50 protein-coding genes, 2 tRNA genes, 1 pseudogene and 1 riboswitch (2 of these 54 cut by a window edge) are annotated in these 55849 nt (G+C 71.8%); of the genes and pseudogenes, 31 read left to right on the forward strand and 22 right to left on the reverse strand.

Annotation, left to right across the window (positions count from 1 at the left end):
• A protein-coding gene (locus BW996_RS13760; protein ID WP_037481302.1) for a histone deacetylase family protein crosses the window boundary here: on the reverse strand, positions 1-247 show its beginning. 692 nt of this gene lie to the left of the window's left edge; only the first 247 of its 939 coding nucleotides appear in the window; it begins with the start codon at positions 245-247; its stop codon lies beyond the left edge, outside the window.
• A gap of 90 nt (positions 248-337) precedes the next feature.
• Between BW996_RS13760 and BW996_RS13765 the strand changes: the two genes are divergently transcribed.
• The 5 genes from BW996_RS13765 to BW996_RS13785 are packed head-to-tail and all read left to right on the forward strand — an operon-like array spanning position 338 to position 9155.
• The gene (locus BW996_RS13765) at positions 338-1276 is read left to right on the forward strand and encodes an AAA family ATPase (RefSeq protein ID WP_051631873.1); all 939 of its coding nucleotides are present in this window, start codon (positions 338-340) and stop codon (positions 1274-1276) included.
• 1 nt (position 1277) lies between these two features.
• Positions 1278-2312: a DUF58 domain-containing protein gene (locus BW996_RS13770; RefSeq protein WP_037481301.1), complete on the forward strand. Its 1035-nt coding sequence runs from the start codon at positions 1278-1280 to the stop codon at positions 2310-2312.
• A 2-nt stretch (positions 2313-2314) separates the two neighbouring features.
• Positions 2315-4387 carry a transglutaminase TgpA family protein gene (locus tag BW996_RS13775; protein ID WP_051631872.1) on the forward strand — a complete coding sequence of 691 codons (2073 nt, stop codon included), beginning with the start codon at positions 2315-2317 and terminating at the stop codon, positions 4385-4387.
• A gap of 16 nt (positions 4388-4403) precedes the next feature.
• A complete protein-coding gene (gene gloA / locus BW996_RS13780; protein ID WP_037481300.1) occupies positions 4404-4802 on the forward strand; it encodes a lactoylglutathione lyase in 399 nt (132 codons plus the stop codon).
• Between the two features lie 45 nt (positions 4803-4847).
• On the forward strand, positions 4848-9155 hold the full coding sequence (locus tag BW996_RS13785; RefSeq protein ID WP_139330886.1) for a DEAD/DEAH box helicase: 4308 nt from the start codon (positions 4848-4850) through the stop codon (positions 9153-9155).
• A gap of 6 nt (positions 9156-9161) precedes the next feature.
• Here the strand turns inward: BW996_RS13785 and BW996_RS13790 are convergent, their stop codons facing one another.
• The 3 genes from BW996_RS13790 to BW996_RS13800 form a co-directional block, all read right to left on the reverse strand.
• Positions 9162-10685 (reverse strand): chemotaxis protein CheW, encoded by a 1524-nt coding sequence (locus BW996_RS13790; RefSeq protein ID WP_051631871.1) that lies wholly within the window; start codon positions 10683-10685, stop codon positions 9162-9164.
• Complete coding sequence (locus BW996_RS13795) at positions 10682-13099, reverse strand: PAS domain-containing methyl-accepting chemotaxis protein (protein ID WP_051631870.1); 2418 nt, start codon at positions 13097-13099, stop codon at positions 10682-10684. The genes BW996_RS13790 and BW996_RS13795 overlap by 4 nt, the downstream gene beginning before the upstream one ends.
• A 103-nt stretch (positions 13100-13202) precedes the next feature.
• A complete protein-coding gene (locus BW996_RS13800; protein ID WP_037481298.1) occupies positions 13203-14522 on the reverse strand; it encodes an acetyl-CoA hydrolase/transferase family protein in 1320 nt (439 codons plus the stop codon).
• Between the two features lie 139 nt (positions 14523-14661).
• On the opposite strand from BW996_RS13800, the gene BW996_RS13805 reads away from it, so the two are divergent.
• Positions 14662-15519 carry a 23S rRNA (adenine(2030)-N(6))-methyltransferase RlmJ gene (locus tag BW996_RS13805; protein WP_037481296.1) on the forward strand — a complete coding sequence of 286 codons (858 nt, stop codon included), beginning with the start codon at positions 14662-14664 and terminating at the stop codon, positions 15517-15519.
• A 36-nt stretch (positions 15520-15555) separates the two neighbouring features.
• Here the strand turns inward: BW996_RS13805 and BW996_RS13810 are convergent, their stop codons facing one another.
• Together BW996_RS13810 and BW996_RS13815 are read right to left on the reverse strand one after the other, a co-directional pair.
• Complete coding sequence (locus BW996_RS13810; RefSeq protein ID WP_241461952.1) at positions 15556-16107, reverse strand: cytochrome b/b6 domain-containing protein; 552 nt, start codon at positions 16105-16107, stop codon at positions 15556-15558.
• A complete protein-coding gene (locus tag BW996_RS13815; protein WP_375131485.1) occupies positions 16104-16373 on the reverse strand; it encodes a PepSY domain-containing protein in 270 nt (89 codons plus the stop codon). The genes BW996_RS13810 and BW996_RS13815 overlap by 4 nt, the downstream gene beginning before the upstream one ends.
• 254 nt (positions 16374-16627) lie before the next feature.
• Between BW996_RS13815 and BW996_RS13820 the strand changes: the two genes are divergently transcribed.
• Entirely contained in the window at positions 16628-16927 is a 300-nt protein-coding gene (locus tag BW996_RS13820; RefSeq protein ID WP_037481294.1) for a hypothetical protein, read from the forward strand.
• 9 nt (positions 16928-16936) lie between these two features.
• On the opposite strand, the gene BW996_RS13825 is transcribed toward BW996_RS13820, so the two are convergent.
• The 4 genes from BW996_RS13825 to BW996_RS13840 form a co-directional block, all read right to left on the reverse strand.
• The gene (locus BW996_RS13825) at positions 16937-17893 is read right to left on the reverse strand and encodes a cation diffusion facilitator family transporter (RefSeq protein WP_037481292.1); all 957 of its coding nucleotides are present in this window, start codon (positions 17891-17893) and stop codon (positions 16937-16939) included.
• 113 nt (positions 17894-18006) lie between these two features.
• On the reverse strand, positions 18007-18630 hold the full coding sequence (locus BW996_RS13830; RefSeq protein ID WP_037481290.1) for a bifunctional 4-hydroxy-2-oxoglutarate aldolase/2-dehydro-3-deoxy-phosphogluconate aldolase: 624 nt from the start codon (positions 18628-18630) through the stop codon (positions 18007-18009).
• Between the two features lie 26 nt (positions 18631-18656).
• Positions 18657-20477, reverse strand: coding sequence for a phosphogluconate dehydratase (edd, locus tag BW996_RS13835; RefSeq protein ID WP_037481286.1), 1821 nt, complete (start codon positions 20475-20477; stop codon positions 18657-18659).
• 174 nt (positions 20478-20651) lie between these two features.
• The gene (locus BW996_RS13840; RefSeq protein ID WP_037481283.1) at positions 20652-21182 is read right to left on the reverse strand and encodes an OmpA family protein; all 531 of its coding nucleotides are present in this window, start codon (positions 21180-21182) and stop codon (positions 20652-20654) included.
• Positions 21183-21303: 121 nt separating this feature from the next.
• Between BW996_RS13840 and BW996_RS13845 the strand changes: the two are divergent.
• Positions 21304-21795, forward strand: a pseudogene (locus tag BW996_RS13845) (gamma-glutamylcyclotransferase); the annotation flags it as partial.
• 45 nt (positions 21796-21840) lie between these two features.
• Here the strand turns inward: BW996_RS13845 and BW996_RS22270 are convergent.
• Positions 21841-22503: a nucleotidyltransferase family protein gene (locus BW996_RS22270; RefSeq protein WP_037481281.1), complete on the reverse strand. Its 663-nt coding sequence runs from the start codon at positions 22501-22503 to the stop codon at positions 21841-21843.
• 161 nt (positions 22504-22664) lie between these two features.
• Between BW996_RS22270 and pdxH the strand changes: the two genes are divergently transcribed.
• The gene (gene pdxH, locus BW996_RS13855; protein WP_037481278.1) at positions 22665-23303 is read left to right on the forward strand and encodes a pyridoxamine 5'-phosphate oxidase; all 639 of its coding nucleotides are present in this window, start codon (positions 22665-22667) and stop codon (positions 23301-23303) included.
• A gap of 158 nt (positions 23304-23461) precedes the next feature.
• On the forward strand, positions 23462-24256 hold the full coding sequence (locus BW996_RS13860; protein ID WP_037481276.1) for a YdcF family protein: 795 nt from the start codon (positions 23462-23464) through the stop codon (positions 24254-24256).
• Here BW996_RS13860 and BW996_RS13865 read toward each other — a convergent pair.
• Positions 24253-25833: a UbiD family decarboxylase domain-containing protein gene (locus tag BW996_RS13865; RefSeq protein WP_037481274.1), complete on the reverse strand. Its 1581-nt coding sequence runs from the start codon at positions 25831-25833 to the stop codon at positions 24253-24255. The two genes, BW996_RS13860 and BW996_RS13865, sit on opposite strands and share 4 nt — an antisense overlap.
• Before the next feature lie 280 nt (positions 25834-26113).
• Here BW996_RS13865 and BW996_RS13870 point away from each other — a divergent pair, with 280 nt between their 5' ends.
• From BW996_RS13870 to BW996_RS13960, 19 genes are all read left to right on the forward strand, one after another.
• Positions 26114-27046, forward strand: coding sequence for a lytic transglycosylase domain-containing protein (locus tag BW996_RS13870; RefSeq protein WP_037481272.1), 933 nt, complete (start codon positions 26114-26116; stop codon positions 27044-27046).
• 49 nt (positions 27047-27095) lie between these two features.
• A riboswitch (ZMP/ZTP riboswitch) is annotated at positions 27096-27218 on the forward strand.
• A gap of 58 nt (positions 27219-27276) precedes the next feature.
• Positions 27277-28530 carry a serine hydroxymethyltransferase gene (gene glyA / locus BW996_RS13875; protein ID WP_037481270.1) on the forward strand — a complete coding sequence of 418 codons (1254 nt, stop codon included), beginning with the start codon at positions 27277-27279 and terminating at the stop codon, positions 28528-28530.
• Positions 28531-28553: 23 nt separating this feature from the next.
• Entirely contained in the window at positions 28554-28997 is a 444-nt protein-coding gene (nrdR, locus tag BW996_RS13880; RefSeq protein ID WP_037481268.1) for a transcriptional regulator NrdR, read from the forward strand.
• 96 nt (positions 28998-29093) lie between these two features.
• Complete coding sequence (locus tag BW996_RS13885; RefSeq protein WP_037481266.1) at positions 29094-29639, forward strand: prepilin-type N-terminal cleavage/methylation domain-containing protein; 546 nt, start codon at positions 29094-29096, stop codon at positions 29637-29639.
• Positions 29633-30112 carry a type IV pilin protein gene (locus BW996_RS13890; RefSeq protein ID WP_051631869.1) on the forward strand — a complete coding sequence of 160 codons (480 nt, stop codon included), beginning with the start codon at positions 29633-29635 and terminating at the stop codon, positions 30110-30112. The genes BW996_RS13885 and BW996_RS13890 overlap by 7 nt, the downstream gene beginning before the upstream one ends.
• Positions 30113-30115: 3 nt before the next feature.
• Positions 30116-30823 carry a hypothetical protein gene (locus BW996_RS13895; protein ID WP_037481265.1) on the forward strand — a complete coding sequence of 236 codons (708 nt, stop codon included), beginning with the start codon at positions 30116-30118 and terminating at the stop codon, positions 30821-30823.
• Positions 30807-32099, forward strand: coding sequence for a hypothetical protein (locus tag BW996_RS13900; RefSeq protein WP_139330887.1), 1293 nt, complete (start codon positions 30807-30809; stop codon positions 32097-32099). Before BW996_RS13895 ends, BW996_RS13900 begins: the two co-directional genes overlap by 17 nt.
• Positions 32096-33292, forward strand: coding sequence for a hypothetical protein (locus BW996_RS13905; protein WP_051631868.1), 1197 nt, complete (start codon positions 32096-32098; stop codon positions 33290-33292). Before BW996_RS13900 ends, BW996_RS13905 begins: the two co-directional genes overlap by 4 nt.
• 58 nt (positions 33293-33350) lie before the next feature.
• The gene (gene ribD, locus BW996_RS13910; RefSeq protein WP_375131478.1) at positions 33351-34532 is read left to right on the forward strand and encodes a bifunctional diaminohydroxyphosphoribosylaminopyrimidine deaminase/5-amino-6-(5-phosphoribosylamino)uracil reductase RibD; all 1182 of its coding nucleotides are present in this window, start codon (positions 33351-33353) and stop codon (positions 34530-34532) included.
• Between the two features lie 57 nt (positions 34533-34589).
• Positions 34590-35687, forward strand: a complete 1098-nt coding sequence (gene ribBA / locus BW996_RS13915) for a bifunctional 3,4-dihydroxy-2-butanone-4-phosphate synthase/GTP cyclohydrolase II (RefSeq protein WP_037481259.1) — start codon at positions 34590-34592, stop codon at positions 35685-35687.
• Between the two features lie 37 nt (positions 35688-35724).
• The gene (gene ribH, locus BW996_RS13920; RefSeq protein ID WP_037481253.1) at positions 35725-36189 is read left to right on the forward strand and encodes a 6,7-dimethyl-8-ribityllumazine synthase; all 465 of its coding nucleotides are present in this window, start codon (positions 35725-35727) and stop codon (positions 36187-36189) included.
• Complete coding sequence (gene nusB / locus BW996_RS13925; protein WP_037481251.1) at positions 36186-36704, forward strand: transcription antitermination factor NusB; 519 nt, start codon at positions 36186-36188, stop codon at positions 36702-36704. The genes ribH and nusB overlap by 4 nt, the downstream gene beginning before the upstream one ends.
• A 34-nt stretch (positions 36705-36738) precedes the next feature.
• A complete protein-coding gene (locus BW996_RS13930; RefSeq protein ID WP_051631867.1) occupies positions 36739-37953 on the forward strand; it encodes a pyridoxal phosphate-dependent aminotransferase in 1215 nt (404 codons plus the stop codon).
• A gap of 32 nt (positions 37954-37985) precedes the next feature.
• Positions 37986-39275 (forward strand): serine/threonine-protein kinase, encoded by a 1290-nt coding sequence (locus tag BW996_RS13935; RefSeq protein WP_051631866.1) that lies wholly within the window; start codon positions 37986-37988, stop codon positions 39273-39275.
• Positions 39276-39285: 10 nt separating this feature from the next.
• Positions 39286-39717, forward strand: coding sequence for a tol-pal system-associated acyl-CoA thioesterase (gene ybgC, locus BW996_RS13940; RefSeq protein ID WP_037481246.1), 432 nt, complete (start codon positions 39286-39288; stop codon positions 39715-39717).
• 33 nt (positions 39718-39750) lie between these two features.
• Entirely contained in the window at positions 39751-40464 is a 714-nt protein-coding gene (gene tolQ / locus BW996_RS13945; RefSeq protein ID WP_037481245.1) for a protein TolQ, read from the forward strand.
• 13 nt (positions 40465-40477) lie between these two features.
• The gene (locus BW996_RS13950) at positions 40478-40927 is read left to right on the forward strand and encodes an ExbD/TolR family protein (RefSeq protein WP_037481243.1); all 450 of its coding nucleotides are present in this window, start codon (positions 40478-40480) and stop codon (positions 40925-40927) included.
• Between the two features lie 13 nt (positions 40928-40940).
• On the forward strand, positions 40941-42212 hold the full coding sequence (gene tolA / locus BW996_RS13955) for a cell envelope integrity protein TolA (RefSeq protein WP_051631865.1): 1272 nt from the start codon (positions 40941-40943) through the stop codon (positions 42210-42212).
• A gap of 13 nt (positions 42213-42225) precedes the next feature.
• Positions 42226-42516: a GNAT family N-acetyltransferase gene (locus BW996_RS13960; protein ID WP_037481241.1), complete on the forward strand. Its 291-nt coding sequence runs from the start codon at positions 42226-42228 to the stop codon at positions 42514-42516.
• Positions 42517-42702: 186 nt separating this feature from the next.
• Here BW996_RS13960 and BW996_RS13965 read toward each other — a convergent pair whose 3' ends face one another.
• From BW996_RS13965 to surE, 5 genes are all read right to left on the reverse strand, one after another.
• On the reverse strand, positions 42703-43587 hold the full coding sequence (locus BW996_RS13965) for a transglutaminase-like domain-containing protein (RefSeq protein WP_037481239.1): 885 nt from the start codon (positions 43585-43587) through the stop codon (positions 42703-42705).
• A 44-nt stretch (positions 43588-43631) separates the two neighbouring features.
• Entirely contained in the window at positions 43632-45089 is a 1458-nt protein-coding gene (gene rlmD, locus BW996_RS13970) for a 23S rRNA (uracil(1939)-C(5))-methyltransferase RlmD (RefSeq protein ID WP_051631864.1), read from the reverse strand.
• Between the two features lie 96 nt (positions 45090-45185).
• Positions 45186-46103 (reverse strand): peptidoglycan DD-metalloendopeptidase family protein, encoded by a 918-nt coding sequence (locus BW996_RS13975; protein ID WP_037481237.1) that lies wholly within the window; start codon positions 46101-46103, stop codon positions 45186-45188.
• A 59-nt stretch (positions 46104-46162) separates the two neighbouring features.
• Entirely contained in the window at positions 46163-47020 is an 858-nt protein-coding gene (locus tag BW996_RS13980; protein WP_037481236.1) for a protein-L-isoaspartate(D-aspartate) O-methyltransferase, read from the reverse strand.
• Positions 47021-47025: 5 nt separating this feature from the next.
• Entirely contained in the window at positions 47026-47781 is a 756-nt protein-coding gene (surE, locus tag BW996_RS13985; RefSeq protein WP_037481234.1) for a 5'/3'-nucleotidase SurE, read from the reverse strand.
• Between the two features lie 156 nt (positions 47782-47937).
• Here surE and BW996_RS13990 point away from each other — a divergent pair, with 156 nt between their 5' ends.
• A complete protein-coding gene (locus BW996_RS13990; protein ID WP_037481232.1) occupies positions 47938-48585 on the forward strand; it encodes a response regulator in 648 nt (215 codons plus the stop codon).
• Between the two features lie 122 nt (positions 48586-48707).
• Positions 48708-51422, forward strand: a complete 2715-nt coding sequence (locus BW996_RS13995) for a cation-translocating P-type ATPase (RefSeq protein WP_241461951.1) — start codon at positions 48708-48710, stop codon at positions 51420-51422.
• Positions 51423-51491: 69 nt separating this feature from the next.
• Here the strand turns inward: BW996_RS13995 and BW996_RS14000 are convergent.
• The 5 genes from BW996_RS14000 to uvrC all read right to left on the reverse strand — a co-directional run.
• Positions 51492-51567: transfer RNA gene (locus tag BW996_RS14000), tRNA-His, on the reverse strand.
• Between the two features lie 77 nt (positions 51568-51644).
• Positions 51645-53582 carry a SurA N-terminal domain-containing protein gene (locus BW996_RS14005; protein ID WP_037481229.1) on the reverse strand — a complete coding sequence of 646 codons (1938 nt, stop codon included), beginning with the start codon at positions 53580-53582 and terminating at the stop codon, positions 51645-51647.
• A gap of 96 nt (positions 53583-53678) precedes the next feature.
• A tRNA-Val gene (locus tag BW996_RS14010) sits at positions 53679-53754 on the reverse strand.
• Positions 53755-53800: 46 nt separating this feature from the next.
• Complete coding sequence (gene pgsA, locus BW996_RS14015) at positions 53801-54367, reverse strand: CDP-diacylglycerol--glycerol-3-phosphate 3-phosphatidyltransferase (protein WP_037481224.1); 567 nt, start codon at positions 54365-54367, stop codon at positions 53801-53803.
• A 54-nt stretch (positions 54368-54421) separates the two neighbouring features.
• On the reverse strand, positions 54422-55849 hold the 3' portion of the coding sequence (uvrC, locus tag BW996_RS14020; RefSeq protein WP_081838075.1) for an excinuclease ABC subunit UvrC. The gene runs 618 nt beyond the window's last position; 1428 of the gene's 2046 nt are visible here — the last part of the coding sequence; the start codon falls outside the window, past its right edge; it ends in the stop codon at positions 54422-54424.

Raw genomic sequence — 55849 nt, forward strand, 5'->3', positions numbered from 1 at the left:
GGTGCTCGCCGGTCTCGGCCGCCTGGCGCAGGAACTCGTCGAGCTCGACCAGATAGCGTTCGCTGTGCGCCAGCATCAGGTCTTCGTGGCGCGCCAGCGGCACCTCGTCGGGGCGGTGCAGCGCGATGTCCAGGCCGGTGGCCAGCAGATGATCCTCGATCGCGTCGAGGCGCTGCGGGCATTCGGGGTGTCCCGGGCCCATGTCATGGCCGCGGCAGTCGGTATGCGTGTAGAAGGCGGTGCTCATGGTCTGTGTTCGCGTCAGTGCGACGGCTGTCCGCACTGCGTTGTCCCTCTCGCTTCAGGTATGGTGTTGATGATGACAAGCCCACATCACATGCAACTGACACAGCCGGCCGTCCTGTCCCGGCTGCTCGAGCGCCTGCTCGAACGGATCGGATCGGTGGTGGTCGGCAAGCCAGTCCAGATCCTCGACAGTGTCGCCTGTCTTCTCGCCGGGGGCCATCTGCTGATCGAGGACGTGCCCGGCGTCGGCAAGACCACGCTGGCGCACGCCCTGGCCGCCGCGCTCGGACTGCGCTTCGCCCGGGTGCAGTTCACCGCCGACCTCACGCCCAGCGACCTGATCGGGGTCAGTGTCTACGAGCGAAACCGCGAGAGCTTTGTCTTCCATCAAGGCCCGGTCTTCACCCAGGTGCTGCTGGCCGACGAGATCAACCGGGCCGGGCCGCGCACCCAGAGCGCGCTGCTCGAAGCCATGGAGGAGCATCAGGTCAGCGTCGACGGCGAGACGCTGCGCCTGCCCGCGCCCTTCTTCGTGATCGCCACCCAGAATCCGGCCGAGCAGATCGGCACCCATGCGCTGCCCGAGAGCCAGCTCGACCGCTTCCTGATGTGCCTGACGCTGGGCTATCCCGATCCGGCCTCGGAGCGTGCGCTGCTCGAGGGCCACGACCGCCGCGCCGCGGTGCGCGAGCTCGCGGCGGTGATGGGCGCGGCCGAGCTGCAGGCCGCGCAGGCGGCGGTGCAGCAGGTGCATGCGGCGCCGGCCTTGCTCGACTACCTGCAGACGCTGATCGCCGCGACCCGCGACGGCCGCTGGTTCGTGCAGGGCCTGTCGCCACGCGCGGCGCTCGGGCTGCTGCGCGCGGCGCGTGCGCGCGCGCTGCTGGCCGGGCGCGACCATGTGATCCCGGAAGACCTGCAGGCGCTGGCGGTGCCGGTGCTGGCCCACCGGCTGCAGCCCCGGCACGGCGCCGGGCGCAGCCGTGCCGCGCAGGTGCAGGCGATGATCGAGGCGGTCGGGCTGGTCTGACATGCGGCCCGGCAGCATCGGCGCGGCGCTCAGGCAGCGGGCGCGGGACTGGCGCGAGGCGCGCCAGCCGCGCACCGACCGGCTGGCGCTCACCCAGCGCAATCTCTACATCCTGCCAACGGCCTCGGGCTGGCTGTTCGCGCTGCTGCTGCTGGCGCTGCTGCTGGCCTCGATCAACTACCAGCTCAATCTCGGCCATCTGCTGACCTTCTCGCTGGCCAGCGCCGGGCTGGTCGCGCTGCACGCCACCCATGCGGCGCTGCGCGGGCTGGCGCTGGAGCTGGTGAGCGCCGAGCCGGTCTTCGCCGGCGAGCGCCTGGCGCTGCAGATCCGTCTGGATGACCGCCACCCGGCCCGCCGGCCGTGGCGCTTCGGCCGCCACGGCATCGTGCTGCGCTGGCGCGAACCGGCCAGCGCCGATGCCGTGGCCCCGCGCAGCACCGGTGTGCCCGAGGGCGGCTCGGTCACCGTGCGGCTCGAACGTCCGACCTCGCGGCGCGGCGCGCAGACCCTGCCGCCGCTGGAGATCGAAAGCCGCTTTCCGCTCGGGCTGTTCCGCGCCTGGGCGGTGTGGCGCATCGCGCGCGAGCCGCTGGTCTGGCCGGCGCCCGAGCCGGACGCGCCACCGCTGCCCGAGCCGCTCGATCCCGGCGATCCCGGACCGCGCCGCCTGGCCCGGTCCGGCGCGGAGGATGGCGAGAGCGGCATGCGCGCCTGGCGGCGCGGCGACCGGCCCTCGCAGGTGCTGTGGAAGCAGTCGGCACGCAGCCTGGCCGGCGGCGGCACGCTCCTGGTGCGCGACCCGCCACCGCTGCCCGAGCCGGGCCGCGAGCTGCGGCTGGAGGCGGCGCAGCTCGCCGGCCTCGACGACGAGGCCCGGCTGCGCCGGCTCTGCGCCTGGGTGCTGGAGGCCGAGCTGCAGCAGCGGCGCTGGGAGCTGGTGCTCGGCGCGCTGCACATCGGCCCGGGCGGCGGCACGGCGCAGCGGCGCGCCGCGCTCGACGCGCTGGCGCTCTGGCCGGGGCCGGGGCGATGAACATGCGGCCATCCGCCCTGGCCGTCGCGATCGACAGCCGCCCGCGCGAGACCCGCGACACCCTGTTCCTGCTGGCGGTGCTGGCCTGGACGCTGCTGCCGCAGATCGCCCAGGTGCCGGCCTGGTGCTCGGCCCTGGCCTATGCGGCGCTGGCCTGGCGGGCGCGGCTGGCCTGGCGCGGTGCGGCACTGCCCTCGCGCTGGCTGCTGCTGCTGGCGCTGGTGGGGGCCTCGCTGGGCACGGTGATCAGCCACCAGACGCTGCTGGGCAAGTCGGCCGGGCTGACGCTGCTGGTGGTGCTGGCGGCGCTGAAGACGCTGGAGCTGCGCGCCCGGCGCGATGCCACCGTCGTGTTCTTTCTCGGCTTCTTCCTGGTGCTGGCGAGCTTCCTGCATTCGCAGTCGCTGCTGACCGCGCTGGCGATGGGCATCTCGGTCTGGACGCTGCTGGCCGCGCTGGTGCTGGCGCACATGCCCGAGGACCGACCGCCGCTGACGCTCGCGCTCGGCCTGGCCGCGCGGCTGCTGCTGACCGGGCTGCCGCTGATCGTGCTGCTCTTCCTGCTCTTCCCGCGGGTCGCGCCGCTGTGGAGCCTGCCTGCGGACGGCACCGGTCGCACCGGTCTGTCCGACCGCATGCAGCTCGGCCAGGTGGCCGAGCTGGCGCAGGACGACAGCCCGGCGCTGCGGGTGCAGTTCGACGGCGAGCCGCCGCCGCCGGAGCTGCGCTATTTTCGCGGCCCGGTGCTGGCCGACCCCGATGGCAGCGGCTGGCGCATGCGCCCGGGCCTGACCAGCGAGCCGGCGCCTGCCCCGGCGCCGGGTGCCCCGCTGCTGCGCTACCGCATGACGGTCGAGCCGCTCAACATCAGCACGCTGCCGCTGCTGGAGCGGGCGCGCTTTGCGCCGCTGCCCGCCGAGGGCCATCCGCGCTGGCTGCGCCATCGCGACGGCGCGTGGCTGGCCGACCGGCCGCTGTCGGGCCGGCTGCAGGTCCAGGCACAGGCGCTGCTCGACACGCCGCTGCACCGCGCGCCGGCCGGTGCGGGCACAGGCGCAGGCGCCGCGCCCCCCTCGCCCGCCGAGCCGGCCCCCGCGCTGCGCCAGGATCTGGCGCTGCCGGACGGCCGCCACCCGCGCACCCGGGCCTGGGCGCAGGCGCAGCTCGATGCGGACGGCCGCGCCCGCGACGAACCGGCCCGCGCCGCGCAGCAGCTGCTCGACCACATTCGCCGCCAGCCATATGTCTACACCCTGACCCCGGGCGAGAGCGGCCCCGAGCCGGTCGACGAGTTCTGGCTCGACCGGCGCAGCGGCTTCTGCGAGCACTACGCCAGCGCCTTCGTCATCGCGATGCGGGCCGTCGGCGTGCCGGCGCGGCTGGTCACCGGCTACCAGGGCGGCCGGATCAATCCGGTCAACGGCATGCTGGAGGTTCGCCAGAGCGACGCCCACGCCTGGGCCGAATACCACGAACCGCGTCGCGGCTGGGTGCGCATCGACCCGACCGCGGCGGTGGCGCCCGAGCGCATCCTGCAGCCGGCACGCGCCGGTGGCGGGGGCGGCGCGATCGCCGACACCTTCGCCGCGCTCGATCCGCTGCTGCTCGAGCGCATGCGTGCGCTGTGGAGCGCGGCCGACCACCGCTGGAACCAGTGGGTGCTGGGCTACGGCAGCCAGGGCCAGCGCGAGCTGGCGCGCTCGCTGGGCTGGCAGATGCCCGATGCCACCACGCTGGCGCGGCTGCTGGCCGGACTGATCGGCGGCCTGGCGCTGGTGGGCGCGCTGATGCTGATCGGCCCGCTGCGCCGGCGCGATCCGGACCGGCTGTGGCGCCAGGGCCAGGCGCAGCTGCGCGAGGGCCTGCGCCGACGCGGCCTGCCGGTGGCCGAGCACCATGGCCCCGACACCCTGGCGCAGCAGGTGCGCCAGCGCTGGGGCGCCGCCGGCGAGCCCTTGGCCACACGGCTGCAGGACCTGGGGCGGTGGCGCTACGCTCGGCAGGAACAGCGCGGCGCCCTGCGTCCGCTGCTGCGCCAGGCCCGCCAGGCCCTGCGCCGGCTGCCTCCCTCATGAACCCAGGTCTTTCACGATGAGAATCCTCCACACCATGCTGCGCGTCGGCGACCTGCAGCGCTCGATCGACTTCTACACCCAGGTGATGGGCATGACGCTGCTGCGCACCACGCACCGGCCAGAGCAGAAATACGACCTCGCCTTTCTCGGCTATGGCAGCAACCCCGAGCACGCCGAGCTGGAGCTGACCTGGAACCACGGCGTCGACCGCTACGAGCTGGGCAGCGCCTACGGCCACATCGCCGTCGGCGTGGACGATGCCGCCGCCACCTGCGCGGCGGTGCGCGAGCGCGCGCAGGCGCTGGGCGGCGCCGTCACCCGCGAGGCCGGCCCGGTGCAGGGCGGCAGCACCGTGATCGCCTTCATCACCGATCCGGACGGCTACAAGATCGAGCTGATCCAGCACGGCACCTGAGCGCCGGCGTGACCGTCGTCACGGCAGCGGCACAATCGGTCCCCGATGAATGCCCTGCCCCCCACCCCCATCGCGCTTCCCGAGGATCTGACGCCGCTGCAGCATGATGTGCTGCAGGCGCTGGCCCTGCTCACCGGCCACCGGCAGCGCGCCGTCATCCACAAGTTCCTGCAGGCCGCCAGCTGGCTCACCGAGAAGGGCAAGCCCCCCACCGGCGACGCGGTGCGCCGGGCGGTCGACGAGCTGGCCGCGCAGGGCCGGCTCGCCGGTCATCCGAGCCGCAGCGGCTACTGGGCGGTGCCGCCCGAGCTGCATACCGCCGCGTACCTGGGCGGACTGACGCGCGACACGCCCGAGCGGCTGGCCCAGGTGCTGCTCGCGGTCGACGGCCTCGGCGAGATGGCGCTGCCCTTCGGCGGCCGGACACGCATCGTGCCCTTCGTCAACATGGACGCGGCCTGCGCCGCGGTGCGGCTGGCGCTGTTCAGCGCCGCCCCGCCCGACCAGCTCGAGCCGCTGAGGCTGCGCTGCGGCTGGGGGCTGGAGTGGCAGGCGGTGCTCGAGCGCGCGCTGTTCGATCGCCTCGACGCCACCCTGCTGATGCGGCTGCATCCGCTGATGCGCATGGAGACGCTGCAGTCCTGCCTGGAGCTGCGCGTCCGCCGCTGGAGCAGCCCGGACCGGCTGCCGATGCGCGAGCTGATCGATGCGCTGCTGAGCGAGGCCGGCCGCGATCCGGCCCTGATGGCGCTGCTGTCCGGGCACACGCTGCCGATGCACATCGAGGAATGGCGGCTGCTGGCCGAGCTGCCCGATGACCCGCCCCTGCCCCTGCTCGACCCCTTCGACCCGGCCTCGGACGTGATGCCGGCGCTGCGCGAAGCCCATGCCGGTCTGCGGCTGATGGCGGCTGGCCGCTGGGCCGAGGCGGTCTCGCACTACACCCGCGCGCTGGAGAGCCTGCGCCGCGTGACCGGCCAGCGCAAGGAGCTGCTGCCGACCTGGATCGCGCTCGGCCATGTGCTGGCGCTGATGGCGCAGGGCACGCCGACCGCGCTGGCGCAGGCGCAGAAGTTCTGCCTGACCGAGAGCGGCCGGCGCCAGGCCAGCACCGACAGCCTCTGGGGCCTGCTGGCGCTGGCGATCCGCATGCGCCAGGGCGAGGAGCGGCGCGATCCGCGGGCGCTGCCGATCCGCAGCCGCCCGCCCCATCTGCATCCGGACGATCTGGCCAGCTGGATCGGCCGGGCCTGGCTGCATGACCCGGCCAGCGACCCCGCCCTCACCCCGAGCGAGCGCACGATCGCGCTGGAGACGATCACCCGCCTGCACCAGTGCGGCCTGACGCTGCTGGCCGGGCTGATGGCGTCGGCGCTGGCGGTGCTCGAAGGCCGCGCACCGGCGCGGCCCTTCATCACCGGCGAGCACCTGCACCAGCCCGCCTGGCAGCGGGCACTCGACGAGCTGGCCCGGCTCGGCCAGGACAGCGCGGCGCGCCCGGAAGGCGCCAGCCAGGCCACCCGCCTGGTGTGGGTGCTGTCGGTCAACCCGCACGGCGCGCTGGAGGCGATCCAGCCGATGGAGCAGCGCCAAGGCACGCGCGGCTGGGGCAAGCCGCGCGAGCTGCCGCTGTCGCGGCTGCTGCGCGACGACAGCCTGCCGCCGCAGGACCTGCGGCTGGTGCGCTGCATCCGCGCCAGCGTGCACGAGCGCGGTGGCCAGCGCCTCGATCTGGCCCAGGCCATCGTCGCGCTGGTCGGCCATCCGCTCCTCGAGTTCGACGATGCGCCCGGCGTGAACGTGAGCCTGACCGAGGCGCCCGCCGAGATCGACGTGACCGACCTGGGCGGGCGGCTGCGGGTCACGCTGCTGCCGCCGCCGCGCTGGTGCGATCCGCAGGCCGACCGCAGCGAGCCGCAGCTGCCGATCGACAACGCCGCCGATCAGCGCGAGGCCGACCAGCTGCTGCTGACCACCGTGCTGCGCGACGGGCCGGACCAGGCCCGCGTGGTGCGCTTCAGCGCCGCGCAGAAGCGCGCCGCGCAGCTGATCGGCGCCGGCCTGGAGGTGCCGCACGAGGCGATGGCGCAGCTCGACGAGGTGCTGCGCGGGCTGGGCGCGCATTTCCGCATCCACAGCGACAGCGCAGGCACCGGCACGGCCGGTGCGGACGGCGCCGCGCCTGCGCAGGAAGTCGAGGCCGAAACCCGGCTGCGCGCCGAACTCACGCCCGAGGGCGACGGGCTGGCGCTGCGGCTTGCGGTGGCGCCGCTGGGCGCCGAGGGCCCGCGGCTGGAGCCCGGCCAGGGCCGGGTGCGGCTGATCGCCACCTCCAGCGGCGGCACGCCGCGCGCGACCCGGCGCGATCTGGCCCGCGAGCGCGATCACCTGGAGCGGGTGCAGGAGGCCTGCCCGATGCTCGAGCCGCTGCCCGACGGGGCGCCGGCGCGCTGGTCGGTGGCCGAGCCCGAGCTGGCGCTGGCGTTGCTCGAGCGGCTGCACACGCTGCAGGCGGTCGAGGCGCTGGACTGGCCGCGCGGCCGCCCGATCCAGGTCGACAGCGCCGGCCTGAAGCAGCTCAAGGTGCGGGTGCGCAGCGGCCAGGACTGGCTGGCGCTCGACGGCGGCGTCGAGATCGACGAGCAGCTGGTCTTCAGCCTCGGGCGGCTGCTCGACTGGAGCCGCACGCGGCGCAGCCGCTTCGTGCCGATGGGCGACGGCCGCTACCTGGCGCTGACCGAGGAGCTGCGCGGCCGGCTCGAGGACATGGCCGGCGTGGCCGAGATCCGCCAGGACGACGCACGGCTGACGCCGCTGGCCGCGCCGTGGCTGGAACAGACGCTCGAAGGCAGCCGGCTCGAGGCCGACGCGCGCTTTCGCGAGCGCGTCGAGCGGCTGGCGCAGCTCGAGCGCCAGGTGCCGCGCCTGCCCGGCACGCTGCAGGCCACGCTGCGGCCCTATCAGCAGGAAGGCTTCGAGTGGGCGATGCGCCGCGCCGGCGCCGGGCTGGGCGCGATCCTGGCCGACGACATGGGCCTGGGCAAGACGCTGCAGGCGCTGGCGGTGCTGCTGGCGCGCGGGCGCGGCGGCGCGGCGCTGGTGGTGGCGCCGACCTCGCTGATCGGCAACTGGCTGGCCGAGGCGCACCGCTTCGCGCCGGCGCTGCGCCTGACCGACTTCGGCGCGACGCCGCCGGCCGACCGCGAGGCGCTGCGTGCAGCCGCCGGCCCGAACGAGGTGCTGCTGGTGTCGTACACGCTGCTGCAGCTCGACGCCGAGGGCTTCGCGGGCCGCGACTGGCACACGCTGGTGCTCGACGAGGCGCAGGCGGTCAAGAACGCCGCGGCGCGGCGCAGCCAGGCGGTGCATGCGCTGCGCGCGGACTTCCGGCTGGCGCTGTCGGGCACGCCGATCGAGAACCGGCTGGCCGAGCTGTGGTCGATCATGCAGGTCTGCAATCCCGGTCTGCTGGGCACACAGGCGCAGTTCTCGGAGCGCTTCGCGGTGCCGATCGAGCGCGACCGCCACCGCGGCCGCCAGCGCACGCTGCGCCGGCTGGTCGGGCCCTTCATCCTGCGCCGCACCAAGTCGCAGGTGCTCGAGGACCTGCCGCCGCGCACCGAGCGGATCCTGACCGTCGAGGCCGAGCCGGCCGAGCAGGCGCACTACGAGGCGCTGCGCCGCCAGGCGCTGAAGGAGGCCGAAGAAGCCCTGCAGAGCGAGGCCGGCAGCGGCAGCGCCCAGCTCCACCTGCTGGCACAGCTGACCCGGCTGCGCCGCGCCGCCTGCGATCCGCGCCTGGTCACGCCGGAGCTGTCGCTGGCCGGCGCCAAGGTGCGCGCCTTCGGCGAGCTGGCGCGCGAGCTCGTCGCCAACGGCCACCGCACGCTGGTCTTCAGCCAGTTCGTCGACTTCCTGCAGCTGCTGCGCGCCACGCTGGACGAGGCGGGCTTCAGCCACCAGTACCTCGACGGCGCGACCCCGGCCGCAGAGCGCAGCCGCCGCGTCGCCGCCTTCCAGGACGGCGAGGGTGACTTCTTCCTGATCAGCCTGAAGGCCGGCGGCTTCGGCCTGAACCTGACCGCGGCCGACTATGTGGTGATTGCCGACCCCTGGTGGAACCCGGCCGCCGAGGACCAGGCCTCGGGCCGCGCGCACCGCATCGGCCAGCAGAGGCCGGTCACCGTCTACCGGCTGGTGCGCCAGGGCACGCTGGAGGAGCGCATCGTCGCGCTGCACCATGACAAGCGCGAGCTGGCCGCGCAGGTGCTCGACGGTGGCGACGGTCCGGCCCAGGCCCCGCTGGCGCCGCAGGAGCTGCTGGCGCTGATGCGCGGCGAGGATCCCCAGTGAGGCTGTTCAGACCGTGCGCTGCTGCAGCGCGCGGGCAATGCGCTGCAGGTCGACCACCTGCAGCATGCGGCGTGAATCACCTTGCCCGACCTGCACCAGCTGGCGCGAGTGGATCGCCTGCGCCAGCGCATCGCGGCTGTCTCCCAGCGCCGGCAGCGCGGGCTCCCAGTCGGCGGGCTCGATGCTGCGCAGCATCGGCACCGCGAAGCCCAGCGGCTCGCCCGCATCGGCCTCGACCACCAGCACGCTGACCGCCGGACTGACCTCGGGCGGCGGCAGGCCGTGCAGCCGGCTCAGGCACATCACCGGAATCGAGCGCCCACGGTGCGCGACCAGCCCGAGCATCGCGCCGCCCACCTCGAGCACCGCGATCTCGCAGCCGAAAGGCAGGATCTCGCGGATCTGGCCGATCGGGGTGGCCACCTCGCGCCCGAGCTGATAGGTCACCATCGCGCGCTGGCCGGTGGCCAGCAGACCGGCGGCCACCGCGGAATCCGAAGCCAGCAAGGCCTCGGCGCCGCGCAGCGCCGCCACCGGCCGAGCACTGGCGGCCAGCGCCTGCAGACCGGCATGGCCCTGCAGTCCCTGCGGACTCAGCACCAGGAACTGCTGCACCGAAGACGGCAGCAGCGTGCGCACCTCATCGGTCAGCGCCTGAATGGACAGTCCGCCCTCGAACAGCTCGCGCTGCGGCAGCGCGAACGCCGGCACCGGCATCACCGCATCGTCATCGACACGCACCACGTCAAGCACCCGGTCGATCAGGAAAGCCACCAGGCCCGCCTCGAGCCGCATCAGGAAAGCCTGCTGCACGGCACCCTCCGGGCGCTCCAGCCGGCCGAGCCCGCACAGCGCCGGCAGATCGACCACCGGCACTTCCTCGCCCGCATGCTCGAGCACGCCGACGCACGTGCCAGACAGGCCCAGCACCGAGGCCCGCACCTGCGGCGAGGGCAGCGTCGCATGCACCGCCATCGCCGGCAGCGCCAGCGGCACGCGGCCGCACAGCAGCAGCAGCATCGGCAGGCCCGAAGCCAACGGCTCGTCGCTGATGCTGCCGTCATGCACCCGCTGGCGCTGTGGCTCCGGATCCTCGACGCGCGGCAGACCGGGCAGCGCCAGCAGCGCCGCCGGCGACAGCACGCTGATCAGGCAGCCATCGTCGGCGCGGCGCAGGCTGCCGGCCATCAGCCCGTCCTGCGCCACGCGGCTCAAGCGATGCCCCTCGCTGCGGAACACGCCCGTCACGCCCTCGCACAGCAGGCCCAGGATCAGGCCGTCATGGATCACCAGCACGACACAGGGCCAGTCGATCGGATCGGCGCCCAGTCCGATCAGCGGCCGCAGATCCACCACCGGCACCAGCACGCCACGCAGGTCGATCGCCCCCAGCAGCCCCTCGGCCCGCGCCGGCAGGCGCTCGATCTGACCACAAGGCACGACCTCGCGCAGCGCGCCCATCGGCAGCGCCAGCTGCAGCCCGCCGATCCGCAACCCGCCGAAGTCGCCGGCCGGATCGATCCCGCTCACGACTTCACCGAACCGGTCAGCGAGACGATCAGCCCGGAGACCTCACCGGCCAGACGCCGCTGGCCGTCAGTGGCCTGGGCGATCTCGGACACACTGGTGCGGGTGCGGCCCACGCTGGTCATGATGCCCTCGAAGCTGCGCGCGGCCTCCTTGCTGACCTCCGCCCCCTGACCGACCTGCATGACCGACTCCTCGATCAGCTTGGCGATCTCGCGGGCGGCCACCGAGCTACGCTCGGCGAGCTTGCGCACCTCGCCGGCCACCACCGAGAAGCCCACGCCATGCTGGCCAGCGCGCGCCGCCTCGATCGCAGCGTTGAAGGCCAGCAGATTGGTCTGGCTGGCGATCTCGCCAATGACGCGCACGATCTCGGAGACCCTCACCGAGCTGGCCTGGATGCTGCCAATGGTCTCGATCGACTTCTGCAGTGCCGTGAAGCCCGCCTGAGCCGCACAGGCAGCGTCGCCCGCCATCGCGGCAGCCACGCCGGAGTTGCGCGCGATCTCGGTGATGCTGGCGGCCAGGCTGGCCACGCTCTCGCTCATCTCGGACGACTTGGCGGCGATGCGCTTCTCCAGCTGCACCTCCTTGGTCACGTCGAAGGCGTACTTGACGATCTTCACCACCCGGCCGTTGAGGTCGAGAATCGGGTTGTAGGTCGCCTGGATCCAGACGTCGCGGTTGTATTTGCCCACCCGGTGGAAGCGGCCGCTGAGGAACTTGCCCTCGCCCAGGCGCAACCAGAAGTCGCGGTATTCCTCGCCATGGGTGTATTCGGGCGTGCAGAACATGCTGTGGTGCATGCCCTGGATCTCGCGCAGCGTATAGCCCATCGCAGCGAGGAAATTGCGGTTGGCGCTCAGCACCCGGCCGTCGAGGTCGAACTCGATCACCGCCTGGCCCAGGTCGATAGCCTGCACCTTGGCGACGAACTCGGCATTGCGCAGCTTGGCCTCGGTCACGTCGGTGGCGAACTTGACCACCTTCACCGGATGGCCGCGCCGATCGAGGATCGGGTTGTAGGTGGCCTGGATCCAGATTTCCTGGCCCTCTCGGCCGATGCGCTTATATTCGCCGGTGAAGTATTCGCCACGCGACAGGCGCTCCCAGAACGTCTGGTACTCGCTCGAACTGATCTCGGCCGGAGCCACGAACATGCGGTGATGTCGGCCGATGATGTCCTCGATCTTGTAGCCCAACAGGCGCAGGAAGTTGTCGTTGGCCTTGAGGACTCGACCACTCAGGTCAAACTCGATCACGGCTTGAGCGCGGTCGATCGCGCCCATCTTACCTGCGGCGTCGAGCCGAAGCAGTTGCTCCTCGGTAATGTCCTGAGCCACGATCAGCACCTTGCTCAGGGTGCCATCCAGGCTCATGACCGGGCTGCGTGTCGACGAGAACCAAGCTTCGCGCCCCCCCGCAGCCTTGCGCCGGAAGGCGCCGGTGCAGGCGCGCCCCTCGCGCAGTCCGTGCCAGATCGCCTCGTACTCCTGGGAAGCCGCATCCTCGTCGAACAGCAGGGACGCCTCGGTGCGTCCGATGAGCTCATCGCGCGAATAGCCCAGCGCCTTCACGAAACGATCGTTGATCGACAGGATCACACCGTCGCGGTCAAGCACCATCATTCCGCTGGTGGCTGACACCGCCTCCATCATCGCCTGGTTCTCGATGCTGAGCTGCTTGGCCTCGGTGATGTCGCTGCAGTACTTGATGACCTTGACCGGATGGCCATGGCTGTCCAGGATCGGGTTGTAGCTGGCCTGGATCCAGAGACGGCGGCCATTGCGGCCAAACCTCAGGTACTCGCCCGAGGCGGTCTCGCCCCGTCCCAGGCGCTGCCAGAACTGTCGGTACTCAGGCGAACGCTGCTCATCGCCGTCGACGAAGAGGCGGTGGTGCTGGCCCCGGATCTCGTCGAGCCGGTAGCCGGTCAGCGTCAGGAAGATCTCGTTGGCATCGAGAATGTTGCCCGAGAGATCGAACTCGGTGATGCCGTGGGAGCGCGAGATGGCGTCCAGCTTGCACTGGTTCTCGACCGACTGGGCCTTGGCCTCGGTCACGTCGCGCGCCAGGATCAGCGCATGGCTGACCTGCCCGAACGCGTCCTTCACCGGCAGCATCGACAACGCCATCCAGGTGGTGCGGGCCTGAGGCCCGACATGCTCGAAGGTCCGCATCACCGGCTCGCCGGCGGCCAGCCGGGCCAGCACGCCGTCGCCCCCGGCCGCATCGGCGCGGATGCTCGCGCAGAAATGGTGATAGGGCTGGCCCAGCACCTCGTCGCGACGGCCCTCGAAATGCGCGAGAAAGCAGTCGTTGACGCTGCGGATCGTGCCGTCCAAGTCGATCTCGACCCGCATCAGGTGGGCATCGATCGCGGCGAAGCTGGCTTCGGTGAGGTTGGGGGTGTTCATCGGCGGTGCGGAGTCGTTCGAGGGCACGGGCATTCTTTGCAGCCCGCGACACCCCCGATCGGTGGATCAACCGCCGGTTCTTCCCCCAGTCAGGCAGGCAATGTCAAATCAGCGCCATGCGCCGTGCCGCGTCGCGCAATTCACCGCGGAAGTCTGGATGCGCGATGGCGATCAGCGCGGCGGCACGCTCGCGCAGCGAGCGCCCGCGCAGCTGCGCCACGCCGTGCTCGGTGACGACATAGTTCACGTCGTTCTTGCCGGTGGAGACGAAGCTGCCCGGCGACAGCACCGGCACGATGCGCGAGACGGTGCCCGAGCGCGCGGTCGACGGCAGCACGATGATGCCGCGCCCGCCCTCCGAACGGTTGGCCGCACGCATGAAGTCGCCCTGCCCGCCGGTGCCCGAGAACGGCGTCGGCCCGAAGCTTTCCGAGCAGCACTGCCCGGCCAGGTCGATCTGCAGCGAGGCGTTGATCGCCACCAGGTTGTCGTTGCGCCCGGCGATCGCCGGATCGTTGGTGAAGTCGACCGGATGCATTTCCAGCATCGGGTTGCGGTGCATCGCGCGGTAGAGCTTCGCCGTGCCCATGCCGAAGGTGGCGACGATGCGTCCGGGCATGAAGTTCTTGCGCCGGCAGGTGACCGCGCCGCTCTCGACCAGCGACCACAGGCCGTCGCCCATCATCTCGGTGTGGATGCCCAGGTCGCGCTTGTCGTGCAGCTGGGTCACCACCGCGTCGGGAATGCTGCCGTAGCCCAGCTGCAGCGTGTCGCCGTCGCGCACCAGGCCGGCCACATGCGCGCCGATGGTGCGCTGCACCTCGTCGATCTGCGGCAGGCCGACCTCGCGCAGCGGCGCGCCGCTCTCGACGATCGCGCTGACCTGCGAGACGTGCACATGGCAGGCACCGAAGGCGAAGGGCACGTTCGGATTGACCTCCAGCACCACCTCGCGGGCGCGCTCGATCGCCGCCATCGTGAAGTCCGGGCTCAGGCTGATCGAGAAGAAGCCGTGCTCGTCCATCGGCGAGGCCAGCGTCATCACCATCTCGCAGCGCTGCTCGCCGCGGCGGATCAGGCGCGGGATCTCGGAGAAATGGCAGGGCACCTGATCGACCCAGCCGGCGGGAAAGCCGGCGCGGATCGACGCGCTCAGGAACAGCGAGCGTGCGCGCAGCCGCGACGGATCGGGATCCTGCATGTAGCCCTGCGGCGCCAGCGGCAGCAGCTGGCTGATCGTCACGTCGGAGAGCTGGTCGCGCCGCGCCGACAGCGCGCGCAGCAGCTCGGGCGGCTCGCCGACGGCGGACGCCGCCAGCACGGTGTCACCGTCGCGCACCCGCGCGGCGATCACCTCGTCAGCCCGGCCGAGCCGGTCCTGGTAGAGCTGCTGGGGAGAAACCTGGGACGGGGCTCGGTTCATGTCGTTGTGTCCTGAGTGCAAAAACCGGGGAAACGACGCATTCTAGAAATCGCCCGCCCTTCCGGGGGAGCGGGGAAGTCACCCTGGCGTCACCGGTTACATCGGTGTTTCATGCCGGGATAACGGCGACAATCGCGCCATGCTCGCCTATCGCCACGCCTTTCATGCCGGCAACCACGCCGACGTCCTCAAGCACCTCGTCCTGACGCAGGTGCTGCGCTACATGACGCAGAAGGACAAGCCCCTGACCCTGATCGACACCCACGCCGGCGCCGGCGGCTACGGCCTCGACAGCAACCACGCGCGCAAGCACGCCGAGTACGACGACGGCATCGGCCGGCTCTGGAGCCGCGCCGACCTGCCCGCAGGTCTGGCCGACTATGTGAACCTGGTGAAGGCCTTCAACCCGGACGCCTCACGGCTGATGCGCTATCCCGGCTCGCCGACGCTGGCCAAGATGCTGCTGCGCGCCGACGACCGCATGCGCCTGTACGAGCTGCACTCGACCGACTTCCCGCTGCTGCAGGAAACGATGGCCGAGCGGCGCGAGACCGCGGTGATGAACCGCGACGGCTTCGGCGCGCTCAAGGCCGACCTGCCGCCGCCCTCGCGCCGCGCGGTGGTGCTGATCGACCCGTCCTACGAGATCAAGACCGACTACGCCAAGGTGGTCACCGCGGTGCGTGAGGGCCTGGAGCGCTTCGAGGATGCGGTGATCCTGGTCTGGTACCCGCAGCTGCAGCGCCTGGAGCCCCGGGAAATGGTCAACCGGCTCAAGGCCGCGGCCAACCAGGGCGCGCGCCGTGGCTGGCTGCACGCCAGCCTGACGGTGGCCGCGCCGACCAGCGACGGCTTCGGCATGCTGGGCTCGGGCATGTTCGTGATCAACCCGCCCTTCGTGCTGCAGCAGATGCTGGCCGAATCGCTGCCGGTGCTCAAGCGCGAGCTGGCCCAGCACGACGGCGCCAGCTTCGTGCTGGAGCACAACACCCGCTGACGCGGGCTGGCGGCCGGCCGGTCCGGCCGAGCCCGCTCAGCGCGGCCGGCGGCGCTTGACGCCGCTGACCATCGCTCCCACCAGGTTGGTGCGCTCGACCGCGCTCATCAGCAGCGCCGCGGCCACATGAACGCCGGCCAGGCCCAGCAGGGCCTCGGCCAGCTCCTCGTGCAGCTCCTGCAGCCACTCTTCGCCCCAGAAGGCGTCGGTGGTCTGCAGCCAGCCGGTGGCGCCCAGCGCCAGCACCACCGCCAGCAGCGCCAGCATCATCAGCGCGCCCAGCGGGTTGTGGCCCGCGTGGTGGCCATGACGGCCGGCGCACAGATCGGCCAGATGGATGCGCAGCCGCGTCGGCGTCGGCCAGAAGTCGGCGAAGCGCGCATGCCGCGTGCCGACGAAGCCCCAGACGACGCGCGCCAGCACCAGGGCGCTGGCCGCATAGCCGATCCACTGGTGCACCCGCTCGCCGTCATCGACGATGAACTCGTTGAACGCGATGCAGGCCACCAGGCCCCAGTGGAAGATCCGCACGAACGGATCCCAGACCCGGACCTCGCCGGGCGCCAGCTCGGACGGCAGCGTGCTCACTTGGACTCGAGCACCGCGGCCGTGGCCGGGTCGAAGTAGATCTCGACCTTCTTGCCGGCCTTGTCGAAGCCGTAGATCTCGTAGCACTCGCCCTTGGTGACCTTGAAGTTCTTGATCTTGTAGCCCTCGCCTTCAAGCTTGGCCTTGAAGTCGGACTCCTTCATCCATGTGTCCTTCGGGGCCTTGCAGGTCGGGCCGGCCACGGCAGCGGTGGAGGCAAAAGCGGCCAGCACGGCCATCAGGGACAGGGAACGCAGCATCGTCATGGAATCGTCCTCGGAAGGGATGAAAGGGTTTCTGGAGCCCTCATTGCATTCCCCCGGGGTGAAGCGGAACTGAAGCAGCTGGCAAAAACAAGCATGCCGGCAGCGCGACACCACCCCCTGAACAGAGGGGAATGGAATGCTCTTTTTGACGTCACTGACGCTGGATTCGGCAAATTTACACATTTATCATGAAGGTAACCGTGAATTGCGGTTCGGTACCCTACCCACCCGGACCTACCCCAGAGGAAGCCGTCATGAACATCGTGCTTGGACCGATCGCCCTGCCAGCCATGCGCCAGGCCACCTGGCTGCTGGTGGTGCTGCAAGCGAGCGTCATGACCCTGCTGACGCTGCTGATGGGCCATCTGCCCGGCCTGAGTCCGGGCGTCGAGAAGTCGCTGTTCGGGGCTTGGGTGATGCTGGTGGGCGTGCCGATCGCCTTCACGCCGCTGGTGCATCCGCGCGAGCAGGCCTCGCACCTGCTCGTCTTCGGGCTGGTCCTGCCGCTGCTGCAGGTGCTGCTGTCCTGGCTGGCGCAGATGATGCTGATCTGAGCCGCAGCCTCAGCGGCCGGACAGCGTGCCGGTGTCGTGATCGCGGTCGGGCCGGCGCCACGGATCGACATGGATCATCAGGCTCAGCACCGGATGGGCCTGCATGACACGACGGCGGGCCTCGACGGCGATGTCGTGCCCCGCCTCGACGCTGAGGGTGGCCTCGACCTCCAGATGCACGTCGGCCGCGATCAGGTCGCCCATGCGGCGGGTGCGCAGCTCATGCACCCCGATGACGCCGGGCGTGGCGGCCAGCGTGGCGTGAATGGCCTCGATCTGGTCGGCCTCGACCGCACGGTCCATCAGGTCGTTGATCGCGTTCCAGCCGAAGGTCCAGCCCATGCGGGCCACCAGGAAGCCGACAATCAGCGCCGCGATCGGATCGAGCAGGGAATAGCCCGCCAGGTTGCCGGCAATGCCCAGCCCGACTACCAGCGAGGACGCCGCATCCGAGCGTGAATGCCAGGCATTGGCCGCCAGCATGCTCGAGCGCACCCGGCGCGCCACCGCCATCAGGTAGCGGAACAGCGCCTCCTTGGCCACCAGCGTGGCCACCGCGATCCACAGCGCCAGCGGCGCCACCGGCGCGATCGCGGCAGGCTGCTGCAGCTTGGCCGCCGCCGAGCCGACCATGCCCAGCCCGACGCCCAGCAGCAGCAGACCCAGCGCCAGCGAGGCCGCGGTCTCGAAGCGCTGGTGGCCGTAGGGATGATCGGCATCGGCGGCCTTGCGGCTTTGCCGTCCGGCCAGCAGCACGATGAAGTCCGACAGCAGGTCCGACAGCGAGTGGATCGCATCGGCCACCAGCGCCTGGGACTTGGCCTGCACACCGACCACCAGCTGCAGCACGGTCAGCGCCAGATTGACCGCGACGCTGATCCAGGTGCTGCGCGAGGCCGCCAGGGCACGGGCCTCGCGCAGCGTGGCCTCGTCTTCAGGGTCGTCGGGTGGGGGGGAAATGAGCATCAGGCGCCTGGCCGGGACAGATCCGGCATCAGAGACAGGAGAGCCTGATTCTCGCGCCCGCGCTGAAGCGCGGGTGAAGCGCTGCGGACGCGGTGTCCACAGCGCGCGACGGATCAGCCCCGCAGCGCCTGAGCCTCGGCCGCCAGCCGGGTGATGCGCGCCCAGTCGCCGGTCTTGACCGCATCGGCCGGCGTCAGCCACGAGCCGCCGCAGACCTTGACGTTGGGCAGCGACAGGAACTGCGGCGCCGTCTCCAGCGTGATGCCGCCGGTCGGGCAGAACACCACGTCGTGGAAGGGGCTGGCAAAGGCCTTGAGCAGATTGACACCGCCGACCGCGGTGGCCGGGAACAGCTTCAGGAAACGGTAGCCGTCGGCGCTGGCCATCATGACCTCGCTGGCGGTGGACACGCCCGGCAGCAGCGGCAGGCCGATGTCCAGGCAGGCGCGGCCGATCTCGCTGGTGTAGCCAGGGCTGACGGCGAACTGGCAGCCGGCGTCCTTGGCGGCCTGGGCATCGGCGATCGAGCGCACCGTGCCGGCACCGACGATGGCCTCGGGCACCTCGGCGATCATGGCCTTGATGCAGTCCAGCGCGGCCGGCGTGCGCAGCGTCACCTCCAGCACCTTGACGCCGCCGGCAACCAGCGCGCGGGCCAGCGGCACCGCGTCCTCGACGCGGTCGATGACGATGACGGGAATGACGGGGCCGTGGCCGGCCAGATCGAGGGTGTTCATGGAAAGACTCGCGGTGCGTGAAGGGTTCAAAGCCAGGTGACGGCGCCTTCCTCGGCGCTCAGCACGTTGCGGCGCATGCCGCCGAAGAGTTCGCGGCCCAGGCCGTGCGCGGCGTCGTCGGCCAGGTCGGCCGGACGGGTCTCGATGGCGCGGGCAGCCCATTCGTCGGCGGCAACCAACGCGTCCAGCGTGCCGGCCACCGCATCGACGCGCACGAGGTCACCGCTGCGCACCTTGCCCAGCGGCCCGCCGCCGAGCACCTCGGGGCTGACGTGGATGGCCGCCGGCACCTTGCCCGAGGCGCCGCTCATGCGCCCGTCGGTCACCAGCGCGACGCGGAAGCCCCGGTCCTGCAGCACCGCCAGCGGCGGCGTGAGCTTGTGCAGCTCGGGCATGCCATTGGCACGCGGGCCCTGGAAGCGCACGACGGCGACGAAGTCGCGCTCGAGCTCGCCGCGCTTGAAGGCCTGCTGCAGCGCCTCCTGGCTGTCGAAGACGATCGCGGGCGCCTCGACCACATGGCGGTCCTCGGGCACCGCGCTGACCTTCATCACGCCGCGGCCCAGGTTGCCGGCCAGCAGCTTCAGGCCGCCGCTTTCGCTGAACGGGGCGCCTGCGGTGCGCACGATCTGGTCATCGATCGGGGTTGCCGGCAGATCGCGCCAGGACAGCACGCCGTCCGCGCTCTGCTGCGGCACGCGGCCATAGGCGGCCATGCCGCCCTCGGCCACCGTCAGCACGTCGCCGTGCAGGCAGCCCGAATCGAGCAGCTCGCGCAGCACGAAGCCGGGGCCGCCGGCGGCCTGGAACTGGTTCACGTCGGCCTTGCCGTTCGGATAGACCCGCGCCAGCAGCGGCGTGGCGGCCGACAGCTCGGAGAAATCGGTCCAGTCGATGAGGATGCCGGCCGAGCGCGCCACCGCGACCCAGTGGATCAGGTGGTTGGTCGAGCCGCCGGTGGCCAGCAGCGCCACCATCGCGTTGACGATGCAGCGCTCGTCGACCAGTTCGCCGATCGGGGTGTAGCGCGCGCCGCCGCGGCGGATGGCCAGCACGTTGCGCACCGCCTCGCGGGTGAGCTCCTCGCGCAGGCCCTCGTGCGGGTGGATGAAGGCCGCACCCGGCACATGCAGGCCCATCGCCTCCAGCAGCATCTGGTTGGAGTTGGCGGTGCCGTAGAAGGTGCAGGTGCCGGCGCCATGGTAGGCGGCGGATTCGGCCTCCAGCAGCTTGTCGCGCCCGACCAGGCCTTGCGCGAACTGCTCGCGCACCTTGGACTTCTCGCTGTTGGACAGGCCGGTCGACATCGGCCCGGCCGGCACGAACACGCAGGGCAGATGGCCGAAATGCAGCGCGCCGATCAAGAGGCCCGGCACGATCTTGTCGCACACGCCCAGCAAGAGCGCGGCGTCGAAGACGTCATGCGTCAGGCCCACCGCGGTGGCCATCGCGATGCTGTCGCGCGAGAACAGGCTCAGCTCCATGCCCGGCAGGCCCTGGGTGACGCCGTCGCACATCGCCGGCACGCCGCCGGCGACCTGCACGGTGGCGCCAAGCTTGCGCGCCTCGTCGCGGATCACCGCCGGGTAGCCCTCGTAGGGCTGGTGCGCCGACAGCATGTCGTTGTAGGCGGTGATGATGCCGAGGTTGGGCGCCTTCTCGGCCACGACGCGAAACTTGTCCGAACCCGGCAGCGCCGCGAAGGCATGCGCCACGTTGGCGCAGCCCATCCTGTCGGCACCACGCGGGCGCGCCGCCAGCGCGCGGGTGCGCTGCAGATAGGCCTGGCGCAGCGGCTGGCTGCGTTCGCGGATGCGGGCGGTGATGTCGGCGATCTGGGATTTCATGGCGTTTGGCTGGCCTGGAACGGCCCTGAAACTTTCGGACGATTACAGCGTAACCGGGTTACATCGTCAAATCATTCGCCACCAGACCACGCAAGAAAAAGGCCCGGTGCCGCGACGATCGCGGCCCGGGCCTGGGCAAGCGGGAAGCGCCAGCCCTCTCGGGCCGGCCGACGCTCAGGGCGCGTCGACGATGCGGATCTCGACGCGACGGGCCTCGCGGTCGGTGCCGCTGCCGGTGGTGCTTTCCGGCTTGCGCATCAGCACCTGCTGCAGCGGCACGCCCGCGACCACCAGCGCGGCGCGCACGGCCTTGGCGCGCTGCTTGGCCAGCTCGGCGTTCATCGCCGGATCGCCGGTCGAATCGTGATAGCCCGACAGCAGCACCCGACGGGCGCCATCGCCGGCCAGGGCCTTGACCACCTCGGCCAGCGCGGCTGCATCCTCGGCGCCCACCGACGCGGAGCCGGTCTCGAAATACAGCACCGCCAGCGCCGGACCGGTCGGGGTCAGGTCGACGAGCACATCGGCGGCCTCGGCGCTCGCGCCGGAAGCGGCGGCCACGGCCGTCGTGGCCGCCGGCGCCGACGGGCTCTTGAGGCTGCGGGTCACCGCAAAGCCCAGCACGCCCAGCAGCAGCACCGCCACGCTGGTGAACACCACCCACAGACCGACCTTGCGGCTGTCGTCACGATCGTCGTCACTCATTTCGAACCTCCTCATGTTGATGAACGAGCCAGTTTACGGTGACAAACATCACGCTTTCTTGACTTTGGGAGGGGTCATCTCGGCCTTGTGGCCACAGCACCACTGCCCCGACACTGTCCGGATGGACCTCGCTCGCCTTCACGACGATCTGGATGATCTGCTGACCCGCGGCCTCGGTTTCCGGGTCTTCGCCTATGGCTCGCTGCTGTGGCGGCCCGCCTTCACGCCGGCCGAATGCCTGACGGCCCGGGTGCAGGGCTGGCACCGGGCGCTGCGGATGCGCTCGCGGGTCAACCGCGGCACGCCGGCCTGCCCCGGCCTGGTCTTCGCGCTGCTGCCCGGGGGCTCCTGCCGGGGCGAGCTGCACCTGGAAGAGGCCGGGCGCGCCCATGCGACGCTCGATGCGCTGTGGGAGCGCGAGATGCCCGGCGGCGGTGTCTACCAGCCGCGCTGGCTGCAGGCCCTCACCCCGCAGGGTCGGCTGCCGGCGCTGGCCTTCACGCTGCCTGCGCGCCATCCCAGCCATGTCGGCCGGCTCGACGACGCCACGCTGCTGCAGGTCCTGGCGCAGGCGCGCGGCCGCTACGGCAGCACGCTCGACTACCTGCTGCGCACCGCCGAGCGGCTCGACCAGCTCGGCATTCGCGATGCCGAGGTCTCACGCCTGGTCGGTCTGGCGGAGCGGCACGGGCTGACGGACCGCGAACGCCGGCTCGGCCGCGATCAGCCGCTCGAGATCCTCGCGGGTGTCGATGTCGACCAGCACGCCGGGGTCGCCCGTCTCGACCGCGAGTGAGGGATAGCGGGCCAGCAGCCGGCGCAGCCCCTGGTCGCCGCTGAGGCGCGACAGCTCGTTGTACATCTCGGCGGCCAGACCGACCGGATGGCCGGCGCGGCCCAGATGCTGCGCGCAGGCGATCGGCGCGGCGCCCTGCCCGACCGCACGGGCCATCAGCTGCAGCGTCTGAGGGCGCACGCGCGGCATGTCGCCGGGCAGCACCAGCCAGCCGCAGGCCTGGGCCCGGGCGGTCACGCCAGCGGCGATCGAGTAGCCCGCGCCCAGCGGCTCGCGGCTGGCCGAGCCGACCGGCGGCAGCAGCACGATGTCGCGCGAGGCCACCACCTCGCGCACCAGCCCGACCAGCGGCGCCACCGTCACCACCACCAGCGGCAGCCCCGAGCCCAGCACCGATTCCAGCGTGTGCGCCAGCACGCTGGCCCGGCCCAGCGGACTGGCCAGCTTCGGCGTCGCGCCGGCAAAGCGCCGACCCGCCCCGGCCGCCAGCACCACCACCGTGGGCAGCGTGCGTGCCGGACTCATGGCCGGCCCCCCTGGCCGCGTCGAAAATGCTGCACTGCGATCATGACCGCTATCGGACCCGACAAGCGCCGCCACAGGAAGTGGTGCCTTCACTTAAGGAGGATCACTAGCCGCCCCGGCCTCGCCTGCGGCAGCGCTCCACCTTGGCGCATACTGGCGCCATGAAGGACATCGCCCATCTGCGCAAGAGTTACGAAAGCGGCGAGCTCGACGAGGCCCTGGCCGGATCGGAGCCGCTGCAGCAGTTCGAACAATGGTTTCAGGCGGCGCTCGGCGCCGGCGTGCCCGAACCCAATGCGATGACGCTGGCCACCGTCGGCCCGGACGGCCGCCCGTCGACCCGCATCGTGCTGATCAAGGACTACGACGCCCGCGGTCTGGTCTGGTACACCAACTACGACAGCCGCAAGGGCCGCGAGCTCGCCGGCCACCCCTGGGCGGCGCTGCAGTTCCACTGGGTCGAGATGGAGCGGGTCGTGCGCGTCGAGGGCCGGGTCGAGCGGGTCGCCGAGGCCGAGTCGGATGCCTACTACGCCTCGCGACCGCTCGATTCGCGCCTGGGCGCCTGGGCCTCGCCGCAGAGCCAGCCGATCGCCTCGCGGGCGGTGCTGGTGAGCAACGCGGCCAAGGCGGCGGCGCAGCATGGCCTCAACCCGCCCCGACCGCCGCACTGGGGCGGCTTCCGCCTCGATCCGGACCGCTGGGAGTTCTGGCAGGGCCGCAAGTCACGCCTGCACGACCGGCTGGTCTACCAGCGCGAACCCGACGGCCGCTGGCAGCGCCAGCGTCTGGCGCCCTGATCGTCGACCGACGACGCAGGCCAAGCCACGACACTGCGCGCCTTAAGTGAATATTTCGCGCAAGGCTTGTTATCAAATGATGGTTTCTCCAGTTTGAAGAAGAGGTGGCATCGAGAATCGCGGCGTTACCAGACCCGCGTCACTCTCGCGTACCACTCGTGCTCGATCCTTCCTGGAAACCGACCCTCTCCGCGCTGCTGCAACCCCCGGCCAGCCTGCTGCTGATGATCCCGGCCGGTCTGTGGCTGCAGCGCCGCCCGGACTGGCGGCGCTGGGCCGGGCGGCTGATGATCGGCACGGCCCTGCTCGGGCTGTGGCTGATGTGCTCCAGCGGCACCGCCCTCTGGCTGCAGGATCGGGTGCTGCGTCCACCACCCGCCCTCAACGCGCCCGAGCTGCGTGCGCTGATGCGCAGCCCGAAGACCCCACCGAGCGCCATCGTGGTGCTGGGCGCCGGCCGTCACCGGCTCTCGCCGGAATACGGCAGCTCGATGCTGACGCAGCAGGCGATGGTGCGGCTGCACTACGGCGTGTGGCTGGCACGGCGCACCGGCCAGCCGCTGGCCTACAGCGGCGGCGTCGGCTGGGGCCAGTCCGGCGAGGTCACCGAGGCCGAGACCGCCGCGCGCATCCTGATGGACGACTACGGCAGCCGGCTGCGCTGGACCGAGTCACGCTCGCGCGACACCCGCCAGAACGCGCAGCAGCTGGTGCCGCTGCTGGAAGCCGACGGCGTGCGCCGCATCATCCTGGTGACCCATGCCGTGCACATGCCCCGGGCGCTGCGCGCCTTCCGCGACGCGGCCGGCACCCGCATGGTGATCGTGCCGGCCCCGGTGGCCTTCATCACCCCGGACGAGTCCGGCCTGCTCGAGTGGATGCCCAGCGCGCACGGCTACCGGCTCACCCATGACGCGCTGCACGAGCTGCTCGGGCTGATCACCCGGAACTAGCTGCGCGGTACCGACGGCGCGACCAGCCGCCCCCAGAGCGCATCCATGCGCGCGGTCACCGCACGGTCCATCTCGATGGTGCGGCCCCACTCGCGGTCGGTCTCGCCGGGCCACTTGTTGGTCGCGTCCAGCCCCATCTTGCCGCCCAGGCCCGACACCGGCGAGGCGAAGTCGAGGTAGTCGATCGGCGTGTGCTCGACCAGCGTGGTGTCGCGCACCGGATCCATCCGGGTGGTGATGGCCCAGATCACTTCCTGCCAGCTGCGGATGTCCACGTCGTCGTCGACCACGACGATGAACTTGGTGTACATGAACTGGCGCAGGAAGCTCCAGAGGCCGAACATCAGCCGCTTGGCGTGGCCCGGATAGGCCTTCTTCATGCTGATGACCGCCATGCGGTAGCTGCAGCCCTCCGGCGGCAGATAGAAGTCGACGATCTCCGGAAACTGCTTCTTCAGGATCGGCACGAAGACCTCGTTGAGCGCCACGCCCAGCACCGCCGGCTCGTCGGGCGGCTTGCCGGTGTAGGTGGAGTGGTAGATCGCGTCCCGGCGCATCGTCAGACGCGAGATCTCGAACACCGGGAACCAGTCCTGCTCGTTGTAGTAGCCGGTGTGGTCGCCGTAGGGACCTTCCAGCGCGTGCAGGTAGCCGTCCTTCTCCTTGAGCGGCACGCCGTGCTCGCTGACACCCTCGAAGCCGGGCGCGGCCGGCGGGATGTGCCCCTCCAGCACGATCTCGGCGCTGGCGGGCACCTGCAGCATCAAGCCGCCCTCGCCCACCTGGCTGTCGGCCAGCTCGGTGCGACCGCCGCGCAGCAGGCCGGCGAACTGGTATTCGGACAGGCTGTCCGGCACCGGCGTCACCGCGCCCAGGATCGTGGCCGGATCGGCCCCCAAAGCCACCACGATCGGAAAGGGCTTTCCACGATTTGCATGAACAAATTCGCGGAAATCCAACGCTCCGCCGCGGTGAGCGAGCCAGCGCATGATGACCTGCCGCCGCCCGATCACCTGCTGGCGGTAGATGCCCAGGTTCTGCCGCCGGCGCGGCCGTGCCACCGACTGCGGACCGCGGGTCACCACGAGGCCCCAGGTGATCAGCGGCGCCACGTCGCCGGGCCAGCAGTGCTGCACCGGCAGCCGGCCCAGATCGACCTCCGGACCCTCGACCACCAGCTCCTGACAGGCCGGCCGACGCACCACCGACGGCTTCATGTCCCACAGGGTTCGTGCCATCTGCCACAGCTGGCCGGCATCCTGCAGCCCCTTCGGGGGCTCGGGCTCCTTCAGTCGGGCCAGCAGCTCGCCGATGTCGCGCAGCGCTGCGACGCTGTCGGCCCCCATGCCGAAGGCGACACGCTCCGGCGTGCCGAACAGATTGGTAACTGCAGGTGTCGTGAATTTTTGTGTACCACGCACCGGATGGGTGAACAGCAGCGCCGGACCGCCTGCGCGCAGGGTGCGATCCGACAGCCAGGTCATTTCCAGATCGGTCGAGACGGGTTCTTTCACTTCCAGCAGCTGACCCCGAGCTTTCAGGGCGGCGAGGAAGTCTCTCAGGTCACGGTATTTCATGATCTACGGTTATGAAGAATGAGTTTTTTATTGTTGGCCGGTTATTTTGGCGACTTCTAGAATCCAGCTGTTCATTGACGAAGGGGCTTGTGGCCTGCCGCGCAACGCGCAGCTGCCCCGGACAATCGCACCGTCAGGTCAGGGGAGAAGGTCGCCGCAAGAGCGACTGGCGACAGGAAGGCACCGCATGACTGCGGGCCCTGGAACGCGGGACCGTCGACGGATTATCAAGGCGCCCGCCCATGGCCACACGGCGCCTGCAGAAATGGGAAGGAGTTGCATGAGTGCATCCCGCTCTTGGGCACGCGTTCGCGTGGGCGCCCTGAATTCGGCACGGGTGTTCGTCAGCGATCTGGGCAACGGACTGATGGTCGTCAGCCACAGCAGCCTGGCCGTCATCGGTCTGGCGGTGCTGGCCGCGGCCTTCGTGATCGGCGGTCGCGCCGATGTGCGCGGTCTGCTCGAGGAACGTGCGCTGGACTGGCTGGTCTCGCGCCAGGAAGCCCGTTCGATCGATGAGACGCTCGACACCGCAAGCCTGCTCGGCCCGGGCGACATCTCGGCGGTCGACCGCGCCACCGCGATCGATCCGAGCGAGCTCAACCGCCAGCAGGCGGTGGTCGCGCAGTGGCTGTCGCGCCGCTACAAGGTCGCACCGGAGCCGGTCGGCCGGCTGGTGCAGGAAGCCTGGTCGCTGGGCCAGCGGGTCGGCCTGGAGCCGACGCTGATCCTGGCCATCGTGGCGATCGAGTCCTCGTTCAATCCATTCGCGCAGAGCGCGGTCGGTGCCCAGGGCCTGATGCAGGTGATGACCCGGGTGCATGACGACAAGTACGTCGCCTTCGGTGGCAACCATGCCGCCTTCGACCCGCTGACCAATCTGCGCGTGGGCGTGCAGGTGCTGAAGGACTGCATCGCCAAGGCCGGCTCGGTCGAGGGCGGTCTGCGCCATTACGTCGGTGCCGCCAACCTGGCCAGCGATGGTGGCTACGCCTTCAAGGTCATGGCCGAGCAGGAATTCATGCAGCAGCTGCTGCGCGGCCGCTCGGTGCCGACAACCGCTCGGCTGCCGGTGCCGCCGGTGGCGCCGCCCGAGGCCACAGGCGGCAGCGATGCGCCGATGACGCCGGTGCAGCCCAGCGTCCCGCCGGGCGGATCGCCCTCGGCCGCAGCCACCGATACGGCGCCGCGCCTCGCCGCGCTGGGCTACTGAACGGACGACCGGCCCAGGCGCCAGCCTGCGGCCGTCTTCCTGTAAACTCGCCCGACCACGCAACTGGCGTTCAAGGCCCGCATCGGGCCGAGGTGGGCAACCACCGGGGAGCGTGGTCGCCGCAGGCGCATCGGCTTGCGGCGGTTTCTTGCCGTGCGCCTGGGCAGCCCGATCCGACCTACGAAGCGGGCCGGAACGGGTCCAGAATCTCCCGACAGGACTGCCGCATCATGTTTGACCGCGCCATTCACTCGCTGGCCGCCATCGACCCCGAAATCAACGCGGCGATCGAAGCCGAAGTGCTCCGCCAGGAAGAGCACATCGAGCTGATCGCCAGCGAGAACTACACCTCGCCGGCCGTCATGGCCGCCCAGGGCTCGCAGCTCACCAACAAGTACGCCGAAGGCTACCCGGGCAAGCGCTACTACGGCGGCTGCGAGCATGTCGACGTGGTCGAGCAGCTGGCCATCGACCGCGCCAAGCAGCTCTTCGGCGCCGAGTACGCCAACGTGCAGCCGAACTCCGGCTCGCAAGCCAACCAGGCCGTCTTCTTCGGCCTGCTGCAGCCCGGCGACACCATCATGGGCCTGAGCCTGGCCGAAGGCGGCCACCTGACGCACGGCATGCCGCTGAACATGTCGGGCAAGTGGTTCAAGGTCGTCTCCTACGGCCTGAACGCCCAGGAAGACATCGACTACGACGCGATGGAGCGCCTGGCCCACGAACACAAGCCGAAGCTGATCATCGCGGGCGCCTCGGCCTTCGCGCTGCGCATCGACTTCGAACGCTTCGCCCGGGTGGCCAAGGCCGTCGGCGCCTACTTCATGGTCGACATGGCCCACTACGCCGGCCTGATCGCCGCCGGCGTCTACCCGAACCCGGTGCCGCACGCCGACGTCGTCACCACCACCACGCACAAGACCCTGCGCGGTCCGCGCGGCGGCCTGATCCTGATGCGCGGCGAGGACGTCGCCAAGAAGATCAACTCGGCGATCTTCCCCGGCATCCAGGGCGGCCCGCTGATGCATGTCATCGCCGGCAAGGCGGTGGCCTTCAAGGAAGCGCTGAGCCCCGAGTTCAAGGCCTACCAGGAGCAGGTGGTCAAGAACGCCGCTGCGCTGGCCGAGACGCTGACCGCGCGCGGCCTGCGCATCGTCAGCGGCCGCACCGAAAGCCACGTCATGCTGGTCGACCTGCGCCCGAAGGGCCTGACCGGCAAGGAAGCCGAGGCGCTGCTGGGTCGTGCCCACATGACCTGCAACAAGAACGGCATCCCCAACGACCCGCAGAAGCCCTTCGTCACCAGCGGCATCCGCCTGGGCAGCCCGGCCTTCACCAGCCGTGGCTTCAAGGAAGAGCAGTCGCGCCTGGTCGCCAACCTGATCGCCGACGTGCTGGACGCGCCGAACGACGAGGCGGTGATCGAGCGCGTCAAGGCGCAGGTCGCGCAGCTGACGCGCGACTTCCCGGTCTACCGCGGCTGAGGCCGGGCGGCGACGCCCTCCCGATGCGCTGCCCCTACTGCGGTCACCAGGAAACCACCGTCGTCGAGACCCGCGCGTCCGACGAGGGTGACGCGATGCGCCGGCGGCGGCGCTGCAGCGGCTGCGACAAGCGCTTCACCACCTACGAGCGCGCCGAGCTGGCGATGCCCGCGGTGGTGAAGAAGAACGGGGCACGCAGCGAGTTCGACCGCGCCAAGCTGCGCGCGTCGATGATGCTGGCACTGCGCAAGCGCAATGTCAGCGTCGACCTGCTCGATGCGGCGATCGCCCGCATCGAGAACACCCTGTTCACCAGCGGCGAGAGCGAGGTCGGTACCTCGCAGATCGGCGAGCTGGTGATGCGCGAGCTCAAGCGCCTCGACAAGGTCGCCTATGTGCGCTACGCCTCGGTCTACCGCCAGTTCGAGGACGTCGACGCCTTCAGCCAGCTGATCCGCGAGATCTGAGCCGGACTGCCCGGCTCGCGGCCATCCCCCCACGGCGGGATCGTCCGACGCGGCATGCCGCGCGCAGACTGGGCCTCCTTCTCCAGGGAGGTCCGCATGACATCTCGCCCCGCCCCGGGCCTGACGCTGCCCGAGCTGCTGCTGGTGCTGGCCCTGCTCGGGCTGCTGGCCGCGCTGGCACTGCCCTCGCTGGCCGAGCAGCTGCACCGGCGCCGCCTGATGGCCGCCTCGGCCGCGCTGCAGGCCGACCTGCAGCTGCTGCGCGAGGCCACCACCGCCCGGCACCGGCTGCTGCGCCTGAGCCTGCACGACCTGCCCGAGGGCCACTGCCGGCTGATCCATGACGGCGATGCCGCCGACTGCCGCTGCGAGGCCGATGCGCGACATCAGCCCCAGGTCGAGTGCCGCGCCGGCACGCAGCTGCTGCGCGCCACGCTGCTGCCGCGCAGCCAGGGCCTGGTGCTGCGCGCCAATGTCGCCAGCCTGCGCGCCGAGCCTCGCCACGGCACCCTCACCCCGACCGGCACGATCGAGCTGACCGGCAGCCGCGGCGGGCCGGTGCTGCGCCATGTGGTCAACATCCTGGGCCGCACCCGGCTGTGCACGCCCACCTTGCCGCTGCCCGGCGTGCCGCGATGCTGAGCGCCCAGCCCCGGCAGTCCGCGCCAGCCCGTGGACTGACGCTGATCGAGATGGTCCTGGTGCTGACCCTGCTGGCCCTTCTGGCCGCGATCGCGCTGCCGTCCTGGCAGCAGCAGCTGCAGCGCAGCCGCCGTGGTGACGCCATCGCCGCGCTGGCGCGCATCGAGCTGGCCCAGCAGGACTGGCGCAGCCGCCATGCCCAGTTCGCGCCGACGCTGGCGGCCGACGGCCTGGCGCTGCCCGCCCTGAGCCCTGGCGGCCACTACCGCCTCGCGATCGTGATCGCGACCGATGCGCCCGACCTGACCAGCGGCTACCGGGCGGTCGCGCAGGCGATCGGCGCCCAGCAGGGCGACAGCAACTGCCTGTGGATGGCGATCGAGCTGTTGCAGGGTGAACTGCGGCTGCGCTCCGGCCCGGACGCGCGCCTGGGCAACGCCGCCGCAGACAACCGTGCCTGCTGGAGGCAGTGAGCGATGCGATGCCGGGGTGTCGCGCTGGTCGAACTGATGCTGGCCTGCGCGCTGGCGGTGGCGCTGGGTGGCGCCGCGCTGCATCTGGTGGTGGCGCAGATCGACGAGCAGCGCCGGCTGCAGCGCTCGATCCGCATCGAGCAGGAACTGCGCGCCGCCGCCGACCTGATCGTGCGCGACCTGCGCCGCGCCGGCTACCGGGGCGATGCCGCCACCGCGGTGCTGCGCGCGGCGGACGGACAGGCCGTGCCGCCCAATCCCTATGCCGGACTGGAACGCGGCCTCGAGGCCGGAGCCATCGCGCTCGGCCACGCCTACAGCCGCGACCTCAGCGAGGATGGTCAGGTGGCCAATCATGAGCGCTTCGGGCTGCAATGGCTGCCAGCCGAAGGTCTGCTGGAGTGGCGACTGTCGGGAAGCGCGCTGCAGCCGGCCGCGCGCGATCACTGGCAGGCCCTGGTCGATCCCGCCCTGCTGCAGGTGACCGCGCTGACCATCGACCTCATCGAGGAGCGCCACTCTCTGCTGGCGCTGTGCGGTGCGGCCTCAGGAGCCTGCGCCAGCCAGGCCGGCTGCCCGCCCGAGCGCATCCGCCGTATGGTGCGACTGCGCATCGAGGCCCGCGACCGGCAGGATGCGCGGCGCAGCCACCAGCTCGAGAGCCGGGTCGGTCTGCGCAATGACGAGGTGCGTGGTGCCTGCCCCGCCTGAGCGCAGCGCCAGGCGCGTCGATCGGCGCCACCTGCGCCACCTGCGCCACCAGCGGGGCCTGGGGCTGCTGGCGCTGGTGATGGTGCTGCTGCTGTGCGCGCATCTGGCGGTGCTGGGCGGACAGCGGGCCCGGCTGTCGCAGCAGGGCGCCGCCGACGCTCACCGCCAGGCACTTCAGGCCCGCGAGGCCGCCGAGGCCGGCCTGGCCTGGGTGCAGGCGGCGCTGAACGAGAGCGTCCCCCTGGACGAGCACTGCGAACCGACGACGATCTCCGCCGCCACCCGCCCGCTGCTGCGCGAACGCTGGCTGGCCGAGGTGCTGCGCACCGGTCCGGACAGCCTGCGGCCGGCCTGCCGCCTGAGCGCCGGCCGCTGGCACTGTCACTGCCCCGCACAGGGCGCAGGCCGTCCGGCTGAGACGGGAGACGGCCGGCTCACGCCGGCCTTCGGCGTGCAGCTCGAGGCCGAGAACAGCGCGCACAGCCTGTGGCGGGCCACGATCGACGGCTGCAGCCACGCCGCGCCCGACTGCGGCGCCCCCGATGCCGCCGAGCCGGCCGCCCGGCACCGCCTGCAGGTGCTGCTGGCCCCGCCGGGCAGCGCCGGGTCGCTGCCTGAAGCCGCCGTCAGCGCGGTCGGGCGACTGCGGCTGGCCGGCTCGGCGCTGGCCCTCCAGGGCGATCCGGCACAGGCCGGCCCGGCGCTGCAGGCCGGCGGCGACATCCAGGTCGAGCCCCCCGCACGCAGCCTCGGCCCGCCCGGAACGCCGGACGAAGCCAGCCGCCGCGCCGGCGATCCCCGTCTGGCCGAGGGCGCTGCTGCGCTGTGGCCGCGCCTGACTGGCCTGCCGGCCGAGGCGCTGGCCGGCTCGCCGGGCTGGACGCGCATCCCGTGCGGTGGCGACAACGACTGCAGCACCGCAACCGCCGCCGCGCTGGCCACCGGACGGCGACGGCTGTGGATCGACGGCGATCTGGACCTGGGCGGGCGCGACTGGGGCTCGCCGCAGCACCCCGTGCTGCTGGCAGTCCGCGGCCGGCTGCACGCCAGCGAGCCGTTCACCGCACACGGCCTGCTGATCGGCGGCCGGGTCGACATGGCGCCGACCGGCGGCGGGCGCAGCCGGCTGCAGGGCGCGCTGCTCAGCCTGGGCGAGGCCCGCATCGACGGCGCGGTCGACCTGCGCCATGACCGTGCGCTGCTCGAGCGGCTGATGCCGCTGCCCGGCGCGCTGCTGATGGTTCCGGGCAGCTGGTTCGACCCGCCACGCCGATGAGCGCGCACACCGCCCTGACCCGCCCGCACGGCCTGGCGCTGATCGAGGTGCTGGTCGCGCTGCTGCTGCTCGGCCTGGGCAGCCTGTCGCTGCTGAGGCTGCAGGGCGGACTGCGACTGGGCGCCGACCTGAGCCGCCAGCAGGCCGAGGCAGTGCGCCTGGCCGCCGACGACCTGGAGACACTGCGCGCCGGGTCTGCGACCGCTTCGCCTCCAACCGCCCTCGACGGCAGCACCTCGCCGATGCAGCTGCAGCGCCGCATCGAGGCGAGTGCGCTGCAGCGGCTGGCGTCGGTGAGCAGCCGGATCGACTGGCACGACCGCCACGGCCAGCCTCAGAGCATCGCGCTGAGCAGCCTGCGACTGCAGCCCCAGGCCGACCTGGCTGCGGCCACGCTGCTGGCACGCCACAGCGGGGGCCGCGCCATCGGCAGCAGCGGCACCGTGCCCAGCATCGCCAGCCCCGCCCGGCTGCCGCCGGGCAGCCAGGACCTGGGCGATGGCCGCCATGCCTGGCGCGTGCGGCCAGACTCGACGCGGATCTGGGTCTTCGACAGCCGCAGCGCCGCGGTGACACAACGCTGCGACCAGCCCGCGCCGCCGCCCGGCACGCCAGAGCGGCTCGATGCCGGCAGCCTCGGCAACTGCCGGGCGCTGTCCGGACTGCTGCTGTCCGGCCATGTGCGCTTCGCCACCGGCACCGACACGCCGGGCGAAACCCAGGCCGAGCAGCCGGACAGTGCCGTCCTGCCGCTGGACCTGCGGCTCACGCTGAGCAGCACCGGCCATCCCACGCCCGCCTGGGAATGCGTTCATGATGGACCGGACGGCGGCAGCACGGCACGCACCGCGATCACCTACCACTGCCTGGTGCAACCGGTCGCGGCCGCCTCGGGCGGCCTGCCGCGCTGGTCCGGCCGGCTCGACCTGGTGCCCCAGGGCTGGCTGCTGGCCGAGGGCGGCGCCACCGCCGGTCAGTCCGGACGCTTCCGGATCTGCCGCTACAGCGCCGACCAGGACGGCAACGGCCGCATCGACGCGGCAGAGCATCCGGCGGTCTACATCGCCGTGACGCTGCCACTGGCCGGGCAGAACTTTCTCGTCATCCGCGGCAGCGCGCGCTGCCCGGTCGACACCGGCCCCTGGCCCTGGCCGGACCCGCTCGACGACAGCACGGTCGCGCACCAGCCCTGAGCTGAGCGCGCCTGTCGTGGCTGCACGCGCAGCAATGATGCGGTGCACAATCCTGTTCATGGATGCCCTCGACCCCACTCCGGACGACCTCCTCCCGGCCCCGCTGGCGCAGTTCAGTGCCCGCGACCAGATCGCGATGGCCGAGGCGCTGGACCTGGCCGCCCAGGCCATCGGCCTGACCGAGCCCAATCCCCGCGTCGGCTGCGTGCTGACCGCGCCCGGCGGGCAGGTCATCGGCCGAGGCCACACCCGCGAGGCCGGCGGCCCGCATGCCGAGGTGGTCGCGCTGCGCGAGGCCCGTGCCGCCGGCCACGATCTGCGTGGCGCCACCGCCCATGTCACGCTCGAGCCCTGCAGCCACCACGGCCGCACGCCGCCGTGCGCCGACGCGCTGGTCGAGGCTGGCCTGGCACGGGTGGTGATCGCCGCGCTCGACCCCAATCCGCTGGTGGCCGGCCGGGGCGTGCGCCGGCTGCACGCGGCGGGCATCGAGGTGATCCACGGCCTGATGGCCGAGGCCTCGCGCGAGCTCAACATCGGTTTCTTCTCGCGCATGATCCGCGGCCGGCCCTGGGTGCGCATGAAGGTCGCCGGCAGTCTGGACGGCCGCAGCGCACTGCCCGACGGGCGCAGCCAGTGGATCACCGGTGCGGCCGCACGCGCCGACGGCCATGCCTGGCGGCGGCGCGCCGGCGCGATCCTGACCGGTGTGGGCACGGTGCTCGACGACGACCCGCGCCTGGACACCCGGCTGGCGACCGATCCCTGGGGCCGGCTGCCGCTGCGGGTGGTGCTCGACAGCACGCTGCGCACGCCGCCGACCGCACGCCTGCTCGATGCGCCGGGCCGCGCGCTGCTGCTGTGCCGGCCCGCTGCCCTCGAGGACGAGGCACGCGTCGCGGCGCTGCAGCGCGAGGGCGTCGAGATCGAGGCGGTCGCACCCGGCACCGACGGCCGGCCCGATCTCGCGGCGGTGCTGGCCCTGCTGGGCCGGCGCGGCGTCAACGAGCTGCATGTCGAGGCCGGCGCGCGGCTCAACGGCGCGCTGCTGGCCGCCGGCCAGGTCGACGAGCTGCTGGCCTATGTCGCGCCGGTGCTGCTCGGCGAGGGCCGCGGGCTGGCGGCCTTCGGGCCGCCCGCGGCGCTGGACCAGGCCTGGCGGATGGCGCTGCACGACGTCGCGCGGGTCGGCGAGGACGTGCGCCTGATCGGCCGGCCGTCGGCTGTGTCAGCGCCCTAGGGGACAGACTCGCGCCGGCTTCAGGGTGGGAGGCCGCCGAGCGCCTACAATCCCGGAATGTCGATTTCTCCGATACCCGAGCTGGTGGCCGAGCTTGCGGCCGGTCGCATGATCATCCTCGTCGACGAGGAGGATCGCGAGAACGAGGGCGATCTGGTCCTCGCCGCCGATCTGGTCACGCCGGAAGCCATCAATTTCATGGCCAAGCATGGCCGCGGCCTGATCTGCCTGACGCTCACGCGCGAGCGCTGCGAATACCTGCAGCTGCCGCCGATGGCCGCGCGCAACGGCACCAAGCACAGCACCGCCTTCACCGTCTCGATCGAGGCGGCCACCGGCGTGACCACAGGCATCTCGGCGGCGGACCGCTCGCGCACCGTGGAGGTCGCGGTCGCCCGCGACACCCGGCCGGCCGATCTGGTCCAGCCCGGCCACATCTTCCCGCTGCAGGCCCAGGATGGCGGCGTGCTGATGCGCGCCGGCCACACCGAGGCCGGCTGCGATCTGGCCCGCATGGCCGGCCTGTCGCCCGCCTCGGTGATCTGCGAGATCATGAAGGACGACGGCACGATGGCGCGCCTGCCCGATCTGCAGGAATTCGCCCGCGAGCACGGCCTGAAGATCGGCACCATCGCCGACCTGATCAGCTACCGCAGCCGCAACGAATCGCTGATCGAGCCGCTGCATCAGGCGCCACTGACCACGCCCTGGGGGCAGTTCGACAGCCGCGTCTACCGCGACCGCACCGGACAAGTCCATCTGGCGCTGTCGAAGGGCAGCTGGACGCCCGACGACGAGCTGCTGGTGCGGGTGCACGAGCCGCTGTCGGTGCTGGACCTGCTCGATGTCGGCCGCGCGCGCCACTCCTGGGCGCTGCCGCACGCGCTGGCGACGATCGAGTCGGCCGGCCGCGGCGTGGCGGTGCTGCTCAACGTCGGCCAGGACGCGCAGGCGCTGCTGGGCCTGGCGCAACCGCAGCCGGCCGAACCGGCCCGCCCGACGATGGACCTGCGCACCTACGGCGTGGGCGCGCAGATCCTGCGCGACCTCGGCGTGCGTCGCATGAAGCTGATGAGCAACCGCCGCCGCATGCCCAGCATGGTCGGCTATGGCCTGGAAGTCACCGGCTTCCTGCCGTCCGAGCCCCAGGCCTGAGCGCCGATCCGCCGACCCTCACCACGGAGTCATCGCCATGCAAGGTGCCGACAAGGGCCAATCCACCCGTCTGGACGGCAGCGACCTGCACGTCGCCATCGTCCAGGCCCGCTTCAATGCCGAGCTGACCGACCGGCTCGCGCAGAGCTGCATCGCCGAGCTGCAGCGTCTGGGCGTCGAGCAGCGCCACATCCGCCACATCAGCGTGCCCGGCGCGCTGGAGGTGCCGGTGGCGCTGCAGGCGCTGGCCGAGGCCGACGAGCATGACGCGCTGATCGCGCTGGGCTGCATCATCCGTGGCGAGACCTATCACTTCGAACTGGTCGCCAACGAGAGCGGCGCCGGCGTCACCCGGGTGTCGCTCGATCATGGCGTGCCGATCGCCAATGCCATCCTGACCGTCGAGAACGAGGCCCAGGCCTGGGCCCGCGCCGAAGACAAGGGCGCCGACGCGGCCCGCGTCGCGGTCGAGATGGCGAATCTGCTGGAAGAATTGTCTTGAACCCGAATCAGAAAAACCGTCCCGCCTCCGCCCCGCAAGCCGCCGCCGGCACGCCGCGGCCGAAATCCGCCCGCCGCCGCTCGCGCGAGCTGGCGCTGCAGGGCCTGTACGAATGGCTGATCAGCCGTGCCGATGTCGGCGTGATCATGGCCCACATGCGCGAGCAGGATGATCACGGCCGCTGCGACAGCGCCCATCTCGACGCGCTGCTGCAGGGCTGCATCAGCCAGGTGGCCGAGCTTGACGGCGTGATCGCGCCGCATCTGGACCGCGTCGTGGCCCAGCTCTCGCCGGTGGAGCATGCGGTGCTGCTGATCGGCACCTACGAGCTGCGCCACTGCGTCGAGGTGCCCTACCGGGTGGCGATCAACGAGGCGGTCGAGCTGGCCAAGGCCTTCGGCGGCACCGACGGCCACAAGTATGTCAACGGCGTGCTCGACAAGGCCGCCGCCACGCTGCGTCCGGCCGAGGTCGCCGCCCAGCGCGCCGCCCGCAGCGCGTCGCGCCCGTCCTGATCCTGCCGTCTGCCGTCGAGACCCGCCACCGCTCATGGACCGACTCCCCAGCGCCTCCCCCGATCCGTTCCGGCTGGCGTCGCGTGTCGCCGGCATCGAGCCCTTCTGGGTGATGGAGTGCGCCAAGGCCGCCGACGAGATCGCCCGCAGCCCGGCCTGCGATCCGGCGCGGGGCGGCGAGCCGATGATCTATCTGAACATCGGCGAGCCCGACACCACCGCGCCCCCGGCGGTGGCCGAGGCGGCGCGGCGCTGCATCGACGCCGGCCGCACCCAGTACACCCCGGCGACCGGTCTGCCCGCGTTGCGCGAGGCGATCTCGCGCTGGTATGGCGAGCGCTGGCAGGCGGATGTGCCGGCGCGGCGCATCGTCGTGACCGCCGGCGCGTCGGCGGCGCTGCAGCTGCTGACCAGCGCGGTGGTCGGCCCCGGCGACGAGATCCTGATGCCGGATCCGAGCTATCCGTGCAACCGCCATTTTGTCACCGCCGCCGGCGGCGTCGCCCGGCTGCTGCCGGCAAACGCCGCGCAGCGCTTCCAGCTCGATGCGGCCTCGGTCGAGGCGGCCTGGCGCGAGACCACCCGCGGCGTGATGCTGGCCTCGCCGTCGAACCCGACCGGCACCTCGATCGCGCCCGACGAGCTCGCCCGCATCGCCCAAGCGGTGCGCACGCGCGGCGGCCTGACGCTGGTCGACGAGATCTACCTCGGCCTGAGCTACGACGGCCAGGCGCGCAGCGCGGTGACGCTTGGCGACGACGTGGTGGTCATCAACAGCTTCTCCAAGTATTTCGGCATGACCGGCTGGCGCCTGGGCTGGCTGGTGCTGCCCGAGGCGCTGGTGCCGGCAGTCGAGAAGCTGGCGCAGAACCTCTACATCTGCGCCTCGACGGTCGCGCAGCAGGCCGCGCTGGCCTGCTTCGAGCCCGACACGCTGGCGCTGTGCGAGCAGCGCCGCCTTGCGATGCAGGCTCGGCGCGACTTCATCGTGCCGGCGCTGGAGTCGCTCGGCCTGACGGTGCCGGTGCGCCCTGACGGCGCCTTCTATGTCTGGTTCGACACCCGCGCGCACGCGCCCGACAGCTGGACCTTCTGCATGGACATGATGCAGCGCGCCCACATCGCGCTGACGCCGGGCCGCGACTTCGGCCATGCGCAGACCGCGCACCACGCCCGGCTCTCCTTCGCCAGCTCGATGGACGACCTGCACGAGGCGGTGCGACGCCTGCGGCGGGTGCTCGGGCGCTGACGGCCACGGTCACGCGAGTCCCCGCCACCGCCATGACCACCTCGACCCCGAACCGCCCGTCACCGCCGCCCGGTCCGGCCGAAGCCGGCTGGCTGCCCACCGATCCGGGCGCGCTGACCGAGACCCTGCCGCCCGACAGCCTGCCCTTCGAGCAGCAGATCGGCGCGGCGCTCGACCTGAGCCTGCCGGGCGAACTGACCACGCCGGTGCCGCCGATGCCGGCCGCGCCGGTGCTGATTCCCGACGCCCAGGCCCTGCTGAACCAGAACCAGATGGGCCGCTATGTGCTCGAGCGGCCGCTGGGCGCCGGCGGCCTGGGCACCGTCTGGTCGGCCTACGACACCGTGCTGACCCGCCGGGTCGCGGTCAAGACGCTGCCGCTGGCCGTCCCCGACGGCGAGCGCGAGCCGCTGGTGGCGCGGGTGCTCGACGAGGCCCGCGCGGCGGCGCGCCTGAGCCATCCGCACATCGTCACCGTGCATGACGCCGGCGTCAGCCCGGACGGCGCCTACATCGCGATGGAGCTGCTGCGCGGCAAGGACCTGTCGCAGATGCTGCGCTCGGGCTGGCATCCCAGCGGCGCGCAGGCGGCGCTGATCGTGCGCCGGGTGGCCGACGCGCTCAGCTACGCGCACGGCAAGGGCGTGGTGCACCGCGATGTCAAGCCGGGCAACATCTTCATGGTCGGGCGCACCCGGCCGGTGGTGCTGGACTTCGGCATTGCGCAGCTGCTGCACCAGGCCGAGGCGATCGGCGGGCCGGCGCTGGGCTCGCCCTACTATGCCGCGCCGGAGCAGTTCGACGGCCGCGAATGCGATCCGCGCACCGATGTCTACTCGCTCGGCGTGGTGCTCTACGAGCTGCTGTGCGGCCAGCGGCCCTTCCTGGGCGGCACGCTGGCGGAGATCCGCGCCTCGGTGCGCGCCGGGCGGCCCCGCCATCCCTGCGAGATCGATCCCGGCGTGCCGCACGAGCTGGCCGAGATCGCGCTGAAGGCGATCCGCATCGACCCGGAGCAGCGCCACCGCACCGCCGGCACGATGGCCCGCGAGCTGCGCGCCTGGCTGTCCTCGCAGCCCGAGGCCGGCGAGCCGGCCGGCCCCGCCATGCCGGCTCCGGTCGCCGTGGCGCAGACCCTGCCGCCGCCGGCCTCCACGCTGCCCGGCCCGCTGGGGGCGGCGCCGGCTGCGCCCCGGCATCTCGCTGTTCCCACCGTGCCCCCACCGCCCGGCCGGCCGGCGGGCTGGATGCTCAGCACGCTGCTGGCGGTGGTGCTGGCGCTGCTGCTGCTGGTGGCCACGCTGCTGTGGGCCCGCACCTGATCCCGATCCGATGACCTCTGCGAACCCGAAACCGCTCCTCGACGAATTCCGCTGGCCGCTGCGCATCTACTGGGAAGACACCGACGCCGGCGGCGTGGTCTTCTACGCCAACTACCTGAAGTTCTTCGAGCGCGCACGCACCGAATGGCTGCGCACGCTCGGCTTCTCGCAGCAGGCGATGCGGCTCGAGGAGCAGGCGATGTTCGTGGTGACCGACACCCAGGTGCGCCACCGCCAGCCCGCGCGGCTCGACGATCTCGTCGAGGTGACGGTGCGCTTGGCCGAGCGCGGCCGCGCCAGCCTGGTGCTCGAGCAGCAGGCCTGGCGCGACGGGACGCTGCTGGCCGAGGGCCGCATCCGCATCGGCTGCGTGGATGCCACCTCGCTGCGCCCCCGGCGCATGCCCCCTGCCCTGCTGTCCGCCCTCGGACTGCAGCCCTGACCCCCACCCACGATTCTTCCGAGGCTTGATGCCATGAACCAGGACCTGAACATCCTGCAGCTGGTGCTGCAGGCCAGCATCGTCGTGCAGATCGTCATGGCGGTGCTGCTGCTGGTGTCGCTGGCGAGCTGGGCGGTGATCGTCGCCAAGATCACCGGCCTGCGCCGGGTGCGCGGCGGCAACGACCGCTTCGAGCGCGACTTCTGGTCGGGCCGCCACATCAGCGAGCTCTACCAGCAGAGCGAGCGCAACGCCCACCAGTCCGCGCCGATGGAGCGCATCTTCACCGCCGGCATGCGCGAGTTCCTGAAGCTGCGCGAGCGCCGCGTCGGCGACCCCGGCGCGCTGCTCGACGGCGCCCGGCGCGCGATGCGCGCCAGCTTCCAGCGCGAGCTCGACGTGATCGAGTCCAATCTGTCCTTCCTGGCCACCGTCGGCTCGGTCTCGCCGTATGTGGGCCTGTTCGGGACCGTGTGGGGCATCATGCACGCCTTCACCGGCCTGTCGAACCTGCAGCAGGTGACGCTGGCCACCGTGGCGCCCGGCATCGCCGAGGCGCTGGTGGCCACCGCGATCGGCCTCTTCGCCGCGATTCCGGCCGTCATCGCCTACAACCGCTTCGCGCGCGACATCGACCGCCTGGCGATCCAGCAGGAGACCTTCATGGAGGAGTTCTCCAACATCCTGGCGCGCAACGCCGGCCAGATGAGCACCGCGCAGCCGCCCTCGGCCGCCGCCACGCTCTGAGCGGAGTCCGACGATGCCCGCGATGCAGTCCCGCTCCGGATCGGGGCGCCGCCGCACGATCAACGAGATCAACATGGTCCCGTTCATCGACGTGATGCTGGTGCTGCTGATCATCTTCATGGTCAGCGCCCCGCTGATGACGCCTGGCGTGGTCGACCTGCCCACCATCGGCCAGGCGCAGCGCCAGCCCGACCGGGTGATCGAGGTCATCGTCGACGCCGATGGCCAGCTGCGGCTGAAGGTCGACGGCCGCACGCCCGCCGGCAGCGATCCGGACGAGCGGGTCGCGATGGGCCGGCTGGCCGCGCGCGTCAAGGCGCTGGCCGAAGGCGCCGCGCAGGTGCCGGTCATCATCGCCGCCGACAAGGGCGTGCGCTACGAGCTGGTCGTCAAGGTGATGGACACCCTGCAGCGCGCCGGCGTGGCCCGCGTCGGCCTGGCGGTGCGCACCACCGGTGGCTGAGCGAGGTCGGCCGATGACGCTCCCGCCCTCGCCGCCGCCGCGCGCCCCGATGGTGCCGCCCCCCGCGCCGGCGGACCCGGCCGACGATCCCGTGCGCAACCCGCCCTCGGCCGACAGCCTCGGTCTGGGCTCGACGGTGGCGCTGATCGCGCATGCCGGACTGATCGCCGCGCTCGCCTGGGGCGTGGCCTGGAAGCGCGAGGAGATCGCCACCGTCAGCGCCGAGCTGTGGTCGGCCGTGCCGCAGGCTGCCGCACCGGCCGCCGCCGCCGCGCCAGCCGCCCGACTTGAGGCGCCCGTCGAGGCGGTGCCGCCGCCCCCGGCGCCTGTTCCGCCGCCCCCCCCGCCTCCGCCCCCACCTGCACCGGTGCCCGAGCCGATGCCGGTCCCGGTGCCCGTTCCGAAGCCCAAGGCCAGCCCACCCCCGCCGACAGCGGCGGAGCAGCGCGAGGCCGACATCGCCCGCGAGCGCGCCGAGAAGCGCCGCCGCGAAGCCGAGGAAGCCGAGCGCGAGCGCGAGAAGGCCGACAAAGCCGCCAAGGCCGAGAAGGCCGCCCGGGAGAAGGCCGAACGCGAAAAGGCCGAGAAGGCGGAGAAAGCCGAAAAGGCCGAGCAGCAGCGCGCCGAGAAGGAGCGTGCCCGCAAGGAGCAGGCCGAGAAGGAACGCCGCGAGCGCGAGAAGGCTGAAAAGGCCGAGAAGGCGGAGAAGGAAAAAGCCGCCGAGCGCAAGGCCGAGAAGGAGCGTGCGGACAAGGAACGCGCCGAAAAGGAAAAGGCCGAGAAGGCTGCCCGGGAGAAAGCGGAAAAAGCCGCCCGCGAGAAAGCCGAGAAAGCGGAGAAGGCCGACCAGGAGCGCGCCGCCAGGCTGCGCGAGGAAAACCTGCGCCGCCTGCAGAAGCAGCTCGGCGACGGTGACGGCGGCGAGGGAGACGGCAGCGGCCGTGCCAGCGCCGGCAGTCGCGGCGGCCCGGCCGGATCGGGCGGCGGCGGCACGGCGGCGCAGTCCTCCGGCCCGTCGGCGGGCTACGCCGGCCGGCTGCGCGCCTACCTCAAGCCCAAGCTCACCTTCACCGGCGAGATCCGCAGCAGCGCGCCCGCCGTGGTGCGGGTCCGGGTGGCACCCGACGGCACCATCATCTCGCGCGAGCTGCTGAAGTCCAGCGGCCAGCCCGAGTGGGACCAGGCCGTCATCAACGCGATCGACAAGGCCGGCGTGGTGCCGCGCGACATCGACAACCGCGTGCCCCCGGTGATCGACATTCCCTGGACCGCCACTGAACGCTGAGCCGAGACCGCCCATGACGACGCCCCCGACCGATCTGACCATCGTCCACAACACGGCCGCATCGCGCTTCGAGGCGGTCGTCGACGGGCTGACCTGCGTGGCCGCCTACCACCGCAGCGGCGACCTGATCGACATGCACCATACCGGCGTGCCACGCGCGCTCGAAGGCCGCGGCATCGCCGCCGCGCTGGTCCGGGCCGCGCTGGACTGGGCCGCGGCCGAGGGGCTGAAGGTGCGTCCGAGCTGCTCGTATGTGCGGGTCTACATGCAGCGGCATCCGCAGACGCAGGGGCTGCAGGGCTGAGCCACGTCGAGCGCGCTCGTGGGTGCCCGCCTTCGCGGGCATGACGGTATCAAGCGCTCACCCGCAGCCGCTCTGCCTGCGCCACGATCGCCGCCCGTTACCCTCTCCCCACCGCGCCGTCACCCTCGCCCCTCCGCACCGTCACCCTCGCGAAGGCGAGGGCCCACCACCGCCCGCCCCCGGCGCTCAACCCCGCGCCGGCGGCCCGTCGTCGGTCGACAGCGCCTGGGCGCAGTGCACCGGCAGCGTCAGATCGGGTGTGCCGGTCAGCGCCTCGATGCGCAGGCGCGGCGGCAGCGGCGGCGACTGCACGCCGCCGAAGATGGTCGCGAAGGCCGCATCGGCCGCGTCCCGCCCCGTGCCGAAGCGCACGAAGCCCATCGGAATGGCCGTGCCCGAGGGATCGAAGATGTACCAGCGGTCGCCCAGATAGACCTCCACATAGGCATGGAAGTCGGTCGGGCCCAGCGCCGGGTCGGCGCCGTAGTCGATGCCGGTGGCGAAGCGCGCCGGAATGTTGAGCGCGCGGCACAGCGCGATCATCAGGTGCGCGAAGTCTCGGCACACGCCCACCCGCTCGACCAGCGTGTCCAGCGCCGAGGTGGTCGAGTTCGTGCTGTTGGACTGGAAGAGCACCCGGCGGTGTACCCAGTCGCGGATCGCCTGCACCCGCGCGTAGCCCGGCGGCAGATGGCCGAACTCGGCGAAGGCCAGCCGCAGCAGCCGGTCGGACTGGCAGTAGCGGCTCGGGTAGACATAGGGCAGCACATGCACCGGCAGCCGCGACACCGGCACCTCGCCGATCTTGGCGGGATCCTCCATGTGGTGGCGGATGTCGACTGTGGCCTGGTAGGCCACCCTGAGCGGCCCGGCGGCAGCATGCAGCCGCATGTAGCGGCTGCCGTGCACCGGATCGAGCTGCACCTCGGCGCGCTGGCAGGGATCAAGCGTCAGCGCCTCCTCGCGCACCGTCTGGCGGCTGGTGTGCGCGACGTGGATGTTGAAGACGAAGTCGCACGAGGGCGACAGGACGAGGTAGTCAAGCTCGATGGACAGCCGAAGGCGGATCATGAATCTTTCCGTGAAGGGGCGCCCGGATCAAGCAAGAACGGTGCTCATGCCGGCTCGCCTGTCTCGGGCGCAGCGCCTTCGGAGGCCGCACCCTCCTGCGGCTCGGCCTCGACCGGCGCCGGCAGCGTCCAGCCGTCGATGCGCTCGAACACCGCGATCGACTCGACATGCGCGGTGTGCGGGAACATGTTGACCACGCCCGCGGCGGCGCAGCGGTAGCCGGCCTGGTGCATCAGCAGCCCGGCGTCGCGCGCCAGCGTCGAGGGATTGCAGCTGACGTAGACGATGCGTGCCGGCGGCTCGTAGCCCGCGATCGGGTTCTGGCGCACCTCGGCAAGCGCCTTGGCCAGCGCGAAGGCGCCTTCGCGCGGCGGATCGACCAGCCAGCGTGCGGCCGAGCCGTAGGCGGCCAGGTCCTGCGCCGACAGCTCGAACAGGTTGCGCGCGGCGAAGGTGGCGTTGTCGCGGCGGTTGACGACCGCGTTCTCGCGCGAGCGCTGCACCAGCGCCTCGCTGCCTTCGATGCCGAGCACCTCGCGCACCTGGGTGGCGATCGGCAGCGTGAAGTTGCCCAGGCCGCAGAACCAGTCGATCACCCGCTCGTCGGGCTGCGCGTCCAGCAGCTTCAGTGCCCGCGCCACCAGCACCCGGTTGATGTGGTGGTTGACCTGGGTGAAGTCGGTCGGCTTGAAGGGCATGGTCACGCCGAACTCGGGCAGCGTATAGGCCAGCTGCGGCCCGGCGCCCTCGCCCGCGTCGAGCAGGTGCACCGTGTCCGGGCCCTTGGGCTGCAGCCACCACTGCACCCGGTGCTGGGCGGCGAAGTCGCGCAGGCGCTGCAGGTCGGCCTCGCCCAGCGGCTCCAGGTGGCGCAGCACCAGCGCGTTGACCAGGCCCTCGGGCGACTCGCCCAGCGCCAGCTCGATCTGCGGCAGCGTGTCGCGTGCGTCCATCGACATCACCAGCGTGCGCAGCGGCAGCAGCATCGCGCTGATGTGCGGCGGCAGGATGCGGCATTCGCTCATGTCGGCGATGTAGCGCGACTTGCGCTCGTGGAAGCCCACCAGCACCGTGCCCTTCTTGACCACATGGCGCACCGACAGCCGCGCGCGGTAGCGGTAGCCCCAGGTCGGGCCCTCGATCGGGCGCATCACCCGCTCCGGGCGCACCTTGCCGAGGTGCCAGAGGTTGTCCTCCAGCGTGCGCTGCTTGACCGCGACCTGCGCCGCGGCGTGGAAGTGCTGCATCTTGCAGCCGCCGCAGGCGCCGGCGTGCAGGCCGAAGTTCGGGCAGCCGGGCGTCACGCGCTGCGCGCTCTCGCGGCCGATCTCGATCAGCTCGCCCTGCTCCCAGTTGTTCTTGCGCCGGCCGGTCTTCACGCGCACCGTCTCGCCAGGCAGCGCGCCCTCGATGAAGACGACCTTGCCTTCGCTGTTGCGGGCCACGCCCTGGGCCTCGAGGTCGAGCGCGTCGACCTTCAGCCATTCGTTGATGTCGGTCATGGGAGAAATTGCGGGGGATGAAAGCGAGACCGCCGCGACCGGCATGCGGGTGCCGGAGCGGCGGTCAGGGGAATGGAAGCGCGGTGGCGGCCGGCCTCAGCGCGCCGGCAGCACCTTGACCGGATCGACCGGCTTGCCCTTGCGGCGAACCTCGAAATGCAGCTTGACGCGGTCGGTGTCGCTCGAGCCCATCTCGGCGATCTTCTGGCCGCGGCGCACCATCTGGTCCTCGCGCACCAGCAGCGCCTTGTTGTGCGCGTAGGCGGTCAGCAGCGTGTCGTTGTGCTTGATGATGATCAGGTTGCCGTAGCCGCGCAGGCCCGAACCGGCATAGACCACCCGGCCATCGGCGGCGGCCAGCACCGGATCGCCTTCCTTGCCGGAAATCGCCACGCCCTTGCTGCGGGTGCCCTCGAAGCCGGTGACGATCGGACCCTGGGACGGCCACAGCCAGTTGACATCGTCATCGGCATCACGGCCGGCCGAGGCAGCCGGGCCGGCGGCAGGTGCCGGCACCGGGGTGCTGGCCACCGGCGGGGTGGCCGGCGCCGAGGCGGCCGGAGTGGCCGCGGTGGCCGGCGGCGCCGCGGGCACCGGCGCCGTCGTCACCGGCGCGATCGGACGCGGCTCGATGCGCGGCGTCACCACCGGCCGCGAGGCGACCTGGCTCGGATCCTGGCCGGGCGACACCACCCGCAGCACCTGGCCGACCTCGATCAGGTCGGCATTCTCGAGCTGGTTCCAGCGGCTGATGTCCTTCCAGTTCTGGCCGGTCTCCAGACCGATGCGGATCAGCGTGTCGCCGGGCTTGACGGTGTAGTAGCCGGGCTTGCCGGCATTCTCGTGGCCGGGGGGAAGACGCTCGGGCTCGGCCGGCTTCGAGCTGCTCGAAGGGCTGCGGTTCTCGAGCGGAGCCGGCGGACGCAGATGCGAGGCGCAGCCGGTCAGGATCAGCGCGAAAGCGCCGCCGAGCAGGAACCTGATGCCGGGAAGCGTGGAATATGGAGTCGTCATGGAGTGTGATGGAGGCCCGCAGCCGCTGATGAGTCCGGACGGGGCGTGGGAGCCTCACCTCAGGAGTGTCCGAATTCGCTGATCCCGGATTCTAAGGGGACGAAGCGCACCGGCTCGTGAATGCGCTGCACGATGCTGCCGTCGGCCAGCCGGTCCACCACCATCAGCACCTGCGACTTCAGCGCCGCGTCGTGCACCGGCGCGACCAGCCGCCCGCCGCGGGCCAGCTGCTCCAGCCAGGCCGGCGGCAGCTCATGTCCGCCGGCGGCGGCAATGATGGCGTCGAAGGGCGCGGCAGGCGCATGGCCCAGCCGGCCGTCGCCGTAGACCAGCTGCAGGTTCGCCAGCGCCATCGGCGCCAGCCGCGCCAGCGCCCGCTCGTGCAGGCCGCGCAGCCGCTCGATCGAGATCACCCGCTCGGCCAGGCCGGCCAGCACCGCGGCCTGGTAGCCGCAGCCGCTGCCGATCTCCAGCACCCGGCGCAGCGCCGGGCCGCCCGGGCGCTCGCGCAGCAGCTCGATCATGCGTGCCACCACCGAGGGCTTGGAAATGGTCTGGCCCAGGCCGATCGGCAGGCTGGTGTCCTCGTAGGCCTGGCCCTGGAGCGCGGCGTCGACGAAGAGATGGCGCGGCACGCGCGCCATCACCGCCAGCACCGCCTCGTCGCGGCAGCCGGCCTGGCGCAGCCGGTCGACCATGTGCTGGCGCAGCGGTGCGCCGTCGCCCGGCGCCGGCCGGACCGGCTCGGCCGCGCGGCGCACCGGGAAGGCGACCCGGGGCGTCGCCGGCACCGGCTCATGGCGGATCACCGAATCGGTGCCGGGCGAGACCAGCCGGCGCGCCGACGGCTGCGCCCGCTCCAGCCGCAGCGGCCAGCGGCCCGAGGGCGGCCGGGCATCGTCCTCGCCGTCGGCCATCGGGCTCAGGCGGACGGGCCGGCCAGCCAGCGCTGCCAGCCCGGCAGGCCGGCATGGTCGGTCAGATCGACCTGCAGCGGCGTGACCGAGACGATGCCGGCGGCCACCGCATGGAAGTCGGTGCCCTCGCCGGCCTCGCGGACCTCGCCCTGCGCGCCGATCCAGTAGATCGGGTCGCCGCGCGGGCTGAACTGGCGCACCACCGGCTCGCTGGCGTGGCGTCGGCCCAGCCGGGTGACCTGGCGTGGCAGATCGGCCGCGTCCGGACGGGCCGGAATGTTGACATTGAGCAGCCACGCACCGGCCGAGGGCGGCCGCGCCAGCACCTCGGCGATGATCCGGCGCGCGGTCTCGGCCGCCGCGTCGAGGTGGCGCCAGCCATGCTCGGCCTGCGAGAAGGCGATCGCCGGCACGCCGAACAGATAGCCCTCGGTGGCCGCAGCGACCGTGCCGGAGTAGATGGTGTCGTCGCCCAGGTTCGGGCCGTTGTTGATGCCCGAGACGATCAGGTCGGGGCGGTGCTCGAGCAGGCCGGTCAGCGCGACATGCACGCAGTCGGAGGGCGTGCCGTTGACCACCCTCACCCCGCTGTCGGCCCGCCAGGCCGACAGCGGCCGGTGCAGCGACAGCGAGTTGGAGGTGCCGCTGGCGTTCTGCTCGGGCGCCACCACATCGACCTCGCCGAAGCTTCGGCAGACCTCGACCAGCGCATGCAGCCCCGGCGCAAGGTATCCATCATCATTGGCCACCAGTATTCTCATGAAGCCGATTGTAGGCACCGGCCGGCACACCCGCGCATCCGGGGGCGACAGCCCGGACCCGGGGGATGGGGTACTGCCGCTCCCCGATGCCTGCACCGATAATCCTGAACTTGCATACTCCAGCGCCCGAAGGCGCCCTGCCAGGAACCGCACCCCATGCCCATCCGCGTGCTGATCGTCGAGGACAACGCCGTCGCCCGAGGCTTCCTGACGCGTGTCGTGCGCGAGAGCTTCAGCGACGAGCTGAGCTTCGTCGAGGCCGCCGGCATCGAGGCCGCCAGCGCCGCGCTCGATCTGCAGGGCCAGGGCACCGAGGCCTTCCGGCTGATCCTGTGCGACCTGGAACAGCCCGACCAGGCCGGCCTGACGCTGCTGGCGCGGCTGGCCGGCTATCCGGCCATCCGCATCGCCACCACGCTGCATTCCGACGACGACCACCTGTTTCCGGCGCTGCAGTGCGGCGCCAGCGGCTACCTGCTCAAGGAAGACCGCTTCGAGGTGCTGGTCGAGGAGCTGCAGCGCATCGTGCGCGGCCAGCCGCCGCTGTCGCCGTCGATGGCGCGGCGCATGCTGGCCTTCCTGCGCGCCCAGCCTCTGCCCGAGGGTGACGCCCGCGCCCTCACCCCGCGCGAGAGCGAGGTGCTGCTGCAGATCAGCAAGGGCTTCACCGTCAAGGAAATCGCGCGGCTGATGGGCATGAAGGGACAAATGGTCAACGAGCACATCCGCGGCGCCTACCGCAAGCTCGCGCTGACCAGCACGCCCCAGCAGGCCCTGCTGGCCGGCGCCACGCTCGACACCTGACAGACCCCGACACGCCAGATTGACCCAGGTCAAGGCACCGTCCGATCCCCCCGCGCCGACACGCCAGCGACCGAACTTCTCCCCATCCTCCGGGAACCATCCGGAGCAAAGGAGAACCTGGCGTGCCCGCACCGACACCCATCCGCCCCGACCATCCGCCGCCCTCGGACTCGCCCGCCTGGCATGCGCTTGCGCCCGACCAGGCGGTCCGGCATCTGGAAAGCCATGCCGAGCGGGGCCTGCCGGCCGACGCCGCCGCGCGCCGGCTCGCCGAGCACGGCCCCAACGCGCTGCCCGAGGCGCCGCCCCGGCCGCTGTGGCGCACCTTCGCACGGCAGTTCGCCAGCCCGCTGATCGCCATCCTGTTCGTCGCCGCGGCGCTGGCGGTGGCGCTCGGCCACCGGGGCGACGCCGGGGTGATCCTGGCGGTGGTGCTGGTCAACGCGCTGATCGGCACGCTGCAGGAAGGCCGCGCCGAGCGCTCGATGGCCGCGCTGCGCCGGCTGTCGGCGCTGCAGGTGCGGGTGCTGCGCGACGGTGCCGAGCAGGTGGTGGCCGCGCGCGAGCTGGTGCCCGGCGATCTGATGCTGCTGGCCGCCGGCGACGCGGTCGCCGCCGACGCCCGGGTGCTGGATCATGCGCTGCTGCAGGCGGCCGAGGCGGCGCTGACCGGCGAATCGGTGCCGGTGGCCAAGTCGGCCGCGGCGGTGCCGGCCGAGGCCGGCCTGGCCGACCGCAGCGGCATGCTGCATGCCGGCACCCATGTGACCGCCGGCCGTGCCCGCGCGCTGGTGGTGGCCACCGGCAGCCGCACCGAGGTCGGCCGCATCGCCGGCCTGACCGAGGGCGCCGAGGAACCGAAGACCCCGCTGGAGCGGCGCCTGGAGCGCTTCGGCCGGCTGCTGGTGGCGGCCTCGCTCGGCCTGTTCGTGCTGGTGGTGCTGCTGGGATGGTGGCGCGCGCTGCCGCTGCCCGAAGTGCTGATGGTCGCGATCAGCCAGATGGTGTCGATGGTGCCCGAGGGCCTGCCGGTGGCGATGACCATTGCGCTGGCGGTGGGCATGCAGCGCATGGCCGGGCGGGGCGCGATCATCCGCCGGCTCTCGGCGGTGGAAACGCTCGGCTCGGTCACCGTGATCTGCACCGACAAGACCGGCACGCTGACCCGCAACGAGATGACGGTGGTCGGCCTGTGGCTGCCCGACGGCCGCGAGGTGAGCGTCGAGGGCATCGGCTACCGGCCCGAGGGCCGGCTGCGGGTCGGCGAGAGCACGATCGTCGCCGACGACACGGTGCTGGCCCCGCTGCTCGACGCGGCGGTGCTGTGCAATGACGCGGAGCTGGTCGCACCGCAGCCGCAGGCCGGTGATCACGGCGGCTGGACGGTGCTGGGCGATCCGACCGAAGGCGCGCTGCGGGTGCTGGCGGCCAAGGCGGGCCGGGACGGTGCAGCGCTGCGGGCGGCCGCCCCGCGCCATGCCGAGCTGCCCTTCGATGCCGACACCCAGATGATGGCGACCTGGAACGGCGCGCAGGTCTGGATCAAGGGCGCGCCGGAGGCGGTGCTGCGGCTGTGCCGTCCCGAGGACGAGGCCCTGCACGCACGCGCCCGCACCCAGGCCGAGGCGATGGCGGCACGCGCCTGGCGGGTGCTGGCCTTCGCGGTGGTGGAGGCGGCTGCGCCCGACGCCTCGGGCGGCTTCGCGGCCCTCCAGGGCCGGGCGCGGCTGCTAGGCCTGGTCGCCCAGATCGACCCGCCGCGCGAGGAAGTGCGCGAGGCGGTGGCGCAATGCCGCCGCGCCGGCATCCGCACCGTCATGGTCACCGGTGACCATCGCCTGACCGGCCTGGCGATCGCCCGCGATCTGGGCATCGCGCGCGACGGCGACCTGGCGATCGACGGCCGCGAGCTCGAGGGCATGGACGCGGCCGCGCTGCGGGACGCGCTCGACCGCGTCGCCGTCTTCGCGCGGGTGCAGCCGGCACAGAAGCTGCGCATCGTCGAGGCGTTGCAGACCCGCGGCGAGGTGGTGGCGATGACCGGCGACGGCGTCAACGACGCGCCAGCGCTGGCCCGGGCCGATGTCGGCGTGGCCATGGGCATCACCGGCACCGAGGTGGCCAAGAGCGCCGCGCGCATCGTGCTGACCGACGACAACTTCGCCACCCTGGTCGGCGCGGTCGAGCAGGGTCGGGTGGTGCACGCCAACCTGAAGAAGGTGATCCTCTACCTGTTCTCCACCTCGATGGCGGCGCTGGTGGTGCTGCTGCTGGCACTGCTGGCCGGCCTGCCGATGCCGCTGGCGGCGGTGCAGATCCTGTGGATCAACATCGTCACCGAAGGGACCGTCACGGTGAACCTGGTGATGGATCCGCCCGACGGCCACGAGATGCGCCGCCGCCCGGTGCCGCGCGACGCGGCCCTGCTCGACCGCGCGCTGCTGGGCCGGGTGGCGCTGATGGCGCCGACGATCGCCGCGCTCACCTTCGGCTGGTTCGCCTGGCGGCTGGCCGAGGGCGCGCCCGAGGCCCTGGTGCGCAGCGAGACCTTCACGCTGCTGGCGATGTGCTGCTGGTTCAATGTGCTGAACTGCCAGTCGGCCACCGCCTCGGCGCTGGGGCCGCGGCTGCTGGCCAACCGCTGGCTGGCCGGCGGCCTGGCGCTGAGCATCGCGCTGCAGATCGCGGTGCTGCAGGTGCCGGCGCTCGGTGCACTCTTCCATGCACAGCCGCTGCGGGCCTCGACGCTGCTGCCGCTGGCCGTGCTGGCCAGCACGGTGCTGTGGGCGGAGGAACTGCGCAAGCTGAGGGTGCGCGCAGCGCGGCTCACCGCCTGAGCACAAGGCGGCCGAGACGGCCGCCCCAACGCAAAAGGCCCGGTCGCTTGACCGGGCCTTTGTCTTGTCTGGGGTGGCTGATGGGACTCGAACCCACGACGACCAGAATCACAATCTGGGACTCTACCAACTGAGCTACAGCCACCGTCGCTGAGCGAAGAATTGAATTGTAGTACGACTCTTTCTATCTTCGCAAGAGATTTCAGCGAATCTTTTTCAAACTCACTTCGAGGCAGCGCCAGCCGGCTCCTCGGCGGCCTTGGCCTTGGCGGTGATCTCGCTCTTGTAGCGCTTGCGCAGCGCGGCGCGGTAGGCCTCGGTCTCGGCCTGGGCCCACATCGCGGCGTATTGCTGGCGCACCTGCGCGATCGGGCCGGTGTCGGCGGCATCGGCGGCCTGCACCTTCTCGATCATCACCACCGCATGGCCGTCCTGACCGAGATCGACGCCGATCCAGGCCGGCAGCGTGTCGACCGAGGCCTTCAGCACCGCGTCGACGATCGGGCGCGGCAGATCCTGGCTGCGCGCACGCGAGATCGTCTGTGCGGCCGGCAGCTCGGCCAGCGGCGGTGCAGCGGCCTTCCACTTCGCCAGGCGGGCCTCGCCCTCGGTGCGGGCCGCCTTGGCCGCCTTGTCCTGCTGCACCGTGGCGCGCACCGCGTCACGCACGTCGGCCAGCGGCTGGCGGCGCGAAGGCTGATGCGCCAGCACCCGCACCGCGACCATCTGGTTGCCGCCGATGTCGGTGGCCTGCGAGTTGTGCTTGCCGGCGAGGTTGTCGGGCAGGAAGGCCAGCTCGGCCAGCTTCGGGTTGGCCAGCACCGCCGCGCCCTCGGCCTGGGCCGCGGGGCGGTAGTCGCGGGTGAAGCGCTCGACGCGGCGCAGCGTCAGCTTGAGCTGGGCGGCCACCGGCTCGAGCGTGTCTTCCTGCTCGACCAGGTTGGAGAACTGCTCGGCCGCCTCGGCGTAGCGCTTCTGCGCCAGCGACTTGCGCACCTCGGCCTCGATCTCGGCGCGCACCGACTCGAAGCTGCGACGCTCGCCGCCGCGCAGGTCGGTCAGCTCGATGATGTGGAAGCCGAAGTCGGTCTCGACGATGCCGCTGATCTCGCCCTTCTTCATCACGAAGACGGTGTCCTCGAAGGGCTTGACCATCGCGCCGCGCGGGAACCAGTCGAGGTCGCCGCCGTTCGGCGCCGAGCCCGGGTCCTCGGAGTTCTTCTTCGCGACCTCGGCAAAGCTGGCGGGGCTCTTCTTCACCTCGGCCAGCAGCGCCTCGGCCTTGCGGCGGGCGGCGGCCTTGGCGTCGGCCGGGCTGCCGGCCTCGGCCTTGATCAGGATGTGGCGGGCGCGGCGCTCCTGGGCCTGCTCGTAGCGCGAGGCGTTCTCGCTGTAGTACTTGCGCAGGTCGTCCTCGGCGATGCTGATGCTGCGCTCGACCGAGGGCAGATCCAGCACCAGGTACTCCATCGTGACCGACTCGGGCGACTGGAAGCGGCGGGCGTTGGCCGCGTCGTCGTAGTAGGCCTGCAGGTCGGCATCCGTGACCTGGACCTTGCCGAGCTGCTCGCGGGCGTCGAAGCGCACCACCCGCACCTCGCGGCGCTGGTAGAAGGCGTCGACCGCGGCACGCGCGACCGTCTCCGGCGCGAAGGCCGAGAGCGCGATCGCCGAGGTCACCTGGCTCATCGCGATGTCCTGCGACAGGCGCTGCGCGAACATCGCCGAGCTCATGCCCTGCGCGGCCAGCAGCTCCTTGCGCACGCTGCCGTCGGGATTGCGCAGCGACTCGAACTGCGCGTCGGTCTTGAACAGGCGCTCCAGGCGCTGCTCGGTCGGGGTCAGGTGCAGGTCGCGCGCGGCGGCGAAGATCACCCGCTCGTCGACCAGCTGCTCGAGCACGCGCTGGCGCACCTCGGGCGTGTCGAGCATCTTCACGTCGATGCCGGGCATCTGCGCGCGCATGCGCTCGATCTGGTTGCGGTGGGCGTTGTCCCACTCCGAGCGGCTGATGTCCTGGCCGTCGACGCGGGCGACGCTGTCGCGGCCCTCAGAGAACTGGTCATAGCCCTGGATGCCGAACACCACGAAGGACGGGACGATCAGCAGCAGCAGGATGAACTGCAGGATCCGCGTGTGGCGGCGGACAAAATCGAACATCGGCGCTTCCTTGCGACATGAAAAAGGCGAACCGGGGTTCGCCTTTGATGATGCTGCCGCGATCGTCGGGCGCCACCGTGGGCACCGGGAAGATGCTGGTGGGTGCTGAGGGGCTCGAACCCCCGACCTACGCCTTGTAAGGGCGCCGCTCTACCAACTGAGCTAAGCACCCGGTGCGACCCGACTTCCGGCAGGACCGTGACTGTATCAGATCAGCCTCAGCGCGCCTTGGCGCGGATCTCCGGCAGGGCCTTCTGCAGGTAGTAGACCATCGACCAGATGGTCAGCACCGAAGCGATCAGGATCGCCACCGTGCCCCAGAGCCGGGTGTCGATCACGCCGAACACGCGGCCGTCGTACAGCAGGAAGGGAATGGCCACCATCTGCGCGCCGGTCTTGAGCTTGCCGATCATGTGCACCGCCACGCTGCGCGAGGCGCCGATCTGCGCCATCCACTCGCGCAGCGCCGAGATGGCGATCTCGCGGCCGATGATGACCAGCGCCACCAGCGCATTGACCCGGTCGAGCTGCAGCAGGATCAGCAGCGCCGCGCAGACCAGGAACTTGTCGGCCACCGGATCGAGAAAGGCGCCGAAGGACGAGGTCTGGTTGAGCCGGCGCGCCAGCCAGCCGTCAAGCCAGTCGGTCAGCGCCACGACGATGAACAGCACGGTGGCCATCAGGTTGCGCTGCGCCATCTCGACGGGCAGGTAGTAGATCCCGACGATCAGGGGGATGGCGACGATGCGCGCCCAGGTCAGCAGCGTAGGCAGGGTCCAGAACATGCGCGCATTGTGCCTGCAGGCCGCGTGGCGCCGCTGACACGCGGTACCGCGGCGTCAGCGCAGCGCCTGGTAGATCGCCTCGGCCAGATCCGACGAGATGCCCTCGACCGCGGCCAGCTCCTCGACGCTGGCCGCGGCCACGCCGCGCACGCCGCCGAAGCGCTGCAGCAGCCGCGCACGCTTCTTCGGGCCCACGCCGGCGATGTCCTCCAGCCGGCTCGAGCCCGGGCCGGTGCGCACCGAGGCGCGCCGGGCGCGCATGCCGGTGATGGCGTGGCGGTGCGCCTCGTCGCGGATCTGCGCCACCAGCATCAGCGCGGCCGAGTCGCGCCCCAGATAGACCTTCTCGCGGCCGTCGGCGAAGACCAGCTCCTCCAGGCCGACCTTGCGGCCCTCGCCCTTCTCGACCCCGACGATCAGCGAGAGGTCCAGCCCGAGCCGCTCGAAGACCTCGCGCGCGACCGCGACCTGGCCGCGCCCGCCGTCGATCAGCACCAGGTCGGGCAGCCGGGCCTGGCCGGCGCGGCGCGGCGGCGCGGCGCCGCCGTCCTCGCGCGCGGCCTCGGCCAGCCGGGCGTAGCGCCGCTCCAGCGCCTGGCGCATCGCCGCGTAGTCGTCGCCGCCGGTGATGCCGGTGATGTCGAAGCGCCGGTACTGCGCCGGCTGCATGCGATGGCCCTCGAAGACCACGCAGGAGGCGCGGGTGGCCTCGCCGGCGGTGTGGCTGATGTCGAAGCACTCGATGCGCAGCGACTCCAGCCCGCCGTCGATCCCCTCGGGCGCCAGGTCGAGCGCCTCGACCAGCGCGCGGGTGCGCGCCTGCTGCGAGCCCTCCTCGGCCAGCAGCCGCGCCAGCGCCAGCTCGGCGCCCTTGATCGCCATGTCCAGCCAGGCGCGGCGCTGCTCGCGCGGCTGGTGCTGCGCCGCCACCTTGCGCCCGGCCTGTGCCGACAGCGCCGCCAGCAGCTCGCGCGAGACCGCGTGGCTGGTCACCAGCAGCGGCGGGCAGTCGGTGCCGAGGTAATGCTGGGCGATGAAGGCCTCCAGCACCCGCAGCTCGACCGGCGGCGCGGCCTCGGGGACCGCCTCGGTGGCGGCGCCCTCCTCCTCGACCTCGTCGAACTGCAGCGCCATCGCGTCCTCGACATGCGCGGGGAAATGCGCCCGGTCGCCGAGGTGGCGCCCGCCGCGCACCATCGCCAGGTTCACGCAGGCGCGCCCGCCCTGCACCTTCACCGCCAGGATGTCGACGTCGCGGTCGTCCAGATTGAAGACCGCCTGCTGCTGCAGCACCTTCGACAGCGTGGCGATCTGGTCGCGAATCTCGCCGGCGCGCTCGTATTCCAGCCGCTCGGCCGCGTCCATCATGCGCTGCTGCAGGCCGGCGAGCACCTGCTCGGTCTCGCCGCCGAGAAAGCGCGCGGCCTCGCGCACGTCGTGCGCATAGGCCTCGCGGCTGATCAGGTCGACGCAGGGGCCCGA

The organism is Sphaerotilus natans (assembly GCF_900156335.1).
In the GTDB taxonomy this organism is placed as follows: domain Bacteria; phylum Pseudomonadota; class Gammaproteobacteria; order Burkholderiales; family Burkholderiaceae_C; genus Sphaerotilus; species Sphaerotilus natans.

Bases quoted from the DNA above. Each gene is read 5' to 3' on its own strand.
- BW996_RS13765 (WP_051631873.1), top strand. From the start codon at position 338: ATGCAACTGACACAGCCGGCCGTCCTGTCCCGGCTGCTCGAGCGCCTG.
- BW996_RS13770 (WP_037481301.1), top strand. From the start codon at position 1,278: ATGCGGCCCGGCAGCATCGGCGCGGCGCTCAGGCAGCGGGCGCGGGAC.
- BW996_RS13775 (WP_051631872.1), top strand. From the start codon at position 2,315: ATGCGGCCATCCGCCCTGGCCGTCGCGATCGACAGCCGCCCGCGCGAG.
- gloA (WP_037481300.1), top strand. From the start codon at position 4,404: ATGAGAATCCTCCACACCATGCTGCGCGTCGGCGACCTGCAGCGCTCG.
- BW996_RS13785 (WP_139330886.1), top strand. From the start codon at position 4,848: ATGAATGCCCTGCCCCCCACCCCCATCGCGCTTCCCGAGGATCTGACG.
- BW996_RS13795 (WP_051631870.1), bottom strand. From the start codon at position 13,099: ATGAACACCCCCAACCTCACCGAAGCCAGCTTCGCCGCGATCGATGCC.
- BW996_RS13800 (WP_037481298.1), bottom strand. From the start codon at position 14,522: ATGAACCGAGCCCCGTCCCAGGTTTCTCCCCAGCAGCTCTACCAGGAC.
- BW996_RS13805 (WP_037481296.1), top strand. From the start codon at position 14,662: ATGCTCGCCTATCGCCACGCCTTTCATGCCGGCAACCACGCCGACGTC.
- BW996_RS13815 (WP_375131485.1), bottom strand. From the start codon at position 16,373: ATGACGATGCTGCGTTCCCTGTCCCTGATGGCCGTGCTGGCCGCTTTT.
- BW996_RS13820 (WP_037481294.1), top strand. From the start codon at position 16,628: ATGAACATCGTGCTTGGACCGATCGCCCTGCCAGCCATGCGCCAGGCC.
- BW996_RS13825 (WP_037481292.1), bottom strand. From the start codon at position 17,893: ATGCTCATTTCCCCCCCACCCGACGACCCTGAAGACGAGGCCACGCTG.
- BW996_RS13830 (WP_037481290.1), bottom strand. From the start codon at position 18,630: ATGAACACCCTCGATCTGGCCGGCCACGGCCCCGTCATTCCCGTCATC.
- edd (WP_037481286.1), bottom strand. From the start codon at position 20,477: ATGAAATCCCAGATCGCCGACATCACCGCCCGCATCCGCGAACGCAGC.
- BW996_RS13840 (WP_037481283.1), bottom strand. From the start codon at position 21,182: ATGAGTGACGACGATCGTGACGACAGCCGCAAGGTCGGTCTGTGGGTG.
- BW996_RS22270 (WP_037481281.1), bottom strand. From the start codon at position 22,503: ATGAGTCCGGCACGCACGCTGCCCACGGTGGTGGTGCTGGCGGCCGGG.
- pdxH (WP_037481278.1), top strand. From the start codon at position 22,665: ATGAAGGACATCGCCCATCTGCGCAAGAGTTACGAAAGCGGCGAGCTC.
- BW996_RS13865 (WP_037481274.1), bottom strand. From the start codon at position 25,833: ATGAAATACCGTGACCTGAGAGACTTCCTCGCCGCCCTGAAAGCTCGG.
- BW996_RS13870 (WP_037481272.1), top strand. From the start codon at position 26,114: ATGAGTGCATCCCGCTCTTGGGCACGCGTTCGCGTGGGCGCCCTGAAT.
- glyA (WP_037481270.1), top strand. From the start codon at position 27,277: ATGTTTGACCGCGCCATTCACTCGCTGGCCGCCATCGACCCCGAAATC.
- nrdR (WP_037481268.1), top strand. From the start codon at position 28,554: ATGCGCTGCCCCTACTGCGGTCACCAGGAAACCACCGTCGTCGAGACC.
- BW996_RS13885 (WP_037481266.1), top strand. From the start codon at position 29,094: ATGACATCTCGCCCCGCCCCGGGCCTGACGCTGCCCGAGCTGCTGCTG.
- BW996_RS13890 (WP_051631869.1), top strand. From the start codon at position 29,633: ATGCTGAGCGCCCAGCCCCGGCAGTCCGCGCCAGCCCGTGGACTGACG.
- BW996_RS13895 (WP_037481265.1), top strand. From the start codon at position 30,116: ATGCGATGCCGGGGTGTCGCGCTGGTCGAACTGATGCTGGCCTGCGCG.
- BW996_RS13905 (WP_051631868.1), top strand. From the start codon at position 32,096: ATGAGCGCGCACACCGCCCTGACCCGCCCGCACGGCCTGGCGCTGATC.
- ribD (WP_375131478.1), top strand. From the start codon at position 33,351: ATGGATGCCCTCGACCCCACTCCGGACGACCTCCTCCCGGCCCCGCTG.
- ribBA (WP_037481259.1), top strand. From the start codon at position 34,590: ATGTCGATTTCTCCGATACCCGAGCTGGTGGCCGAGCTTGCGGCCGGT.
- ribH (WP_037481253.1), top strand. From the start codon at position 35,725: ATGCAAGGTGCCGACAAGGGCCAATCCACCCGTCTGGACGGCAGCGAC.
- BW996_RS13930 (WP_051631867.1), top strand. From the start codon at position 36,739: ATGGACCGACTCCCCAGCGCCTCCCCCGATCCGTTCCGGCTGGCGTCG.
- BW996_RS13935 (WP_051631866.1), top strand. From the start codon at position 37,986: ATGACCACCTCGACCCCGAACCGCCCGTCACCGCCGCCCGGTCCGGCC.
- ybgC (WP_037481246.1), top strand. From the start codon at position 39,286: ATGACCTCTGCGAACCCGAAACCGCTCCTCGACGAATTCCGCTGGCCG.
- tolQ (WP_037481245.1), top strand. From the start codon at position 39,751: ATGAACCAGGACCTGAACATCCTGCAGCTGGTGCTGCAGGCCAGCATC.
- BW996_RS13950 (WP_037481243.1), top strand. From the start codon at position 40,478: ATGCCCGCGATGCAGTCCCGCTCCGGATCGGGGCGCCGCCGCACGATC.
- tolA (WP_051631865.1), top strand. From the start codon at position 40,941: ATGACGCTCCCGCCCTCGCCGCCGCCGCGCGCCCCGATGGTGCCGCCC.
- BW996_RS13960 (WP_037481241.1), top strand. From the start codon at position 42,226: ATGACGACGCCCCCGACCGATCTGACCATCGTCCACAACACGGCCGCA.
- BW996_RS13965 (WP_037481239.1), bottom strand. From the start codon at position 43,587: ATGATCCGCCTTCGGCTGTCCATCGAGCTTGACTACCTCGTCCTGTCG.
- rlmD (WP_051631864.1), bottom strand. From the start codon at position 45,089: ATGACCGACATCAACGAATGGCTGAAGGTCGACGCGCTCGACCTCGAG.
- BW996_RS13975 (WP_037481237.1), bottom strand. From the start codon at position 46,103: ATGACGACTCCATATTCCACGCTTCCCGGCATCAGGTTCCTGCTCGGC.
- BW996_RS13980 (WP_037481236.1), bottom strand. From the start codon at position 47,020: ATGGCCGACGGCGAGGACGATGCCCGGCCGCCCTCGGGCCGCTGGCCG.
- surE (WP_037481234.1), bottom strand. From the start codon at position 47,781: ATGAGAATACTGGTGGCCAATGATGATGGATACCTTGCGCCGGGGCTG.
- BW996_RS13990 (WP_037481232.1), top strand. From the start codon at position 47,938: ATGCCCATCCGCGTGCTGATCGTCGAGGACAACGCCGTCGCCCGAGGC.
- BW996_RS14005 (WP_037481229.1), bottom strand. From the start codon at position 53,582: ATGTTCGATTTTGTCCGCCGCCACACGCGGATCCTGCAGTTCATCCTG.
- pgsA (WP_037481224.1), bottom strand. From the start codon at position 54,367: ATGTTCTGGACCCTGCCTACGCTGCTGACCTGGGCGCGCATCGTCGCC.